The 51,038-nt window shown below is 66.3% G+C and carries 49 protein-coding genes and 1 tRNA gene; 28 read left to right on the plus strand and 22 right to left on the minus strand.

Annotation, left to right across the window (positions count from 1 at the left end; all coding sequences use genetic code 11):
- The 8 genes from secY to EPO41_RS08380 form a co-directional block, all read left to right on the plus strand.
- Positions 1 to 1,219 (plus strand): preprotein translocase subunit SecY (gene secY / locus EPO41_RS08345; RefSeq protein WP_296323131.1); only part of this gene is annotated, 1,219 nt, incomplete at its 5' end.
- Positions 1,216 to 1,866, plus strand: coding sequence for an adenylate kinase (locus tag EPO41_RS08350; protein ID WP_296323134.1), 651 nt, complete (start codon positions 1,216 to 1,218; stop codon positions 1,864 to 1,866). The genes secY and EPO41_RS08350, both read left to right, overlap by 4 nt.
- Positions 1,867 to 1,987: 121 nt before the next feature.
- The gene (gene rpsM, locus EPO41_RS08355; RefSeq protein ID WP_230552260.1) at positions 1,988 to 2,365 is read left to right on the plus strand and encodes a 30S ribosomal protein S13; all 378 of its coding nucleotides are present in this window, start codon (positions 1,988 to 1,990) and stop codon (positions 2,363 to 2,365) included.
- Between the two features lie 15 nt (positions 2,366 to 2,380).
- On the plus strand, positions 2,381 to 2,782 hold the full coding sequence (gene rpsK / locus EPO41_RS08360) for a 30S ribosomal protein S11 (RefSeq protein WP_296323137.1): 402 nt from the start codon (positions 2,381 to 2,383) through the stop codon (positions 2,780 to 2,782).
- 70 nt (positions 2,783 to 2,852) lie between these two features.
- On the plus strand, positions 2,853 to 3,896 hold the full coding sequence (locus EPO41_RS08365) for a DNA-directed RNA polymerase subunit alpha (protein WP_296323140.1): 1,044 nt from the start codon (positions 2,853 to 2,855) through the stop codon (positions 3,894 to 3,896).
- A 21-nt stretch (positions 3,897 to 3,917) separates the two neighbouring features.
- A complete protein-coding gene (gene rplQ, locus EPO41_RS08370) occupies positions 3,918 to 4,340 on the plus strand; it encodes a 50S ribosomal protein L17 (RefSeq protein WP_296323143.1) in 423 nt (140 codons plus the stop codon).
- Positions 4,341 to 4,437: 97 nt separating this feature from the next.
- Positions 4,438 to 4,902 carry a GNAT family N-acetyltransferase gene (locus EPO41_RS08375; RefSeq protein WP_296323145.1) on the plus strand — a complete coding sequence of 155 codons (465 nt, stop codon included), beginning with the start codon at positions 4,438 to 4,440 and terminating at the stop codon, positions 4,900 to 4,902.
- Between the two features lie 76 nt (positions 4,903 to 4,978).
- Complete coding sequence (locus EPO41_RS08380) at positions 4,979 to 6,136, plus strand: MFS transporter (protein WP_296323148.1); 1,158 nt, start codon at positions 4,979 to 4,981, stop codon at positions 6,134 to 6,136.
- Here EPO41_RS08380 and EPO41_RS08385 read toward each other — a convergent pair.
- A complete protein-coding gene (locus EPO41_RS08385; RefSeq protein ID WP_296323150.1) occupies positions 6,087 to 7,877 on the minus strand; it encodes an acyl-CoA dehydrogenase in 1,791 nt (596 codons plus the stop codon). The genes EPO41_RS08380 and EPO41_RS08385 overlap by 50 nt on opposite strands.
- A gap of 73 nt (positions 7,878 to 7,950) precedes the next feature.
- On the opposite strand from EPO41_RS08385, the gene EPO41_RS08390 reads away from it, so the two are divergent.
- The 6 genes from EPO41_RS08390 (at position 7,951) to EPO41_RS08415 (ending at position 13,488) form a co-directional block, all read left to right on the plus strand.
- Positions 7,951 to 8,721, plus strand: coding sequence for an enoyl-CoA hydratase-related protein (locus tag EPO41_RS08390; protein ID WP_296323153.1), 771 nt, complete (start codon positions 7,951 to 7,953; stop codon positions 8,719 to 8,721).
- A 157-nt stretch (positions 8,722 to 8,878) separates the two neighbouring features.
- Complete coding sequence (locus EPO41_RS08395) at positions 8,879 to 9,763, plus strand: adenylate/guanylate cyclase domain-containing protein (RefSeq protein ID WP_296323158.1); 885 nt, start codon at positions 8,879 to 8,881, stop codon at positions 9,761 to 9,763.
- Between the two features lie 15 nt (positions 9,764 to 9,778).
- Positions 9,779 to 11,668, plus strand: coding sequence for a protein kinase (locus tag EPO41_RS08400; protein ID WP_296323161.1), 1,890 nt, complete (start codon positions 9,779 to 9,781; stop codon positions 11,666 to 11,668).
- Complete coding sequence (locus EPO41_RS08405) at positions 11,665 to 12,216, plus strand: glycine zipper domain-containing protein (protein WP_296323164.1); 552 nt, start codon at positions 11,665 to 11,667, stop codon at positions 12,214 to 12,216. Before EPO41_RS08400 ends, EPO41_RS08405 begins: the two co-directional genes overlap by 4 nt.
- A 112-nt stretch (positions 12,217 to 12,328) precedes the next feature.
- On the plus strand, positions 12,329 to 13,195 hold the full coding sequence (locus tag EPO41_RS08410) for an isocitrate lyase/PEP mutase family protein (RefSeq protein ID WP_296323169.1): 867 nt from the start codon (positions 12,329 to 12,331) through the stop codon (positions 13,193 to 13,195).
- Positions 13,192 to 13,488 (plus strand): hypothetical protein, encoded by a 297-nt coding sequence (locus tag EPO41_RS08415; protein ID WP_296323172.1) that lies wholly within the window; start codon positions 13,192 to 13,194, stop codon positions 13,486 to 13,488. Before EPO41_RS08410 ends, EPO41_RS08415 begins: the two co-directional genes overlap by 4 nt.
- Before the next feature lie 142 nt (positions 13,489 to 13,630).
- Here the strand turns inward: EPO41_RS08415 and EPO41_RS08420 are convergent, their stop codons facing one another.
- From EPO41_RS08420 to EPO41_RS08440, 5 genes are all read right to left on the minus strand, one after another.
- Positions 13,631 to 15,061 carry an FAD-binding oxidoreductase gene (locus EPO41_RS08420; RefSeq protein ID WP_296323175.1) on the minus strand — a complete coding sequence of 477 codons (1,431 nt, stop codon included), beginning with the start codon at positions 15,059 to 15,061 and terminating at the stop codon, positions 13,631 to 13,633.
- Entirely contained in the window at positions 15,061 to 16,530 is a 1,470-nt protein-coding gene (locus tag EPO41_RS08425; protein ID WP_363246958.1) for an FAD-binding oxidoreductase, read from the minus strand. The genes EPO41_RS08420 and EPO41_RS08425 overlap by 1 nt, the downstream gene beginning before the upstream one ends.
- Positions 16,531 to 16,553: 23 nt before the next feature.
- A complete protein-coding gene (locus EPO41_RS08430) occupies positions 16,554 to 17,531 on the minus strand; it encodes an L-threonylcarbamoyladenylate synthase (protein ID WP_296323181.1) in 978 nt (325 codons plus the stop codon).
- Positions 17,528 to 18,322, minus strand: coding sequence for a 3'(2'),5'-bisphosphate nucleotidase CysQ (cysQ, locus tag EPO41_RS08435; RefSeq protein WP_296323184.1), 795 nt, complete (start codon positions 18,320 to 18,322; stop codon positions 17,528 to 17,530). Before cysQ ends, EPO41_RS08430 begins: the two co-directional genes overlap by 4 nt.
- An 84-nt stretch (positions 18,323 to 18,406) precedes the next feature.
- The gene (locus EPO41_RS08440) at positions 18,407 to 19,279 is read right to left on the minus strand and encodes an S-methyl-5'-thioadenosine phosphorylase (protein WP_296323187.1); all 873 of its coding nucleotides are present in this window, start codon (positions 19,277 to 19,279) and stop codon (positions 18,407 to 18,409) included.
- A gap of 57 nt (positions 19,280 to 19,336) precedes the next feature.
- Here EPO41_RS08440 and EPO41_RS08445 point away from each other — a divergent pair, with 57 nt between their 5' ends.
- Positions 19,337 to 20,182, plus strand: a complete 846-nt coding sequence (locus EPO41_RS08445; protein WP_296323190.1) for an SDR family oxidoreductase — start codon at positions 19,337 to 19,339, stop codon at positions 20,180 to 20,182.
- Position 20,183: 1 nt separating this feature from the next.
- Complete coding sequence (locus EPO41_RS08450) at positions 20,184 to 20,915, plus strand: SDR family NAD(P)-dependent oxidoreductase (protein WP_296323192.1); 732 nt, start codon at positions 20,184 to 20,186, stop codon at positions 20,913 to 20,915.
- 1 nt (position 20,916) lies between these two features.
- On the opposite strand, the gene gnd is transcribed toward EPO41_RS08450, so the two are convergent.
- Complete coding sequence (gene gnd / locus EPO41_RS08455; protein WP_296323195.1) at positions 20,917 to 21,894, minus strand: phosphogluconate dehydrogenase (NAD(+)-dependent, decarboxylating); 978 nt, start codon at positions 21,892 to 21,894, stop codon at positions 20,917 to 20,919.
- A 51-nt stretch (positions 21,895 to 21,945) separates the two neighbouring features.
- Here gnd and EPO41_RS08460 point away from each other — a divergent pair, with 51 nt between their 5' ends.
- Positions 21,946 to 22,458 (plus strand): gluconokinase, encoded by a 513-nt coding sequence (locus tag EPO41_RS08460; protein WP_296323199.1) that lies wholly within the window; start codon positions 21,946 to 21,948, stop codon positions 22,456 to 22,458.
- Here the strand turns inward: EPO41_RS08460 and EPO41_RS08465 are convergent.
- Positions 22,450 to 23,715: a hypothetical protein gene (locus tag EPO41_RS08465; protein WP_296323202.1), complete on the minus strand. Its 1,266-nt coding sequence runs from the start codon at positions 23,713 to 23,715 to the stop codon at positions 22,450 to 22,452. The genes EPO41_RS08460 and EPO41_RS08465 overlap by 9 nt on opposite strands.
- A gap of 212 nt (positions 23,716 to 23,927) precedes the next feature.
- Between EPO41_RS08465 and EPO41_RS08470 the strand changes: the two genes are divergently transcribed.
- The 6 genes from EPO41_RS08470 (at position 23,928) to EPO41_RS08495 (ending at position 27,968) form a co-directional block, all read left to right on the plus strand.
- The gene (locus EPO41_RS08470; protein WP_296323205.1) at positions 23,928 to 24,896 is read left to right on the plus strand and encodes a hypothetical protein; all 969 of its coding nucleotides are present in this window, start codon (positions 23,928 to 23,930) and stop codon (positions 24,894 to 24,896) included.
- Positions 24,897 to 25,343: 447 nt separating this feature from the next.
- Positions 25,344 to 25,544, plus strand: a complete 201-nt coding sequence (locus tag EPO41_RS08475; RefSeq protein WP_296323208.1) for a hypothetical protein — start codon at positions 25,344 to 25,346, stop codon at positions 25,542 to 25,544.
- A 69-nt stretch (positions 25,545 to 25,613) separates the two neighbouring features.
- Positions 25,614 to 26,621 carry a sulfate ABC transporter substrate-binding protein gene (locus EPO41_RS08480; RefSeq protein ID WP_296323272.1) on the plus strand — a complete coding sequence of 336 codons (1,008 nt, stop codon included), beginning with the start codon at positions 25,614 to 25,616 and terminating at the stop codon, positions 26,619 to 26,621.
- 24 nt (positions 26,622 to 26,645) lie between these two features.
- Positions 26,646 to 26,819, plus strand: a complete 174-nt coding sequence (locus EPO41_RS08485; RefSeq protein ID WP_296323210.1) for a hypothetical protein — start codon at positions 26,646 to 26,648, stop codon at positions 26,817 to 26,819.
- 109 nt (positions 26,820 to 26,928) lie between these two features.
- A tRNA-Glu gene (locus EPO41_RS08490) sits at positions 26,929 to 27,004 on the plus strand.
- Between the two features lie 160 nt (positions 27,005 to 27,164).
- Positions 27,165 to 27,968 carry a class II aldolase/adducin family protein gene (locus EPO41_RS08495; protein ID WP_296323213.1) on the plus strand — a complete coding sequence of 268 codons (804 nt, stop codon included), beginning with the start codon at positions 27,165 to 27,167 and terminating at the stop codon, positions 27,966 to 27,968.
- Between the two features lie 62 nt (positions 27,969 to 28,030).
- Here EPO41_RS08495 and EPO41_RS08500 read toward each other — a convergent pair whose 3' ends face one another.
- The 10 genes from EPO41_RS08500 to EPO41_RS08545 all read right to left on the minus strand — a co-directional run bounded on the left by EPO41_RS08500 (position 28,031) and on the right by EPO41_RS08545 (position 40,282).
- Complete coding sequence (locus tag EPO41_RS08500) at positions 28,031 to 28,864, minus strand: phytanoyl-CoA dioxygenase family protein (protein WP_296323216.1); 834 nt, start codon at positions 28,862 to 28,864, stop codon at positions 28,031 to 28,033.
- A 13-nt stretch (positions 28,865 to 28,877) separates the two neighbouring features.
- Positions 28,878 to 30,038 carry a hypothetical protein gene (locus EPO41_RS08505; RefSeq protein WP_296323219.1) on the minus strand — a complete coding sequence of 387 codons (1,161 nt, stop codon included), beginning with the start codon at positions 30,036 to 30,038 and terminating at the stop codon, positions 28,878 to 28,880.
- Positions 30,039 to 30,065: 27 nt separating this feature from the next.
- Positions 30,066 to 31,031, minus strand: coding sequence for an antibiotic biosynthesis monooxygenase (locus tag EPO41_RS08510; protein ID WP_296323222.1), 966 nt, complete (start codon positions 31,029 to 31,031; stop codon positions 30,066 to 30,068).
- Positions 31,028 to 33,730 (minus strand): molybdopterin cofactor-binding domain-containing protein, encoded by a 2,703-nt coding sequence (locus EPO41_RS08515; RefSeq protein WP_296323225.1) that lies wholly within the window; start codon positions 33,728 to 33,730, stop codon positions 31,028 to 31,030. The genes EPO41_RS08510 and EPO41_RS08515 overlap by 4 nt, the downstream gene beginning before the upstream one ends.
- Positions 33,727 to 34,542, minus strand: coding sequence for an FAD binding domain-containing protein (locus EPO41_RS08520; protein ID WP_296323228.1), 816 nt, complete (start codon positions 34,540 to 34,542; stop codon positions 33,727 to 33,729). The genes EPO41_RS08515 and EPO41_RS08520 overlap by 4 nt, the downstream gene beginning before the upstream one ends.
- A 7-nt stretch (positions 34,543 to 34,549) precedes the next feature.
- The gene (locus tag EPO41_RS08525) at positions 34,550 to 35,980 is read right to left on the minus strand and encodes a multicopper oxidase family protein (RefSeq protein ID WP_296323230.1); all 1,431 of its coding nucleotides are present in this window, start codon (positions 35,978 to 35,980) and stop codon (positions 34,550 to 34,552) included.
- A 309-nt stretch (positions 35,981 to 36,289) separates the two neighbouring features.
- Positions 36,290 to 36,541: a hemin uptake protein HemP gene (locus EPO41_RS08530; RefSeq protein ID WP_296323233.1), complete on the minus strand. Its 252-nt coding sequence runs from the start codon at positions 36,539 to 36,541 to the stop codon at positions 36,290 to 36,292.
- Between the two features lie 20 nt (positions 36,542 to 36,561).
- Complete coding sequence (locus EPO41_RS08535) at positions 36,562 to 38,859, minus strand: molybdopterin-dependent oxidoreductase (RefSeq protein WP_296323235.1); 2,298 nt, start codon at positions 38,857 to 38,859, stop codon at positions 36,562 to 36,564.
- Positions 38,860 to 38,866: 7 nt separating this feature from the next.
- Positions 38,867 to 39,913 carry a low specificity L-threonine aldolase gene (locus tag EPO41_RS08540; RefSeq protein ID WP_296323238.1) on the minus strand — a complete coding sequence of 349 codons (1,047 nt, stop codon included), beginning with the start codon at positions 39,911 to 39,913 and terminating at the stop codon, positions 38,867 to 38,869.
- A gap of 30 nt (positions 39,914 to 39,943) precedes the next feature.
- Entirely contained in the window at positions 39,944 to 40,282 is a 339-nt protein-coding gene (locus EPO41_RS08545; protein ID WP_296323241.1) for a DUF6476 family protein, read from the minus strand.
- Positions 40,283 to 40,291: 9 nt separating this feature from the next.
- On the opposite strand from EPO41_RS08545, the gene EPO41_RS08550 reads away from it, so the two are divergent.
- Both EPO41_RS08550 and rpoH read left to right on the plus strand, forming a co-directional pair.
- The gene (locus EPO41_RS08550; protein WP_296323245.1) at positions 40,292 to 41,263 is read left to right on the plus strand and encodes an RluA family pseudouridine synthase; all 972 of its coding nucleotides are present in this window, start codon (positions 40,292 to 40,294) and stop codon (positions 41,261 to 41,263) included.
- Between the two features lie 143 nt (positions 41,264 to 41,406).
- The gene (gene rpoH / locus EPO41_RS08555; RefSeq protein WP_296323247.1) at positions 41,407 to 42,330 is read left to right on the plus strand and encodes an RNA polymerase sigma factor RpoH; all 924 of its coding nucleotides are present in this window, start codon (positions 41,407 to 41,409) and stop codon (positions 42,328 to 42,330) included.
- A 183-nt stretch (positions 42,331 to 42,513) separates the two neighbouring features.
- On the opposite strand, the gene EPO41_RS08560 is transcribed toward rpoH, so the two are convergent.
- Together EPO41_RS08560 and EPO41_RS08565 are read right to left on the minus strand one after the other, a co-directional pair.
- Entirely contained in the window at positions 42,514 to 43,362 is an 849-nt protein-coding gene (locus EPO41_RS08560) for an alpha/beta hydrolase (RefSeq protein WP_296323251.1), read from the minus strand.
- Positions 43,359 to 44,942 (minus strand): ABC transporter substrate-binding protein, encoded by a 1,584-nt coding sequence (locus EPO41_RS08565; RefSeq protein ID WP_296323254.1) that lies wholly within the window; start codon positions 44,940 to 44,942, stop codon positions 43,359 to 43,361. The genes EPO41_RS08560 and EPO41_RS08565 overlap by 4 nt, the downstream gene beginning before the upstream one ends.
- 124 nt (positions 44,943 to 45,066) lie before the next feature.
- On the opposite strand from EPO41_RS08565, the gene EPO41_RS08570 reads away from it, so the two are divergent.
- Positions 45,067 to 46,110: a substrate-binding domain-containing protein gene (locus EPO41_RS08570; protein ID WP_296323257.1), complete on the plus strand. Its 1,044-nt coding sequence runs from the start codon at positions 45,067 to 45,069 to the stop codon at positions 46,108 to 46,110.
- Here the strand turns inward: EPO41_RS08570 and EPO41_RS08575 are convergent.
- Both EPO41_RS08575 and EPO41_RS08580 read right to left on the minus strand, forming a co-directional pair.
- On the minus strand, positions 46,107 to 46,991 hold the full coding sequence (locus EPO41_RS08575; protein WP_296323261.1) for an alpha/beta hydrolase: 885 nt from the start codon (positions 46,989 to 46,991) through the stop codon (positions 46,107 to 46,109). The genes EPO41_RS08570 and EPO41_RS08575 overlap by 4 nt on opposite strands.
- A gap of 14 nt (positions 46,992 to 47,005) precedes the next feature.
- The gene (locus EPO41_RS08580) at positions 47,006 to 48,679 is read right to left on the minus strand and encodes a thiamine pyrophosphate-binding protein (RefSeq protein WP_296323263.1); all 1,674 of its coding nucleotides are present in this window, start codon (positions 48,677 to 48,679) and stop codon (positions 47,006 to 47,008) included.
- Between the two features lie 102 nt (positions 48,680 to 48,781).
- On the opposite strand from EPO41_RS08580, the gene EPO41_RS08585 reads away from it, so the two are divergent.
- A complete protein-coding gene (locus EPO41_RS08585) occupies positions 48,782 to 49,642 on the plus strand; it encodes a choline kinase family protein (protein ID WP_296323264.1) in 861 nt (286 codons plus the stop codon).
- 41 nt (positions 49,643 to 49,683) lie between these two features.
- Positions 49,684 to 51,038, plus strand: a 1,355-nt coding sequence (locus EPO41_RS08590; protein WP_296323268.1) for an ABC transporter substrate-binding protein, incomplete at its 3' end; no start/stop codon positions are given.

The raw sequence follows: 51,038 nt of genomic DNA on the forward strand, positions 1-51,038 counted from the left end.
TATCCCGGTCCCCGGCGTCGATCCGGCTGCCCTGGCCGAGATCTTCAAGCAGAATGCCGGCGGCATCGCGGGCCTGCTCGACGTGTTCTCGGGCGGCTCGATCGGCCGCATGTCGGTGCTGGCGCTCAGCATCATGCCGTACATCTCGGCCTCCATCATCATGCAGATCCTGACGACGGTGGTGCCGTCGCTGGAGGCGCTGAAGAAGGAAGGCGAGGCGGGCCGCAAGAAGATCAACCAGTACACACGGTATGGCACCGTGATCCTGGCGACCTTCCAGGCCTATGGAATTGCGGTCGGCCTTGAGAGCCAGGTCGCTGCGGCCGGTCCCGTCGTGTTCGATCCCCGCATCTTCTTCCGCTTCGTCACCATCGTCACGCTGGTCGGCGGCACGCTGTTCCTGATGTGGCTGGGTGAGCAGATCACGGCGCGCGGTGTCGGCAACGGAGTCTCGTTGATCATCTTCGCCGGCATCGTCGCGGCCCTGCCGGACGCGCTTGTGCAGACCCTCGAGCTCGGCCGCACGGGCGCCCTGTCGGCGCTGTTCATCATTGCGCTGGTGGTCGGCATCGTGCTGGTCGTGGCGGTCGTCGTCTTCGTCGAGACGGCGCAGAGACGGATCGTCGTCCAGTATCCCAAGCGCCAGGTCGGCAACCGCATGTATGGCGGGGAGGCCTCGCACCTGCCGCTGAAGATCAACACGGCCGGCGTCATCCCACCGATCTTCGCTTCTTCCCTGCTGCTGTTCCCGGCGACGATCGCGTCGTTCCAGGGCGCCGGCGAGCCGGGCTGGATCCAGTGGTTCTCGACCTATCTGGGCCATGGTCAGCCGGCTTACCTGATCGCCTATATCGGCCTGATCGTGTTCTTCTGTTTCTTCTACACGACCGTTGTGTTCAATCCGGCCGACACGGCCGACAATCTGAAGAAGAACGGCGGCTTCATTCCCGGCATTCGCCCGGGCAAGAACACGGCCGAGTATCTCGAGTACATCCTGAACCGGCTGACGGTGATCGGTGCTCTCTATCTCTCGGCGGTCTGTATCCTGCCCGAGCTGCTGATCGCCCGCGGCGGCGTGCCCTTCTACTTCGGCGGCACCAGCCTCCTGATCGTGGTTTCGGTCACGCTCGACACGGTGACCCAGGTGCAGGCGCACCTGCTCGCCCATCAATATGAGGGCCTCATCAAGAAGGCCCGCCTGAGGGGCAAGGGCCGATGAACATCATTCTTCTGGGACCGCCGGGCGCCGGCAAGGGGACGCAGGCCCAGCGGCTGCAGCAGGAGAAGGGGCTGATCCAGCTCTCGACCGGCGACATGCTGCGGGCGGCGGTCGCCTCGGGCAGCGAGCTCGGGCAGAAGGCCAAGGGCATCATGGAGCGGGGCGAACTGGTTCCCGACGAGCTGATGGTCGGCCTGATCAAGGACCGGATCGCCCAGCCGGACTGTGCCAAGGGCTTCATTCTGGACGGTTTCCCGCGCACCGAGGCCCAGGCCAAGGCGCTGGACAAGATGCTGCTCGAATCGGGCAAGAAGCTCGACCGGGTGATCGAGATGGAGGTCGACGAGACGGCGCTGACAGAGCGCGTCGTCGGCCGGTTCTCCTGCGCCAAGTGCGGCACGGGCTACCACGACAAGTTCAAGCGGCCGAAGGTCGATGGGGTCTGCGACGTCTGCGGATCGACCGACTTCACCCGCCGCAAGGACGATAATGCAGAGACTATGAAGACTCGCATGGCTGCCTACAGGGCTCAGACCGAGCCCTTGCTGCCCTACTACAGCGCCCGCGGGGTGTTGCGGAAGGTCGACGGGATGGCCGCGATGGACGAGGTTTACCGTCAGATCACGGAGGTTCTGGCGGGGACTTGACAAGGGTGAGTTCCATTGACTCGGGGGCGCGGATACCTATAATCGCGCGCTTTTCCGGGGCCAGCGGAACATGTGACGGGCGCGCGCGAGCGCGCCATAAGTCTTTGAAGGAGTTGGGACTTTGGCTCGTATAGCCGGTGTGAATATTCCGACCGCCAAGCGTGTGGTGATCGGGCTTCAATACATCCACGGGATCGGTGCGGCGAAAGCCAAGGAGATCTGTGGAAAAGTTGGGATCGACGAGTCGCGCCGCGTGAACACGCTGAGCGACGACGAGGTCATCCGCATTCGCGAGACCATCGACCGCGACTATACGGTCGAGGGCGACCTGCGTCGCGAGGTAGCGATGAACATCAAGCGCCTGATGGACCTTGCCTGCTATCGCGGGCTGCGCCATCGCCGCGGCCTGCCGGTCCACGGCCAGCGCACGCATACCAATGCGCGCACCCGCAAGGGTCCGGCCAAGCCGATCGCCGGCAAGAAAAAAGTGACGAAGTAAGAGGGGATCAGGGTCATGGCCAAAGCTGCCGCTACCGGCGCCGCGCGTCCCCGTCGCAAGGAACGCAAGAATATCATCGCGGGCGTCGCCCACGTGAACGCCTCGTTCAACAACACGATCGTCACGATCACCGACGCGCAGGGCAATGCCATCGCCTGGTCGTCGTCGGGCCAGCAGGGCTTCAAGGGCTCGCGCAAGTCGACCCCGTTTGCCGCGCAGATGGCCGCCGAAGGCGCCGGCCGCAAGGCGATGGAACATGGCATGCGCACGATCGAGATCCTCGTGCGGGGCCCGGGTTCGGGCCGCGAGTCGGCGCTGCGCGCGCTGCAGGCCGTCGGCCTCGCCGTGACGTCGATCCGCGACGTGACGCCGATCCCGCACAATGGCTGCCGCCCGCCGAAGCGCCGTCGCGTCTGATTTCGAGCAGAGGCGGCGCTTCTGCGCCGCCCGCTCTTGAGGAATGTGTCGCGGGCCCTGCGGGGCTCGCATGAACCGGTCTAGAGGGGTAGCCCAAGTGCTTCAGAAGAACTGGCAGGACCTGATCAAGCCGGAGAAGCTTGTCACCGAAGCCGGCGTCGATCCCGGTCGCGTCGCGACCATCGTCGCCGAGCCGCTCGAGCGCGGTTTCGGTCTCACTCTCGGCAACGCGCTGCGTCGCGTCCTCTTGTCGTCGCTCCAGGGTGCTGCCGTCACGTCGATCAAGATCGACAACGTGCTGCATGAATTCTCGTCGATCCCCGGCGTCCGCGAGGATGTGGTCGACATCGTGCTGAACATCAAGGCGATGGCCGTGAAGATGCAGGGTGACCGCCCGCAGCGTCTCTATCTGCGCGCCGTCGGCCCTGGCGAAGTCACCGCTGGCATGATCGAGTTGCCCGGCGACGTCCAGATCATGGATCCCAAGCACCTGATCTGTACGCTCGACGATGGCGCTTCGATCTCGATGGAACTCATGGTCGCCACCGGCAAGGGCTACATCCCGGCCTCGGCGAACCGCCCGGAAGATGCGCCGATCGGCCTGATCCCGGTCGATTCGGTGTTCAGCCCGGTCAAGCGCGTCTCCTACAAGATCGAGAACAGCCGCGTCGGCCAGGTCACCGACTACGACCGCCTGTCGATGACGGTCGAGACCAACGGCACGACGATGCCGGCCGATGCCGTGGCGCTCGCCGCCCGCATCCTCCAGGACCAACTGCAGCTCTTCATCAACTTCGAGGAGCCGCGCGAGGTTCGCAAGGAAGAGCAGCAGGACGACTTCCCGTTCAACCGCAACCTGCTGCGCAAGGTCGACGAACTCGAGCTGTCGGTCCGTTCGGCCAACTGCCTGAAGAACGACAACATCATCTACATCGGCGATCTGGTTCAGAAGACCGAGGCGGAGATGCTGCGTACGCCGAACTTCGGCCGCAAGTCGTTGAACGAGATCAAGGAAGTGCTGGCCGGCATGGGCCTCCACCTGGGTATGGAAATCCCGGGCTGGCCGCCGGACAACATCGAGGAAATGGCCAAGCGGCTGGAAGAGCCGTACTAGGCCGGTAGAAGGAAATAAGTCATGCGTCACAATAATCGCGGCCGGAAGTTCCATCGCACGGCCGAGCATCGCAAGGCGATGTTCATGAATCTCGCCGGTGCCCTCATCAAGCACGAGCAGATCACGACCACGCTGCACAAGGCGAAGGACCTCCGTCCGATCGTCGAGAAGCTGGTCACGCTCGGCAAGCGCGGCGGCCTGCACGCGCGCCGTCAGGCGATCGGCTTCCTGCGTGATCCCTACGTTGCCGACAAGCTGTTCACCACGCTGGGGCCGCGCTACTCCAAGCGCAACGGCGGCTACCTGCGCGTCCTCAAGGCGGGCTATCGCTTCGGCGACGCCGCCGAGATGGCCGTGATCGAGTTCGTCGAGCGCGACACCTCCGCCAAGGGCCAGGACAGCGGTCCGTCTGCCGACAAGGCCGAGCAGCAGGAAGCGGCGTAAAGCCTCTCCGCTCATGCATTTGAAAACGCCCGGTCGAAAGACCGGGCGTTTTTCTTTGTGCTGGTGGCGCGCCCCCTGCAGAAGGCTAAGCTGGGGTATGAGCTTTATCTTCAGGACAGCGCTGCCGTCCGAATTTGCCGAGGCGGACCGTGTCCTGCGCGCCGCGTTTACACCCTACCTCGCCAGGCTCGGGCGGGAGATCCCGGTTGATTACTACAAGTGGCTGCCGGCATCGATCGAACGCGGCGACGTGTTCGTGGCGGACGAGGACGGGCGGGTGGTCGGCGTCGCGGCCACCGAGCGGCGGGAGGCGGAACTCTTTCTCGACCGGCTGGCGGTCGATCCTTTGAAGCAGGGCACCGGGCTTGGACGCTGGCTGCTTCGGCGGCTCGACGAGGTCGCGCGCGAGCGGGGAGACCGCACCGTGTCGCTCGTCACGGCCGAGATGATGGATCATCTCGTCAGGCTCTACGGCAGCCATGGCTTCGAAATCGTCCATCGCGGACCGCCGGATCACGGCAAGGACGCCCACATCCGTGTGCACATGGTGAAGACGCTGTAACACGCCGCAACGATCGGTAACGGGCGGCAATGATTTGTGTTTTCCCCGCCGCGCGCGTTCGGCCGACCTTGCGCGCGTGCAAGTCGCCATCGTCCTCTTCGCCGTATTCACGGCCACCATGGCCAACGGGGCCGTATTCGCAACGCTCGGCCTGTTCGGTCGCGAAGTCGGCCTCGGCGAGTTCGAGGTCGGTACGATCTTCGCGTCCTCCGGCGTGCTGTTCTTCCTGACGGCTTCATCCTGGGGTCGCCTCTCGGACCGCTTCGGCAGAGCGACGGTCATGGCAGCGGGACTTGTCGCGACCGCTATTTCGCTCGCGCTGTTCGCAGCCTTCTACGCAGCGTTCTTGCCGTACGCCTTCCTCGGACTGTTGGCTGCGCGCATCGTCTACGGATTGTTCGCCGGTGGCATACAGCCGGCGGCGATTGCCTGGATGGTCGATGCGACACCGCGCGAGCATCGACAGGCGGGCATCGGCCTGGTTGGCGCGGCGGTGAGTGTCAGCAGCGTGTTGGGGCCTGCTTTCGTGGCGATGCTGGTGGACTACGGTCTTGCCTGGCCGGTTGTTGCCGCTGCCCTCTTGGTCGCCTTGGCCGCCCTGGCGATGGCTGGCGTCCGCGAAGGCCCGCGGCCGGCTGCGACGGCGCAGGCGGAGGCCGCACCGGTCGATGGCCTCGCGGCCTATGCGCTGCTGGCCTTCGTCATGGTCCTGGGCTTCGGCGCCCTGCAGCCGACCACGGCCTTTTATGTCCAGGACCGCTTCGGGCTCGAGACAGAAGCGGCGATCCGCGCGACGGGGTTCGCGTCGGCAGCCTTTGCCGCCGGGGCCTTCCTGGTCCAAGCGGTCGGCGTGCGTGCTCTCGCGCTGGACACCAGGGACATGATGACCCTGGGCTTCGTCCTCTGCCTGGCCGGCATCGTAGGCGCCCTGGTGGCACGCGGCCCGAACGTGCTGATCGCGGCGTTCTCCGTCCTCGGCATCGGCTACGGTCTGGCGCAGGCGGGCCTGATGATCGACGCTGCCCGGCTGGGCGGGGAGCACCGACAGGGGCTGGTCGCGGGCCGGCTGCACGCCGCCATGGCGGCAGGCTGGATCGCCGGTGCCTTGAGCGGCTCGGCCCTCTACGGGCTGTCGATTCGGGCGCCGCTTCTGATCGCCGGAGCGGCGCTGGCGCTGTGTGCGGTCAGAACTGCTCTTCCGAGAGTGCGAACACCGTCCGCCCCGCCGCCTTGAGTGGGCCGAGCTGGGCCAGCGCCGGCGGCAGAACGACCTCGGCGTAGAAGCGCGCCGTCACCAGCTTGGCCTCGAGGAAGGCGGGATCGCCGTCGCGCTGACCCAGCCGGGTCTGGGCCACCAGGGCGCTGCGGGCCAGCAGCCAGCCGCCGAGGGCGGTGCCCGCGAGGCGCAGGAAGGGCACCGACCCGGCGAGCGCGTTCACCAGCTCGGCCTTGACCGACTGAGCCACCCATTTGGTCGCATCCTCGAGCGCATCGGCCGCGGCCACGAGGCCGGCCCGGATCGCCTCCAGGTCGTCACCGGGCGCAGTCTTCATTTCCTCGGCCGTGGCGCGCATCTCGGCGACCAGCGCCAGCATGGTCTCGCCGCCGTCCTTGGCGACCTTGCGGCCCACCAGGTCGCGCGCCTGGATCCCGTTGGTGCCCTCGTAGATCGGCAGGATGCGGGCGTCGCGCAGGTGCTGCGCCGCACCGGTTTCCTCGATGAATCCCATGCCGCCATGGATCTGCACACCGGTGGAAGCGATCTCGTTGCCGAGGTCGGTGAACCAGGCCTTCACGATCGGGATCAGCAGGTCGACCCGGTCCTGGATCCTGCGGCCCGCCGCCTTGTCGGGCTGCTTCAGCGCGCCGTCGATGCCGGCCGCGGTGTAATAGCCCAGTGCCCGCATCGCTTCGATCTGGGCGCGCATGCTCATCAGCATTCGGCGGACGTCGGCATGATGGACGATCGACACCGAGGCCGGCGCCGCGCTGCCGTCGTCCTTCGACTGCACGCGGGTGCGCGCGAAGGCCGCTGCCTGCTGATAGGCGCGCTCGGCGATGGCGAGGCCCTGGATGCCCACGGACAGACGGGCATTGTTCATCATGGTGAACATGTAGGAGAGGCCGCGCCCTTCCTCGCCGACGAGATAGCCGACCGCACCGCCATCGTCACCGAACGACATCACGCAGGTGGGGCTGGCATGGATGCCGAGCTTGTGTTCCAGCGACACGCAGCGCAGGTCGTTGCGCTTGCCCGGCGTGCCGTCGGCGTTCGGCAGATATTTCGGCACGATGAACAGCGAGATGCCGCGCACGCCGGCCGGCGCGTCGGGGGTGCGCGCCAGCACGAGGTGCACGATGTTCTCGGCCATGTCGTGCTCGCCGTAGGTGATGAAGATCTTCTGGCCGGTGACGAGATAGTGGTCGCCGTTCTTCACCGCGCGGCTCTTGAGCTGGCCGAGGTCGGAGCCCGCCTGCGGCTCCGTGAGGTTCATGGTTCCGGTCCATTCGCCCGAGATCATCCTGGGCAGGTAGGCTGCCTTCTGTGCATCGGACCCGTGATGGTGAATCGCATCGATCGCGCCCTGGTTCAGCAGCAGCACCAGGCCGAACCCCATGTTGGCGGCTTGCCACATCTCCTGCACCGCGGTCGCCAGGAGCCACGGCATACCCTGCCCGCCGAACTCCGGATCGAAGGGCAGCGAGTTCCAGCCGCCTTCGACGAACTCCTTGTAGAGGGCGGCGAAGCCCGGCGCGGTGCGGACCACGCCGTTCTCGAGCCTGGCGCCCACCTTGTCGCCCTCGCGGTTGAGGGGGGCGAGGCCGTTGCCGGCCAGCTTCCCGGCTTCCTCGAGCACCGCGTCGATCGTGTCGTCCGTCGCATGCTCATAACCGGGCAGGCCGGCGACGCCGGAAAGGCCGGCGACTTCGCGCAGGGCGAAACGCATGTCGGCCAGCGGGGCAGTGTAAGTCATGTGAATTCCTCCGGGCCGCAATATGCCGTGCTCGGTCGCTTTTGGCGACCGGCTCGGCTATTTTGCGACCAACATGACGAACACAGTCCTGCTGTCGATCGACGGCCCCATCGCCACCATCACACTGAACGATCCTGCGAAGCATAATCGTCTCGATCCCGCGGGGTTGAAGCTGCTGCGCCAGGCGGTCGAGAAGGCGGATGCCGATCCCGCCGTGCGCGCCACGGTGATCACCGGCACGGGCGACAAGACCTTCTGCTCCGGCTACGACCTCGGCTCGATCCCGGCCGGCGAGCGCAAGGACGAGGGCGGCGACAACACCTTCGAAGTCGTCATGGACCGCATCGAGGCGATGCGCATGCCGACCCTGTGCGCCCTGAACGGCGGTGTCTATGGCGGCGCCACGGACCTTGCGCTGGCCTGCGACTTCCGGCTCGGCGTCAAGGGCATGCGCTTCTTTATGCCCGCAGCGCGCTTCGGACTGCATTACTATCCGAGCGGCTTGCGCCGCTACACGCAGAAGGTGAGCCCGAGCTTCGCCAAGCGCGCCTTCCTGCTGTCGGAGGATTTCCACGACACCGAGTTGCTGGCCGTCGGCTATCTCGACTGGCTGGTGGAACGTGCCGAGTTCAAGGACAAGGTGGCCGAGAAGGCCGCCCGCCTGGCGGGCCTCGCGCCGCTTTCCATGTCAGGCATGAAGCGCGCCATCGAGCAGTTCGCCCAGGCAGCCCCGGACATGGCTTCGATTCGCCAGACCCAGCGCGCCTGCGCCACTTCCGACGATCTCAAGGAGGGGCTGGCGGCGCTCGGCGAGCGTCGCACGCCGTCCTTCAAGGGGCGCTGACCGAAGGGTACCGGCAACTGATCGTGCCGGTTGTCCCAAGATTGCCGCGATTCAATGCAGGATGCCGGCAGTATCTGAGGTCGTGCCGACAGCCGCCTGCCGGGGTATTCTCTCGCCAGGCGGTAAATCGAGAAACGGCCGCTGAAGCGAAGAGAACATGCAACGCCGCCTAGCTGCCATCGTCCACGCCGACCTCGCCGGGTTCACCCGGATGATGGAAGGCGCCGAGACCCGAACGTTCCGCCATCTCAAGTCGGCGCAGATCGAGGTCTGGCGTCCCGCCATCGATGCTGGACGCGGCCGGCTCGTCGGTACGGCCGGTGACGCCATGCTGGCGGAATTCGGCTCGGCCGTCTCTGCCGTGGCGGCGGCCATCGACATCCAGGAGCGGATGGCGCGCTTCAACGAAGCGCTCAGCGAGGAGCAGCGCATGCTGTTCCGCGTCGGCGTTCATCTCGGCGAAGTCATCATCGACGACGAGGACCAGAATATCTTCGGCGACGGCGTCAATCTGGCCGCACGCATCCAGACACTGGCGGAACCGGGTGGTATCGCGGTCTCGCGCGCCGTCCGGGACCTCGTCGAGTTGCGCACCGAGTACGCTTTCCACGACGGCGGCGAGCATCAGCTGAAGAACGTCAGTCGTTCGGTACAGGTGTTTCATGTGCGTCCGGCCAAGCTCATGGCTCCCGGCACGACGACGCGCATGGTTCCGCAGATCATCTTGCGCTTCGAGGGGCCGGATTCGGCCGGCCGTAAGCACACGTTCGAAGTGTCGATGGAGAAACTGGTCGGCCAGTCGCAAGGCATGTGCATCGGCCGTGCCGCCGACCAGTGCGAGTTGGTCGTGCCCCACCCGACTGTGTCGCGCCGGCATGCGAGGCTAAGCCTCTCCGGCGAGGCGCTGCAGGTCGAGGATCTCGGCTCGACCAACGGCACCGCGGTCAACGGCACGGTCCTCAAGGCGGGTGCGCCGACGGCGCTGCAGGCGGGATCGAAGTTGCGGCTCGGCGATGTCGAGCTGGTCGTCCATCACACCTAGCGGCGTGCTCCGCCCATGAACCAGCCCACGACTCTTTCCGGCGCCACGCCGCCGCCCGAGGTCGACTACGTCTCGCTGAAAGCCGGCCAGACGATCGGCCGCTACGAGATCGTGTCGGTACTGGGACAGGGTGGTTTCGGCATTACCTATCGTGCCCGCGACGTGCAGCTCGGGCGCGAAGTTGCGATCAAGGAGTACCTGCCGTCGGCGCTGGCCGTGCGCCAGGATGGCTCCACGGTGCTGCCGCGCACGACCAAGATGGCCGACGATTTCGGCTGGGGGCGCGACCGCTTCGTCACCGAGGGCCGGACGCTCGCCAGCCTCCATCGCGTGCCGGCGATCGTGCAGGTCTTCGACTTCCTCGAAGCCAACGGCACGGCCTATATCGTCATGGAGCTGCTGAGCGGCGCCACGCTCGAGGACCGCATCAACACCGGCGGCAGGCTGAAGCCCGAGGAAGTCGATCGCATCCTGTGGCCGCTGCTTGATGGGCTGGAGCAGGTTCATGCTGCGGGTTTCCTGCATCGCGACATCAAGCCGGCGAACATCCTGCTCGACGCCGCCGGCAATCCGACCCTGATCGATTTCGGTGCGTCGCGCGCGGCGATGGTCGGCCGCACGGCGGCGATGACGGCGATCTTCACGCCGGGCTACGCCGCGGCCGAACAGATGACGTCGGCCAAGCAGGGACCGTGGACCGACATCTACGGCCTCGCCGCCACGATCTATCACGCCATCGCCGGCAAGGCGCCACCCAACGCCTTCGACCGCATGCTGGACGACACCTACGAGCCGCTCGGCAAGCTGGCGCCTGCGGGTTTCTCGCCGGGCGTCCTGGCCGGTGTCGACGCCGGGTTGACGGTGGCGGCGCGCGACCGCCCGCAATCGATTGCCGGCTGGCGGCCCATCCTCGGCATGACGGCCGCGCCGGAGCCCGGCGCCACGATGGTCATGGGCAAGACCGAGGAGGCGCCGGCCGAACGCGTGTCCGTCCTCGGGCCGGCAACGGCGGCCTCCGTCACGGCGCCTCCGCCCGCACCGAAATCACGCGCCGGCCTGTGGGCCGGTGTCGCGGCTGTCGTGCTGCTGGCGATCGGTGGCGGCGGCTACTATGCGATGGCCACGCGCGGGCCCGATCCCGAGATGGTGAAGGCGCGTGCCGCGGCCGAAGCGGCCGAGGAGGCGCGGCGCAAGGCGGCGGAGGAGGCCGAGCAGCTGCGCGCCGAGAAGGCCGCGCAGGAAGCCAAGGCAAAGGCCGAGCAAGAGGCAAGAGCGAAGGCCGAGCAGGACGCGAAGGCCAAGGCCGACCTGGAGGCGCAGGCCGACGCGGCCCGGCGCCAGTTCGAAGAAGATACTCGCCGCAAGGTCGAGGCGGAGATCGCCGAGAGAAAGCGCGCCGAAGAGGAATCCCAGCGCAAAGCTGCCGAGGAAGCCGCTGCCCGGCAGAAGGCGATCGAGGACGCGCGCAAGGCGATCGAGTTCGTCGCCGGCAACTTCGACCATTTCGGCAAGACACTGATGCTGATCGGCCTCAAGGACCGGCCCGCCGAGATCAGGCTGCAGGGTGTCGACAGCGTCGATGATCCGGCGCTGCACAAGCTCGCCGCCGATTCGCTGGCGGCCCAGCCGCGCAACCTGCGCTGCCGGCAGACCGATCGGTTGACCGATGGCACGCCTCTGTATCGCTGCCTGATCACCAAACGAAACTCCAAGGATCCGCTCGCCGACATTCCGGACTCGGATCGCGACGACCTCGCGCTCGTCCTGGTCCGGACCGGCCTGCTGCTGGCCTCATGCGACGCTCCGCGCTCCTATGCGGATGCGGAGGACGATGCTCGTGGCAGCAAGCAGTATCTCTGGAGTAGAGTGAACGTTCCTGAATACAAAAGGAGATGCACCAGATGACTGCAGTGACTGCTGACACGGCCTTCTTCTCCGGCAGGAAGATCGTCGTGCGGATCGTTGGCGTGGTTGCGGCTCTCGGGCTCGCGGCCGCCTGTACGGACGACCGTGGTCAGCCGAACAACCAGACGACCGGCACTGTCATGGGGGCGGCGCTGGGCGGTGTCGTGGGCGGCTTGGCCTTCGGATCCGTCGGTGGCGCGGTCGGTGGCGCACTGGTGGGCGGCCTGGCCGGCAATCTCGTGGGACGTGCGCTCGACGATCAGGAGCGTCGCCGTCTGGCCGAAGCCACGCAGTATGCCTTCGTCGCCGAGAACAACGTGCCGACCACCTACACGGTCGAGCCCACCAAGACCTCTTCGTCGGCTGCGACGACGGCGCCGCCGACCGTGGTGAGCGCCAAGCCGGTCGCGCCGGCGACCAGCCGCGCCGATGGCAGCACCTGCCGCCCGATCGAGCTGACCGCCACCAAGAACGGCCAGACCACGACCGAGACGACGACGTTCTGCAAGTCGGCCGGCTCGCAGGAACTGAAGCCCGTCTCGGTCTGATCCACCGACATTCTCGTGAGCGGCCGGCGGTTTCTGACCGCCGGCCGTTTTCGTTCGGGGAGGCTGGCCGGATCGACACAACTCGGTCATTTTCCTGAGCGAGGAGAGAGACATGGCAGGCAATCCACAGGCAGCGAAGTTGCGGGACCTCCTGGCGCGGGGCGAGTTCATCCTGGCGCCGGGCGTCTACGATGGTATTTCCGCGCGCGTCGCGGACCGCATGGGCTTTCCCGCTCTCTATATGACGGGCTACGGGGCCACGGCGTCGATGCTGGGCCTGCCCGACGCGGGCCTCGCGACCTATTCCGACATGCTGGGCCGCGCCGAGATGATCTGCTCCGTCGTCGAGACGCCGCTGATCGCCGATGCCGATACCGGCTATGGCGGGCTGCTGAACGTCCAGCGCACCATCCGCGGCTACGAGGCGGCAGGCGTCGCCGCAATCCAGATCGAAGACCAGGAGATGCCCAAGAAGTGCGGCCATACCCCGGGACGGCGGGTGGTCCCGGCCGAAGACATGGTGCTCAAGCTCCGGGTCGCGGCGGAGGCTCGCCGGCACGAGGAGACGCTGATCGTGGCGCGCACCGATGCGCGCACGGCGCTGGGGCTCGACGAGGCGCTGCGCCGCGCCCGGCTCTACGAGGAGGCGGGTGCCGACATCATCTTCGTGGAGTCGCCGGAGAGCGAGGCCGAGCTGGAGCGCATTGGCCGCGAGGTGAGCAAGCCACTGCTCGCCAACATGGTCGAGTTCGGCAAGACGCCGCGGGCCGAGGTCGACCGGCTGAAGAAGTGGGGTTTCGATCTCGCGATCTATCCGGTGCTGGGCCTGAGCGTTGCCGCCGAGGCGATGAGGCGGTCGTTCGCGCACCTCAAGGACAGCGGCACCAGCCTGGGCGATCCGCTGCCGCAGTATCAGGACATCCACGGGCTGATGGGGTTCCCCGAAGTCTGGGACTTCGAAAAGCGCTGGGCGACATGAACGGCAAGCAGTTCCTCGAACTCCTGTCGCGCCTGCCGGCCCGCGTCTGGATCCAGGCGATCCTGGGACTGATCGGCTTCGTCGTGCTGGCGGTGCTGGGCTTTGCCGTGATCGCGGGTGTCGCTGCCGTCGCGCTGGTCCTGCTGCTGGCCTACAAGGCCAAGGCCTGGTTCATGAGCTTCTTCCGCCGCGACCTCGAACCGGCACCGCCGGCCCGGCACCATGACGGCAAGATAACCGACGTCCAGTTCGAGATCGTCGACCGCACCAACGACCGCACGCCGCGGCCTTAACAAAACTCCGTCGTCTCGACTGGAGCGCCGCAGGGGCGGAGTGGAGAGACCTTCTCTCCACTAAAAGCCAGCCATTTGTAGAGGGAAGGTCTCTCCACCACGCCTCGCTGCGCGAGGCTCCGGTCGAGACGACGGAATTTATCTAAACCCGGAGGATCTTTCCCGGGTTCATCAGGTTCTGCGGATCGAGCGCGCGCTTGATCGTGCGCATCGTGTCGATCTCGACCTTGCTGCGATAGTGCGCGAGTTCGTCGACCTTGAGCAGGCCGATCCCGTGCTCGGCCGAAATCGATCCGCCATAGCTCACGACGAGGTCGTAGACCGCGGCATTTACCGCATGAGCGTGCGGCATGAAGCGTGCCTTGTCCCAGCCTTCCGGCGCCTGGCAGTTGAAATGGAGATTGCCGTCGCCGACATGGCCGAACGTTACCGGCCGACCTTCGGGCAGCGCCTTCTTCATCGCGGCGAGTCCTTCGGTCACAAAAGCGGGGATCTTGCTCACGGCGACCGAGATGTCGTGCTTCACCGAGGGGCCCTCCTTCTTGGAGGCCTCGGTGTGGTTCTCGCGCAGGCTCCACAGCGCGCGAGCCTGGGTCTCGTTCTGGGCGATCGTGGCGTCGAGCACGAGACCCTGCTCCATCGCCTCGCCGAGATAGGCTTCCATCTTCTCGCGCAAGCCCCCCTGGTTCTCGCCGTCGCGCCGGGCGCGCGTAGAAGACCATTCGAGCAGCACGTACCAGTCGTGCTTTTCCGCGAGAGGATCGGCGGCGCCGGGAATGTGCTGCAGCACGAGGTCGATCCCCTGGCGGCCCATCAGCTCGCAGGAGGTGACATTGTCCTCGGAGGCGGCATGCGCGCCGCTCAGCAGGGCGACGGCGGCTGCCGGCGAGGGGACGGCGACCCAGGCGGTGGCGACGTCCTTGGCTTTTGGCCAGAGCTTCAGCACCGCTCGCGTGATGATGCCCAGGGTGCCTTCGGCACCGAGATAGAGGTCACGCAGGTCGTAGCCGGTATTGTCCTTCTTCAGCGCCCGCAGCCCGTTCCAGATTTCGCCCTGGGGTGTCACGACTTCGAGGCCGAGCACGAGCTGGCGGGCATTGCCGTAGTGCAGGACCTGCACGCCGCCGGCGTTGGTCGAGAGGTTGCCGCCGATCGAGCAGCTTCCTTCGGCGGCCAGCGAAAGTGGAAACAGCCGGTCGTTTGCCGCCGCGGTCTCCTGGATGGTCTTCAGAATGACACCCGCCTCGACCGTCATAGTGTAGCCGATCAGATCGATGTCGGTGATGCGCGACATGCGGTTGAGCGACAGGACGATCTCGCGGCCCTTCTCCTGCGGGATGCCGCCGCCGACGAGGCCGGTATTGCCCCCCTGCGGCACCACGGAAACCTTCTCGGCCGCGCAGAGCCTCACGACAGCGGCGACTTCCTCGGTGTTCGCCGGGCGCACGACAGCCAGCGCATTTCCCACGAAGCTTTCGCGCCAGTCGGTGACATAGGGATGCTTGCCCTGGTCGTCGGTGATCAGGCCCTTGTCGCCGACGATGGCGCGCAGCTTTTCGACGAAATCGCTCATCAGATACGCAATACCTTGCCGGGGTTCATGATGTTCTTCGGATCGAGCGCCCGCTTGATGGTGCGCATCGTGTCGAGCTCGATCCTGGAGCGGTAATGGGCCAGCTCGTCGAGCTTGTCGATGCCGATGCCATGCTCGGCCGAAATCGAACCGTCGAGGCTCGTCACCAGGTCGTTTACCGCGCGGGTGATGGCGGGCGAATACTGGCTGAGCGTCGGCCGATCCATGCCCTTCGGTCCCATGAAGGAGAAGTGGATGTTGCCGTCGCCGATATGGCCAAGCGGGTAGGGGCGGATGCTGGGCAGGATGTCGAGTGCGGCCTTGAGGCCGCGTTCGATGAACTCCGGCACCTTCGAGATCGACACCGAGATATCGTAGCTGAGGCCTGGCCCTTCGGCGCGCGACGCCGGGGCGACCGATTCGCGGATCACCCACATGTTGCGCGCCTGCGCCTCGCTCTGGGCGATCACGGCATCGAGCACGCGGCCGGCTTCCATCTGGTCGGCGAGGAACTGCTCCATCTTCTTGGACATGCCCTCTGTGCCTTCCACCTTGGGACGCGCCGAGGTCCATTCGAGCAGCAGGAACCACTGCGTGTCCGCCTTCAGCGGATCCTGCGTGCCGGGAATGTTGCGCAGGACCATGTCGGTGCAGGTCCGGCTCATCAGCTCGCACGAGCCGACATTGTCCTCCGACGCGGCGTGCGCTTCGGACAGGATCTCGATGGCGGCTTGCGGATCGCGGATGGCCAGCCAGGCGGTGGCCGTGTCCTTGGCGGCGGGCCACAGCTTCAGCACGGCCTTGGTGATGATGCCGAGCGTGCCCTCGGCGCCCATGAACAGATGTTTCAGGTCGTAGCCGGTATTGTCCTTCTTGAGCGCACGCAGCCCGTTCCAGATGTCGCCGTTGGGCAGCACGACCTCGAGACCCATGACGAGGTTGCGCGCATTACCGTAACGCAGCACCTGCACGCCGCCGGCGTTGGTCGAGAGATTGCCGCCGATCATGCAGGAACCCTGGGCGCCCAGGAACAGTGGGAAGAAGCGGTCATGGCTGGCCGCGGTCTCCTGCAAGGTCTGCAGCACGCAGCCCGCCTCGACGGTCATCGAGTAACCGACCGGATCGACGTTCAGCACCTTGTTCATGCGGCCGACCGACAGGACGATGCCGGTGTGCGACGGCCAGGGCGTGGCGCCGCCCATCAGGCCGGTATTGCCGGCCTGCGGCACGATGGCGATGCCGTTGTCATGGCAGAGCTTCACGACCTTCGAAACTTCCTCGACATTCGCCGGCCGCACGACGACAGCGGCGTTTCCGACGATCGAGCCGCGCCAGTCGGTGACGAAAGGCTGCTTGCCCTGGTCGTCGGCGATCAGGCCCTTGTCGCCCACGATGGCGCGCAGACCTTCTAGGATCGCGGGCGTGACGGGAGCCGTCGGAATGGTAGGCATGAGGGCGGTATCAGGCATCGTTTCCTCTCTTTGTCGGCAGACTAGCGCTGCCTGTTGGAATCGTCATCCGCGGCGGCGCGGCGTAGCCGGTCGTTGATCGCGAGGCCGAGGCCGGTATGCGGAACGGGCATCACGGCGATGCGGCCGATACCTGGCCGGTCGAGCGCTCGCATCATGGCGAACAGGTTGGCGGCCGCCTCGCCGAGGTTGCCGGACGGGCTGAGATTCATCGTCAGCATGGCGCCCGTGGGCACGGTATCGCCGAAGGCGAGGAGCCCCTCGTCGCGCGACACCGAAGTCGCCTCCAGCCGCACGGGACGCGACGGTGCGTAGTGACTGTGGAGCTGGCCGGGGGACTTTCGGGCGGCGTCGCCGGTCGGGATGGCATCGCTGAGCGCGATCGGGCCGATCGCGGCTTCGATCGCCTCGCGTGTCGCGCCGCCGGGGCGCAGCAGGATGGGCATGTCACCCGAGAGATCCAGGACCGTGGATTCGACGCCGACGAGACAGGGGCCGCCGTCGAGGATCATCGGCGCCCGCGCGCCCAGTGACTGCGCGACATGCTCGGGACGGGTGGGACTCACTTCGCCGCTACGGTTGGCGGAGGGCGCGGCGATCGGCCGGCCGGTCGCCCGCATGAGGGCCTGGGCGATCGGGTGCGAGGGCGCGCGGATCGCGACCGTGTCGAGCCCGGCAGTCGCCAGCAACGCGATGGGCGACCCCTCGGACCGCGGCAGCACCAGGGTGAGCGGGCCCGGCCAGAGAGTGGAGGCGAGTTTCTCTGCCGTATCGTTCCAGCGCACGAATGCGCGCGCGGTCGCGGCATCGGGCACGTGGCTGATCAGCGGATTGAACTGCGGGCGGTTCTTGGCCTCGAAGATCGCGGCGACGGCGCGCTCGTTCGTGGCGTCGCCGCCCAGCCCGTAGACGGTCTCGGTCGGGAAGGCGACGAGGCCGCCTTCCCGCAGAGTCCGGGCGGCTGCGGCGATGGACTCTACCGTCGCCTCGACCACGCTCATCGTGCCGCCAGGCTGCGGGCGATGAAATGCGGGTTGGCGAAGCGCGGCTTGCCGTAGAGCAGGGGCTTGCCGTCGACGGTGACCACCTCGCCGCCGGCGGCCTCGAGTACGCCCTGTGCCGCGCCGGTATCCCACTCCATGGTCGGTCCGAAGCGCGGATAGATGTCGGCCTTGCCTTCGGCGATCAGGCAGAACTTCAGCGACGAGCCGGCCTGCACCCGGTCGGCGACAGTCAGGTCATTGTTGCGGAACCATATGTCCAGGTCGTTGAAGGTGCCGTGACTGCGGCTCGCGCAGGCGGTCAGGCCCTCAGTCGGTGGCGTGCGAGTCCGTATCGGCTTGAAAGGGCCTTTGCCTTCGCGCTTGTCGGCACCAAGCCCTTTGGCACCCCGCCACAGAGTGTCGGTGGCCGGAGCCAGCACGATCCCGAGGGTCGGGCTGCCGTTCTCGACGAGGGCAATATTCACCGTGAATTCGCCGTTCCTCTTGATGAACTCCTTGGTTCCGTCGAGCGGGTCCACCAGCCAGAAGGGACGGCCATCGTCGAGTGTCGGAACGCGGCCCGCCGCCATCTCCTCCTCGGCGATGATCACCAGGCCCGGCGTGAGCTTGCGCAGCCCGGCCAGGATGACCGCTTCAGCGGCATGGTCGGCATCGGTGACGGGACTCTTGTCGTCCTTGTCGCGCACACCATGATCGCCCGCATAGATGCGCATGATCTCACGCGCGGCTTCCTCGGCGATGGTGGTGCAGGCGTCGCGGAGAATGTCGAGGGAGAGCGGCTGGGTCATGGCTGTCCTTATAGACGGTGGCGGCTTCGCCTTCACCGCAAAGTCCACCCGCGAGCATGCGGCTTGATATCGACAGGTTGATGGCTATCCGGCCAGGACGCGGCCCGCGACGGCGTCGAGCTTGGCTACCATCTCCGCCGAGCGGACCGTCGGCGAGGTGATGAGCGCGTGTTCGAGTGCACGGTCGCAGCCGGACGGGCAGGGCGTGGGGCGGTCGGCCTTGAGGCGCGGCGCGATCATGGCGACCAGCGCCTTGGCTTTCGCGGCATTGTCGAACAGTACGCGGACGATGTCGGCGACCTGTACATGGTCATGGTCGGGATGCCAGCAGTCGAAGTCGGTGACCATGGCGACGGTGACGTAGCAAATCTCCGCCTCGCGGGCGAGCTTGGCCTCCGGCATGTTGGTCATGCCGATCACGTCGCAGCCCCAGCTCCGGTAGAGGTTCGATTCGGCGAGGCTGGAGAATTGCGGCCCTTCCATCGCGAGGTAGGTGCCGCCCTTGCGGATCGGGAAGCCGGCTTGCTGCGCGCAGTCGTAAGCAACTTCGGCCAGCCGGTTGCAGGTCGGCTGCGCCATCGAGACGTGCGCCACCAGACCCTCGCCGAAGAAGCTCTTCTCGCGGGCGAAGGTACGGTCGATGAACTGGTCGACGACGACGAAATGGCCCGGCGGCAGGTCCTCGCGCAGTGAGCCGCAGGCCGAGAGCGACAGGATGTCGGTGACGCCGACCCGTTTCAGGGCGTCGATGTTGGCGCGGTAGTTGATCGAGCTCGGGGAGTGGGCATGGCCGCGGCCATGGCGGGGCACGAAGACGACCTCAAGCCCGTCCAGCACGCCGAACAGGAACTCGTCCGACGTCTCACCGAACGGCGAGGCGATCCGGCGCCATTCCGGGTTCCTGAGACCGGCCATGTCGTAGACGCCGCTGCCGCCGAGAATTCCCAACACTGTCATATGCTTCTCCTGGTTGGCGGTGGTGTATCATTCCGGACCGGCAAAGGGGAGAGAAGCATGGGCAGGCTCGAAGGCAAGATCACCATCGTCACGGGAGCGACCAGCGGCATCGGGCGGCGGACGGTCGAGCTGTTCGTCGAGGAGGGCGCCAAAGTCGTGGCCACGGGCCGACGCGAGGCGCTCGGTCGCACGCTCGAGACCGCTCTCGGCAAGGAGAACTGCCTCTTTGTGACGGCGGACGCGACGCGCGAGGACGACGTGAAGCGCATGTTCGACGCCTGCCTGTCCAAATGGGGCAGGGTCGACTGCCTGTTCAACAATGCCGGCGGACCGGCACCCGTGGGCGGCATCGAGACGGTCCCGGTCGAGGGCTTCGACGCGGCGATGGCGACCCTGGTGCGCTCGGTGATGCTGGGCATGAAGCACGCCGCACCGCTGATGATGGCGCAAGGCTCGGGCAGCATCATCAACAATGGCAGCGTCGCGGGCCGCCGGGCGGGTTACTCGACCTCCATGATCTACGGTGCCGCAAAGGCGGCGGTGAACCATCTGACGGTCTGCGTCGCCATGCAGCTCGGTGAGAAGAACGTGCGGGTGAACTCGATCTCCCCCGGCGGCATCGCCACGGGCATCTTCGCCAAGGCGCTGGGCCTGCCGCCGGACAAGGCCGATGCCTATGCCGAGGCGATGAAGGCCAGCATGGCGAAGAACCAGCCGATCCCCCGCGCCGGTATCGTCGACGACATCGCCAAGGCGGCCGTCTTCCTGGCGTCGGACGATTCGACCTTCATCAACGGCCACGATCTCGTGGTCGATGGCGGACTGGTCAGTGGCCGCCTGTGGACGCCGCACCAGGAAGGCGTGAAGGCGATGCGTCAGGCCTTCGGCGTCGACGAGATCTGAGATGGTGTCGCTCGCCGGCAAGGTCGCATTGGTCACGGGTGGATCGCGCGGCATCGGACGCGCGGTGGCGCTGGCGCTTGCCCGTGAGGGCGCTGCCGTCGCGGTGAACTATCGTGAGCGCGCGGCTGACGCGGACGATGTCGTGGTGGTCATCAAGCAAGCCGGCGGCAAGGCGATGGCGATCGCGGCCGACGTGTCCGGCAGCGCGGCCGTGTCTGCGATGGTGGCCACGGTCGAGCGCGAGCTGGGGCCGGTGGACGTGCTGGTGAACAATGCCGGCCTCGCGATCATGAGCGGCATCGACGACCTCACAGAAGAACAGTTCGACCAGACCATCGCGGTCAACCTGAAGTCGGCCTTCCTCTGCACCCAGGCCGTGCTGCCGGGCATGCGCGCCCGCAAATGGGGCCGCATCGTCAACATCTCCTCGGGTGCGGCGCGCGGGGCCGGCGGCATCGGCCCACACTACAACGCCTCCAAGGCCGGCATGGAGGGTCTGACACGCGGCTACGCCGCGCGGGTCGTGAAGGACGGCGTCACGGTGAACGCCGTGGCGCCCTCGCTGATCGAGACCGACATGGTCCGGGGCGGGCTCGCCTCGTCGCCGGACCGCATCCCTCTTGGCCGCTTCGGCACCTCGGAGGAATGCGCCCAGGCCGTCCTGATGGTGATCGGCAACGCCTACATGACCGGCCAGACCGTGGCCCTGAGCGGCGGCCTGTCGTTCCTCTGATCTACTTCTTCGGCTCGACATGGCCGCCGAAGGCGTGGCGCATGGCCGACAGGAGCTTGTTGGCCGTGCCCTCGCGGTCACGCGAGCGGAAGCGGGCATAGAGCGCGGCTGACAGGACGTCGGCCGGCACGGCCTCCTCGATCGCGGCGTTGATGGTCCAGCGTCCCTCGCCGGAATCCTCGACGAAGCCCGAGTACCTGGAGAGAGCAGGGTCCTCGGCCAGCGCTGAGGAGGTGAGGTCGAGCAGCCAGGAACTGACGACGCTGCCACGCCGCCAGACCTCGGCGATATCGGCGAGGTCGAGGTCGTAGCGCCGCTCAGCAGGCACGGCTTCGGACGAGACCTTGCGCAGGATCTCGAAGCCTTCGGCATAGGCCTGCATCAGCCCGTACTCGATGCCGTTGTGCACCATCTTGACGAAGTGCCCGGATCCGCTCGGGCCGCAATGGAGATAGCCGCGCTCGACACGGGTGTCGCGTGCCTCGCGGCGCGGCGTCTTCGGGATGGTGCCTTCGCCCGGACTTAGCGCGGCGAATATCGGGTCGAGCCGCTCCACGGCCTCCCTGTCGCCGCCGATCATCAGGCAGTAGCCGCGCTCCAGGCCCCAGACGCCGCCGCTGGTGCCGCAGTCGAGGTAATGGATGCCCTTGGCCTTCATTTCGCGGGCGCGTCGCACGTCATCCTGGAAGAAGGCATTGCCACCGTCGATGATCGTGTCCCCGGGCTCCAGCAGGCGGCCGAGCTCGGCCACGGTCTGCTCCGTGATCTCACCAGCTGGCAGCATGACCCAGACGTTGCGCGGCGGGCTGAGCTTGGCGACCAGATCGGCGAGATCGGCGCCGCCAGTGATGCTCTGCCCGACGAGGTCCGCGACCGCTTCGGGATTCTGGTCGAAGACGACGCAGGCGTGGCCCTGTCGCACCAGCCGGCGCACGAGGTTGGCGCCCATCCGTCCCAGGCCGATCATGCCGAGCTGCATCCATCTCTCCCATTCGTTTTCCGATCCCGCTCCATGATAGACTTGACCGCAATGAAGACCATCGTCGTCGTGATGGGTGTCTCGGGATCGGGCAAGACCACCGTCGCCAGCCTTCTGGCCGAACGGCTCGGTTGCGCGTTCCGGGACGGAGACGATCTCCACCCGCGCGAGAACGTCGAGAAGATGAAGAGCGGCACGCCGCTGACCGATGCCGACCGCCTCCCATGGCTCCAGGCGATCGGCCGCCAGATCGATGCTTGGCGGGAGAGGGGGGAGGCTGGTGTCGTGACCTGCTCGGCGCTGAAGCGGATCTATCGCGACATCATCGTCGGCGGCCGGCGCGACGTCTCTCTCGTGTACCTGAAGGGAATACAGGCGCTGATCCACGGCCGCCTCCAGGCGCGGACCTCCCATTTCATGCCGGTCGGGCTGCTCGACAGCCAGTTCGCCACCCTCCAGGAGCCGGCTGAGGACGAACGGCCGATCGTCGTCGATATCGGCCTGGAACCCGCGAGGATCGTCGGCGAGATCGTCCGCCGGCTCGCGGAGCGGCCATCAAGGTAAGGCGGGAAGGGCCGCCAACTCCCGGAAGAGTTCGATGATCCGGTCACGCTCCGAGCCGCCGCGGAAACCCATTGCTACGCGGAGGAACGGTTCACCGGCGCTGGGCTCCGGTTCGATCAGTTCGTACCGGTTGCCGCGGAAGCCGAATGACCCGCCGTTGGCGAGTGCCAGGCTACGGCGGGTGATCTCCTCCTCCACGTGATGGAGCAGGCGACGGTGCGCCGCTGCATCGCCGCGCCGCAGCCGTATCGCACAGAACGGAGCCACCGCTTCTCGAGAAAGCAGGGAAGGATGGCACCGCTCGTCGAACAGGTGCGATCCGCTGCCGACCACTTGGGCGAGGGCGGCGTTATTGGCAAACAACTGGGCGGTGTAGTGTTGCAGGTAGTCGCGATCGAGAAACCAGGGCGCGGACAGGGCCGCCATTTCATCGAGGGTCAGACCGCCGCCGGTGAGGGCCCGGATCCGCTGCAGCGCGGCCGCCGTCGCCGCGAGGTTCATCTTCGCGCCGTCACGAACGAAGAGCTGCACGATGCCGACATTGGCAAGTTCCAGCCCTGCCTGATCGAGTTTGAGGCCCGACCGGAATATGGCGGCGAAGGATCCCTCGAACCTTTCGAGCCAGGGTGCGATGTCGACCTGCAGCCCGACCATCGTGGTGTCCAGCAGCAAGGCCTGGAACGCGCGCGGCAGGCGGGTGGGGATGGAGAGGCCGAACTGGCCGTCGCAGTGGACGGGTTCGCCGATGAGCACATCGACATGCGACGGGCTCCCGTCGCTCAGCGCGAACACCTGCCGCGGCCACAGGTCGAGGAGCGCGGCCGTCTCGAAGTAGCGGCCGGCATGATGCAGCGTGAGCGGCAGGGCTGAGGCCGTGTGAGCGACATGGTGGAGCAGGCACGACAGGGCGGCTTGTCCGCTGCGGCACAGGACGCGAAGGGATTGCCATCCGGGGGGCACCGGATAGCAGAGCGGCGCGCGGCTCTCCAGCAGACGGGCGCTGAGCTCCCGCTCGTAGCCGAAGTGGATTCTTTTCCCGTCGGGCAGTCGCGAGACCTCCCCTTCGCAAGGGCTCTTCAGCGTCGCGTCGCCCGGATGGTGCGCGCGGGCGAGCCAAGCCCGGCGCAGTTCGAAGGCCGCGTCGTCCAGATTGCCGGCAGCAATGGCCGGGACGTCGAGCAGGGCAATTCCGGCGCGTTCGGCCAGTGTGGCCAGGTCTTCGCGGTCACTCTGGATTTCCGGAGAGAGGTGGAGCATGCGCGTCGAAACGAGCGTCGGGCACGGCTGTTCCGGCGACCGTCTCGGCGATGCTGCACGATCTGACTCGCGGCGGTGGAACTCGCACGCCACGCGGGCGTTCCGCTCCTCAACTGAGGAGAATTCGCATGAATGGCATCATCTACCTGGTCGGTCTCGTCGTCGTGGTCATGTTCATCCTGTCCTTCCTCGGTCTTCGGTAGGAAGCGATCATGGCCACCGCCACCACCACAACCGTCGTTCCCGTCGAGACCGGTCCTTTCCGCTATCTCGATTGGGGTCCCGTGATCCTGGGCGCGCTGGGCGCCGCGGCGATGTCCGTGGTGTTGCTCGCCTTCGGCTCGGCGCTCGGGCTCAGTGTCGTATCGCCCTATCCCTATGCCGGCATCACGGCCAAGGGGGCGGCCGTTCTAGCCGCGGTCTACCTCGCCCTCGTCATGGTCGCGAGTTTTGCGGCGGGCGGTTACATCGCCGGCCGCATGCGCTCGCCCTGGCGTACCACCGACGAATCCGAAAGCCATTTCCGCGATGGCGCCCATGGCTTTGGCGTGTGGTCGATCGGTGTCCTGCTCGGCGCGGCGCTGGCGGCCTCCGGCGTGGGGGCGGTGGTCTCCGCCGCCGGCAAGGCTACGACCGCCATTGCGGCGGCCGGCACGGCAGGCGCCGCTTCCAATCCCGCCTTGGGCCAGCTCTCCCTGAAGCCGACCGACTATGCGATCGACCGCCTGTTGGCTCCGGCGCCCGCTGCCACGCCCGCTGCGGCGGCCGCAACGCCTCCGGCTCCGGGCAACGCTCAGCCTGCCGCCGCCACGCCGGCACTGCGTACGCGAGCGGATCTCGAGGCGCCGATGGCCCGTGCCCTGGCGGCCGGCCTGACCACGCCGCAGCTCGACGTGCGCGACCGCACCTACCTGGCACGGGTCGTGGCGGAGCAGACGGGCATGCCGCAGGCCGAAGCGGAGAAGCGGGTCGATGAGACCTATGCCGACCTGAAGGCCGCCGAGCAGAAGGCACGCGATGTGGCGGAAGCCGCACGCAAGTCTGCCATCATCGCGGCGTTCCTTGCGGCGGCGACGCTGGCGATCGGCTGCGCGGCCGCCTGCGCCGGTTCCGCTCTGGGTGCCCGTCATCGCGACGAGCGGACGGCCGTCGTCTTCCTGGGTTCTACGCGCTTCTGGTAGCGAGCGGGCCTCGACAGCCCGTTCCGGAGCCGGCGCGGTGTAACCACCGTGCCGGCTTTTCATTGTCGCGGTCCGCGATCGGGACTGTGTAAGGAACTTTCTCCGCAACGCCGATCCGGCGGCAGCTCTTCCATCGTGCGCTTTGCTTTCGGAAATCACTTTCATTGCCCGAGCGCGGAATTGAAGGCATTTCAGAAGGGTCGAAAGACCGCGGTTTTGATGGAGCAGCTTGCCCCGCGTCACCAAGGCTAAAGCGTCACGAAGTTGTTCGTGGGCTCCGTCACGACGGATGATTGAGCGATGACACAGCCTCCCGCACCGAACCTCCCCCGCGCCCTCTGTCGACGCGACATGTGCCGCACGACCTGTCGGCTCTCCTGAGCCGGCATTCTTTCAAGCCATCGTCGTAACGCCATGACCGGCCCTCACGGCCGGCGGAGCGCAGCCATGTCCGAATCCTTCATTGTTGAAATCTGGGGCGAGCCCGCGGGCGTCGTCCTGCACGAAGGCAATGCCTTCCGCTTCCATGCAACCACACGGCCGTTCTTCGAGCTCGACGGCACGCAGTTCACCACGCCGGGCCATGCCCGCCTCGCCGCGGCCCGGCTGCACCTTGCGGTCCGTCCCGCCGTCTTCCGTCCCTTTTGATCCGAGAGCCCAGACATCATGTCGACCCGTCAGACTTTCTTCGTCGCCCTGGCCATCGCGCTCGGCGTCATGTCCACCGTCGTCGCGGTCCGTGCCCAGGCGGCGCCGGAGGTCGTCCTCACCAATGTTTCCTACGATCCAACACGCGAGCTTTACAAAGCGCTCAACGACGCCTTCGTGAAGGAGCAGGCCGCGGCCGGGCAGAAGGTCACGATTCGCACCAGCCACGGCGGCTCCGGCAAGCAGGCCCGGTCGGTGATCGACGGGCTCGAGGCCGACGTCGTCACCCTGGCGCTGGCCGGCGACATCGACGCGATCGCGCGCGAATCGAAGCGGCTGCCGGAGAACTGGCAATCGCGCCTGCCCAACAATGCTTCGCCCTACATCTCGACCATCGTGTTCGTGGTGCGCAAGGGCAATCCCAAGGGCATCCAGGACTGGTCCGATCTTGCCCGGGAGGGCGTCTCCATCGTCACTCCGAACCCGAAGACCTCGGGCGGGGCACGGTGGAATTATCTTGCGGCCTGGGCCTACGAGCTCGACCGCACGCGCAACGACAAGCCGGGGGGCGATCCGGCGGCCGCGAAGAGCTTCGTCGGGAAGATCTTCAGGAACGTGCCGGTGCTCGATTCCGGCGCCCGCGGCTCGACCACGACATTCGCCCAGCGCGCCGTCGGCGACGTGCTGATCGCGTGGGAGAACGAAGCCTTCTTGACGGTGAAGGAGTTCGGCGCCGACAAGTTCGACATTGTCGTACCGCCATTCTCTATCCTGGCCGAGCCGCCGGTCTCGCTGGTCGACGTCGTCGTCGACAAGCGCGGCACCCGCAAGGTGGCGCAAGCCTATCTCGATTTCCTCTATTCGCCGGCGGCGCAGAAGATCATTGCGAGCAATTTCTACCGCCCCTTCAAGCCGGAGGCGGCCGACCCGGCCGATCTGGCGCGGTTCCCGAAGATCAAGCTGGTGACGATCGACCAGGTCTTCGGCGGCTGGACCAAAGCGCAGGCCGAGCACTTCGCCGACGGCGGCGTGTTCGACCAGATCTACAAGCCGTCCGGCAAGGCGGCGACACGATGAGGCGGTAGCACTCCAGAGCAGCCCATGCCCCCGATCAAGCTCGAATTGCCGCCGCATTTGCGGCGGAGGAACTGGCCCTTCGTCGAGCCGCGCAAGTCGTGGGGCCTGATCCCCATGGTCTCGAATGACGACTACAAGCGCGAGCGCTACGAGGAGGGCTCGCTCGCCACGTCGTCGCGGCCGCCTGCGAGAAACTGACCGCCATACCGCTCGGCCGATCCGATCAGCGTGAGCGCTGCAAGCTCGGCTGAATCAGCGGGGTTGCGCCCGCGCGGTCATTCGACTATTTACGCCGCTTCTGGCCTTAGCTCCCTTCGTCTAGAGGCCTAGGACGTGGCCCTCTCAAGGCTAAAACACGGGTTCGAATCCCGTAGGGAGCGCCAGTGGCAAGCCCGTAAAGTCGGGCATTCATTCGCGCTGGCATTTGCTTTCTCGTCGGGGCGTCCCGAACCCTCTTGAATCCCGGCCGCGTTGCGTTTCCTCTCTTGTTGCCCGACCATAGCGCGCGGGCCTAAGCTTCGTCGCCGCCGCTGGAGGACCGCCATGGACATGCCGATCGCTTCCGACCTGCCGCTCACCGGCATCGACGTGCACGCGTTGCCGCCGGCCGACGGCGAATGGGTGCTGCGCCGCCAGCTGGCCGCCGCCTACCGGCTGGTCGACCATTTCGGCTGGACCGAGCTGATCTACGGCCATCTCACTGCGCGGGTGCCGGGCGAGGCGCCGCACTTCCTGATCAACCCCTACGGGCTGAACTACGACGAGGTGACCGCCTCGAACCTGGTCAAGATCGACCTCGACGGGAAGATCGTCGAGCCGAGCCCTTACCCCGTGAATTACGCGGGCTTCGTGATCCACTCGGCGGTCCACATGGCCCATGCCGAGCGTCACAAGGTCGTGATGCACACGCATACCCGCGCCGGCATGGCGGTCTGTGCACTGAAGGACGGGCTGCTGCCGGTGTCGATGGTCGCCACGGCCTTCCACGGCAAGCTCTCCTATCACGACTATGAGGGCCCCAGCCTCGATCTCGACGAGCGCGCGCGCTTGCTGGCCAACCTCGGCAACAACCAGGCGATGATGCTGCGCAACCACGGCCTGTTGACCACGGGCCGCTCGGTGCCGGAGGCGTTCCTCCGGCTCTACCGCCTGGAGCGCGCCTGCCAGATCCAGCTCGACGCGGCCGCTGCCGGAACGCTCAACATCCTGGGCGACAATCTGGCGGCCAAGTCGGGCGCCGACATGGACCGCTTCTCGGAAATGGAGTCCGCCGTCGGGATCGGCGACCTGGAGTTCGCCGCCTTGGTGCGCAAGCTCGACAAGGTCGACTCGAGCTGGCGGCACTGAGCCCGGGCTCGGCTTCAAATTCCGTCGTCCTGAGCGGAGCCGTCCGCAGGGCGGCGTAGTCGTTAAGCCCTGAAGGTCGTGCGGTCGGTGCCCGAGTAGAGGGCCTTGGCCGATCGCTCGACGGCTTCGCGATGCGCGGCGAGGGCCGCCTCGTCCAGGTCGGCCATCGGGGCCGGTTCGGGATCGAAGTTGCCATAGGGATCGCGTCCGCGGACCAGGGTCGCGGAATCGCGCACCTTGAGCTGGCGGACATGGGGCGGGATGTAGCGCAAAGCCAGCCCGATCCGGCGGTCGTCGGTCGCGTTCGGTCCCGACGCATGGGCCAGCAGCACGTGGTGCAGTGACATTTCGCCGGCCTTCAGCGGGACGTCGACCCCGGCGCCCTCGGGCACGTCGACGGCGATCTCCTGGCCGCGGCTCAGCAGATTGTTCTCGTCGAACGTGTCGCGGTGCTCGATCTGCTTCTTGAGATGACTTCCGGGCCAGAACCGCATTGCGCCGCTCTCGACGGGCGCGTCGGCAAAGGCCACCCAGGCGGTGATCACCTCGTCGGTGCTGAGGCCCCAGTAGGTCGCGTCCTGGTGCCACGACACGAAGGAGGGCGACCGCGCCTCCTTGATGAAGAAGGTGCTGCTCCAGCAGAGGATGTCCGGTCCGATGACATCCTCCACCGCATCGAGGATGGCGGGATGTCGTGCGAGCTCGTTGGCCCAGGTGAAGAGCAGATGCACCTTGTGTCGCATGTCTCCGGCGATCGGTCCGCCCGTCGCGCGTTCGTGCGCTTCCAGACGGTCGCGACAGGCGCGCGCCTCCCCGGGGGACAGGACGCGGATCGGAAAATGGAACCCATCGCGGCGGTAATGCGAGACTTCGTCGGCACTGAGACGTTTGGTCATGGAACCCATCCTGCTAGGGGGACAGAACATGCTGCTCGGCGGCGCGCATCCCTTCCTGGCGCTGCTTCCGAGGCTTCTTGACGAGAATCGCCTCGGCCCTCCGCAAGGCGTGGCTCAGGCGCTTGTTGTCGGTCTGGGCGACCTGCTCCGGGAACTCGGTCTTGATCAGCTCGAGATAGGCTCGCGCCGCCACGCGGCCCTGAAGCTTTCGGATCAGGCGCATCTTCGAAAGTGCCATGAAGAAGCGGCGGGCAGGGTCGGCGGACCGGTGCATGGCGATGCTGGCAAGGCGAAGTTGGTCGGCAGGCGGCATGTCGTTTTCGAGTTCGTCCACGACGCTCTGGGGAATTTCCTTCGTACACAGGAAAACGGCGCTCGAGCCGATCTCGCCGACGAAGTCGAAATAGGCCGCCAGGGCTTCATGGTGGGTCTTAATCCAGGGCAGCTCCTCGAAGAAGTAGTCCTGATGAACCACCAAAGACCGCCCGGGGATCAGCTTCGAGTAGAACAGTCGAAAGGCGCGAAGGCTGAGGCCAGGTGCCTTGAGAATGTCGAGGAACAGGACTTCCACGGGACAGCCGAGGTCGGTGGCGTCCATGAAATCGCCGATGCGAAGATCGACGAGGTCCTTCACCGGGGCGATGTTGCGGCGCAGTTCGGATTCGAACGACTCGTCCTGGGCGGCTGAAAAGGTCAGGCCATGTTTCCTGAAGAAGAGCGGCATGTTGGGGTTTACGATCGCCCTCTCGTACGAAACGATCGGCCGCGGCCATTTCCTCAAGATTTCTTCCTGCCGCGGATTCGAGCGGACACCTTCCCCGAAGCAGCGCGTCGATGCGCCGAGGAAAATTCCGGCATCCACGATGATCCCCTTGCCGGCGTAGTGGCGGCTGGCCAAGCCGAACAGGAATTGCTTTTCCGGAACGGACATCATCGAGGGGGTGTCGAGGCAGGACGGCGGCATCGAGCCGACCAGCGGTGCGAAAGAGATGTTCAGCCGGATCATCCGCAGCGCCCTGGAGGGCGTCAGAAGCTCGACCTCGGCAGCGGGTGAGGCCTCTCGATCGGGCCGCACCATGATGGGGACTGCCCCTGTCATTTTTCCAAGGAGCTGCCTCGCCCCCTGCAGTAACGCCATGAACGCTCCTGGGCCGATGTTGCCCGACTCTGCCACCGTCCCGTCGGCCGGTCCAACCCGGTCTCAGAACAGGCGCAGAAATACGAAAACCATCGCGGCGTAGACCGCCGAGATGAAGGCAGCGCCCAGGAGGTTGACGCGGACCTCTCTGCCTTGTGCGGGGCGCAGCCACCATCCGAAGCGACTGGCGACCCAGGGCACGAGAAAACCCGTCAGTCCCACGCTGACGATGTTGCCGAGGAAGAGAGAGAGCGCGAAGGGCAGGCCGAACAGGCGGTCGAGCAGCGGCGTGCCCACAAAGTGTCCGAACAGGAACACGACCGGGTAGAGCATCAGCAGGACCAGCATGTCCATCTTCCACACCGGCAGCGGTCCGTCGGCGGGGGTGGCGTCCCGGAACCACTGCTCGAAGCCCGAGCTGGCGATGCGCGCGTGGGATTCCTCGGTGAGCGGCGCCGCTTCGTCGATGAGGGCCTGGCGAACGGGCGAATTGAGCCAAGCCTGCAGGTTGGCTTCGGTATCGAAGCGCAGGATGGCGATGAAATCCTCCTGAACGCCCGGCACCGGAGGCTCGAAGCGATACCCCTGGAGCCCTGGGGCCCTGGATTGCGCGGCCGCGATCCGGCGGACCCAGGCCAGATACTCCGCTTCCTTGCCGGGCTTGACCCGGGTGGAAATGATGGTGGAGACGGGTGCCGGCCTGATGCCGCTGGCCTCGTCCTGGACGATGTGCACGTCGTCGCGGCCGACCAGCATCGGCGCGGCACCCGCGATGCGCTTCTGGCGTTCGGCCGATCCCAGCCAGCGCTGTGCGTCGGCCAGGCTGGCGAACCGTTGCAGGATGACCCAATCGACCTGGAGCGGCGGATTGGGCGGCAGGAGCCGCTGCTCGATGAAGCCGGGAAACTGGTTGATGGTGTTGCTGGTCTCACCCTGCCAGCGGGAGAAGTCCTCGTTGTGCTCGGGGCGCACGCGGGTCTGCGTCACGATGCTGACGCTGCGCGCAGGTGCGGGCGCAGCGGTCCTCACGACTTCGCCGCGAGCCGGGCGAACAGCCGGTCGGGTGTGAACGGCAGATGGGCGAAGCGCAGCCCGGTGGCATCGGCCAGGGCATTGGCGACCGCCGGCGCAACCGGGTTGATGCCGCATTCGCCCTGGGACTTGGCGCCGAGCGGGCCGATCGAATCCACCGTGTCGGCGAAGAAGATGTCGGTGCGAGGCGTGTCCGCGTAGGCCGGGATGCGATAGTTGCGCAGCTGCGCGTTCATCATGTGCCCCTCGTCGTGGACCATGTTCTCCGTCAGCGCCCAGCCGTAACCCATGGCGACCGCGCCATCGAGCTGGCCGCGGCATTGCATGGGGTTGATCGGCCGCCCGATGTCGGCGGCATGAACGCTGTGCAGGATGCGGATCTCGCCGGTAACGCGATGCACCGCGAGCCGCACCCCCTGCACGTTGAAGGCGATGGTGCGCGGCGAGAGGTAGGCCTTGCGGGTGGCGGTGAAGCGATGGCCGACGGCGGTGCCGGCGGCATGGAGCTCGCCGAGCGGGATCCGCCGATTGCCGCAGACGACCGCGTCGCCGTCGAGACGGCAGTCCGCCGGATCGGCGCCGGTGTGGCGGCCGGCAAAGTCCAGGATGTCCGCATGCATCGCCTGTGCGGTCAGAAGGACGGCCTTGCCCGCCACGACAGTGCCGGTGCTGGCGAAGGTGCCGGTGTCGTAGGGTGTGCGGTCGGTGTCGGCATTGACGATCGCGATGTCGCCTGCCGGTACGCCCAGGACCGACGCGGCCATCTGCTTGTGCGCCGTGGTGATGCCGTTGCCCATCTCGGACGAACCGACGGCCAGGTGATAGGTGCCGTCGGCGAGGAGTCGCATCTCCGCACCGGAGCGGTGTTCCGTTGGCGGTCCACATTCGAGCATCGCGAGCGCCAAGCCTGTTCCCTCGGCCCAGTCCTCTCCCTCGGGCTTGGCGACGCCGTTGCCCGCGGCCAGCTCGCGCTCGACGATGTCGAGGCATTCGGCGATGCCGTAACTGCCGAAGCTTGCGTCGCTGGGTTCCTTCCAGATCGATTCAATATTGTCGCCCGGCCGCACGATGTTGCGGCGCCGCATCTCGAGCGGGTCGATGCCGAGGAGGCGGGCCAGCTCGTCGATGGCGCATTCGATCGCGAAGGTGGTCTGCGAGGCGCCATAGCCGCGGAAGCCGCCGCCCGGCACCATGTTGGTGTAGACGGCAAAGCCGGCGCCCTTCTTGTTGTCGCAGCGATAGGCGGCGATCGGGCTGCCCATGGCCGCGGCCAGGGTCTCGCTACCGTGGTTGCCGTAGGCGCCGGTGTTGGACACGACGCGCACGTCCATCGCCGTCAGCGTGCCGTCCCGGCGGGCACCGATCCTGACGTGGGTCGTCATCTGGTGCCGCGTGGTCGCGCCGACGAACTCGTCTTCGCGCGTCCATTCCCATTTGACGGGACGGCCGAGCTTCATCGTGGCGAACAGGACGAGGTCTTCCGAGACCATCTCCTGCTTGCCCCCGAAACCGCCGCCGACCCTCTCGGTGAAGACATGCAGGTCGCGGGCCTTCAATCCCATCAGGTAGCAGAGCTTCTTCTGGGCCGCGAACGGCCCCTGTGAGCTGGTGCGGACGTGCCAGCGCCGGTCCTTGCCCTGCCAAGCGATCGAGCCATGGGTCTCGAGATGGACGTGCTGCACGCGGGATGTCGAATAGGTCTGCTCGTGGATGACGTCGGCCTGCTCGAAGCCCTTCGCGACGTCGCCGATCTCTCCCTGCAGGTCGCAGTAGACGTTGCCGTCGCTGGTGAGGACCTCCTTGGCATGGAGGAGGGGGGCTCCCGGCTGCATCGCCTGGACCGGGTCGAACACCGCCGGCAGCAGTTCGTACTCGACGCGGAGCGCCCGGCAGCCGGCTTCGGCGGCACCCTCGCTCTCGGCGACCACCGCGGCCATGCGCTGACCGGCGAAGCGCACGACATTGTCGAGCATGTAGGTATCGTCGGGATCGACGAGGTGATCCTCATGCAGCGCCGTGCTGTAGAGCCGGCGCGGCACGTCTTCCCAGGTGTAGACGGCGACCACGCCGGGGACCGCGAGCGCCGCCGTCCTGTCGATCTCGAGGATGCGGGCATGGGCGTGTGGTGAGCGCAGCACCTTGAGGTGCAGCACACCCTCCATCGCCACGTCCATCGTGTAACGGGCCTCGCCGGTCAGGATGGCATCGGTGAAGGGATTGGGCAGGCTGGCGCCGCACGCCTTGCCCGCGATATCCGGCTCGATGTTGGATATGCCGTGCAGCGCATCCGTGATCGAGCGATAGCCGGTGCAGCGGCAGAGATTGCCCTTCAGCGCGTGGGGCAGATCGCCCTTCTGCTCCGGACCAAAGGACGCTGTCGTCATGATCATGCCGGCGGCACAGAAGCCGCACTGGAAGGCCTGGGCGTCGTGGAAGGCCTTCTGGACCGGGTGCATCTCGCCGTTGGCGGCAAGCCCCTCGATGGTCGTGACCTTGCGTCCTTCGGCGCGAAAGGCCGGTACGAGGCAGGAATGGAACGGCTTGCCGTCGATCCACACGGTGCAGGCCCCGCAATCGCCCGCGTCGCAGCCCTTCTTCACGCCGAAAACTTCGAGGTCGCGCAGGAAGGTGCGCAGGCACTGGCCGGGTCCCGGTTCGGCCGCGTAGGAACGGCCATTGACCAGGTAGTTGCTCATGCGAGTTCCGCGCGGATCTGTTCGGCGAAATAATAGGTGATGTGCCGCTTGTAGGCGGCCGATCCATGCACGTCCTGGAAGTAGCCGTCGGCAGGCAGCCGCTCGTCGATCGCCCGACGCAGCGCGGTAGCGGTCGGCGTGCGGTCGAAGCGCAGGTGCACGGGGCGCGGCGTCGCCGCGGTAATGGTCAGGAGGAAGTCTGTTCCGTCGTCATTGACCGTCGCGACGATCAGGGCCGCCGAGCGGCCGAGACGGGTGAGGGACATCTGCCGCATGGCATAGCGCTTGGCGAGTGCCGTCGCCGGCAGGTGGATGGAACGCAGCAGTTCGCCCGGCTGCAGGACGTTCTTGTGATTGCCCGTCACGAAGTCGACGACGGGAACGGTCCGGGGCGCGCCGTCTCGCGGCCACAGCGTGCAACCCCCCTCGAGCGCGGCCGTGAGCGAGATCATGGCGCCGGCCGGCAGCGACATCACGATGTTCCCGCCAATCGTGGCCGCGTTCCAGATCTTGAATGACATCAGGAAGGCGTCGATACAGTCGCGGAACAGGGGCACCGCCGTCCACCCGGCCGGACCCTTGAAGGCATGCAGGTCGGCCACGCGGCAGGTCGCGGCGATCTCGAGACCTTCCGACGTCGCGATGAGCGGCGTCCAGCCCAGCGAATCGAGGTCGATCAGCGTATCGGTCGCGACCTGCGGCTCGGAGAAGAGCCAGGTGCCGCCGGCCAACCACGCGTAGTTGGGCCGCCAGGCGCCGATTTCACCGGTGGAGGTGGGCCGGCGAACCTCGGCGATGGTGTTGAGGTTCATCGGAGCATCATTCCTTGTAGACCTCGACGGTCTGCATCATGCCCATCTCCTCATGGTTCATCATGTGGCAGTGGAGCATGAAGATTCCGGTGTAATCGAGGAAGCGGGAGCGGAAGACGACGCTGCCGCCCTTGCGTTCCACGACGACGGAATCGCGCCACACCAGGTCCTTCTGCGGCACGCCGTTGATCTGCGTCACCTGGAAGGGATTGGTATGGATGTGGAAGACGTGATCGTCGTGCTCGTGGGTGTTGACGATCGTCCATTCCTCGACGGTGCCCAGCTTCACCCGCTGGTCGATGCGGCTCGGATCGAAACTCTTGCCGTCGATCAGGAAGCTGAATTCCTGCCAATGGCCGGCCGCGTCGGCTTCCGGCGAGGTCGCCGACAGGACAAGGGTCCGGGCGCCAGTCAGTTCGCCGTCCTTGATATCTTCCAGCGGCGGCTTGGGCAGCCGCGCGGGCAGCTTCATCGGCAAGGGGTCGCCGGAAACGACGACACGGGCCAGCGGGCCGATGGGCGAAGGATGGCCCTGGTCGTAGGGCAGGGCGCGGAACTCGTAGGTGCCGGGCGCGCCGGCCTGCACGAGGATGTCGGCGCGCTGGCCCGGCGCGAACAGGAGCGTCTTGAGGGACTGCATGTCGCGCAGCGCGATGCCGTCATAGGCGATGACGTTGAGATCGTGCTTTTCCAGTTCGAGGAGCATGTCGTCCTGGTACTGCGAGCCGACCAGGCGCCAGCGCTGTACTTCGCCCGGGCGCATCTCGATCGTCGGTCGCCGCTGGCCGTTGATCGCCAGGAAGCGGGTCGCCGTCTCGGGGAACAGGGTCGAGAAGTCCTCGATCATGCCGAAGGCGTCGAACACGACCTGCGACAGGAGCATCACGCGCTCCCGCGCAGCGGCGATCTCGGGCACGTCCGCGAAGTCGCCCTCGACGATGATGGCGCCCGACATGCCGCTGGCCATCTGGACGTCGGCGCCGCCGTGGTGATGCGGGTGGTACCAGTAGGTGCCGCTCGTATGGTCCTTCGGCAGCGTGATCTCGATATCGTACTTCTTGCCGGGCCGCATGGAACGCATGACGTTATCGGCTATGCCGCTTGGGCTGCAGTGCGCGCCGTGGAAATGGAAGTTCGTGTTGTTGAACTGGTGCGGGATCGTGATGTCAGCCGGCAGGGGATCCCGGTGGGGCGGGAGCTCGTTGGTCAGCCGGATCTTCAGCGTCTCGCCAGGCTTCATGCGCAGGGTGGGCCCGTATGGGGCGCCCTCATAGCTGCGCATGTAGAGCCGCCGCCCGCCGATATCCTTGTAGGCGTAGCGGCAGGACAGGGTCGTCTGAAGCACGCCGTCAACCGAGCGCCTCACCTCGGGCTCGACCAGCGGCCGATCCATTGCAGGTGGCACGGGCTCGACGACGGGGCCGGGGTCGAGCCCCATGCCGGAATGATCGTGGTGTGGGCGCGATGCGGGTCGTGGTTGCGCCTGGGCCTGCTGCACCGGCCTCGGCGCTGACGGTGGCGCTGCCTCGTGGTGCTGCGCTTCAGCCGTCCGGGACAGGAGCAGGGCAGCACCGGCCGCGGTGCCGCCGTTCAGCAGACGCCGCCTGGGCAATGCTGTCCCTACCGGACGGTGCTCATCCAGACCGTCCTGCCCTGAAGTCCTGTCCACCCTGTGCCTCCCCCGACCATCTCCCCGGGGGAGAGACTAGCACCTCCGGGGACGGCGGGCAGGTTGCAACGGGAAAGTCTATTTCGTGAGGATCAGCTTCTCGGAAGCGGTCACGCGCAGGCGGTAAGTGCTGGCGCCGTGGCGGATGAGAAGCTCGCGGCGACCGGCCATGAGCTGGCTGCTTTCGATGCTGTCGGCGTCGCGCTCGGGCTTTGTACGGGAAGCGTCACCTGCCGAATGCAGCTGCATCATCTGAGTCATCTTCGCCTCGCGGGTTAATTGCAAGTCACTCGCATTTGCAGACAAGCCGCTTGCAATGTCAATGGCCAAGCGAGGCGAGAGAAGCGATTTCAGCGAGCCGTGAAGGCTGGCAACTGGTGTGCCGTCACTGCCGGAGCAGCGCCGTCGAAGCGCTCGATCTCGACCAGGCAGGTCTGCGCGATGCAGCCCTGGCTGAGCTTCGAGGCGCCGATGTCGAGTGTCAGCGCGTTGGGATTGCCGTGCTTCTCCAGAGGCGTGTTCGAACCGGAATCCTGCGGGTCGAACCAGGCGCCGGTCGAGAGGCGCACCACGCCGCGGCGGATGCGGTCCGTCAGCCGGGCCGAGGCGAGGCAGGCGCCGCGGTCGTTGAAGACGCGCAGCAGGTCGCCGTCGGCGATGCCGCGCGCGGCGGCGTCTTCCGGGTGCATCGTGACCGGCTGGCGGCCCTTCACCTTGGTCGCCTTGGCGTGCGGGCTGTGGTCGAGCTGGCTGTGCAGCTTGTCGGCCGGCTGGTCGGAGAGCATGTGCAGCGGATAGCGCTCGGCCTTCTTCGAGCCGAGCCACTCGATCGGCTCCATCCAGACCGCATGGCCGGGACAGTCGTCGTAGCCGAACGAGGCGATCTTCTCGGAGAAGATCTCGATCTTGCCCGACGGTGTCCGGAGCGGATTCCCGGCCGGATCGGCGCGGAACTTCGCGAGCATCACGGGCTCGGTGTTCTCACCCGGCACCTTGGCGATGCCGGCTTCCCAGAATTCCTCGAACGAGGGCAAAGGCACGCCCATCTTGGCCGACTTCTGCCGCCCTTCCTCGTACATGTGAGCGAGCCACTGCATCTCGTCGCGGCCTTCGGTGTAGACGTCGGCGGCCCCGAGACGGCGCGTGATCTCCGAGAAGATCCAGTAGTCGTCGCGCGCCTCGCCGATCGGCTCGCGCGCCTTCTTCATGGCGATCAGGTAGGGCTCGCGGCGCGCATAGCCGATATCGTTGCGCTCGAGGCCGGTGGTCGCGGGCAGCACGATGTCGGCCATCTTCGCCGCCGGCGTCCAGAACTGCTCGTTGAAGATGATGGTCTCGGGCTTCTGCCACGCGACCCGCAGCCGGTTGAGATCCTGGTGATGATGGAACGGGTTGCCGCCGGCCCAGTAGATCAGCTTGATGTCGGGGTAGGTGATGTCGCGGCCGTTGTAGGAAACCTTGCCGCCCGGATTGAGCAGCATGTCGGTAAAGCGCGCGACGGGGATGAAGTCGGAGACGGCGTTGGTGCCCTGCGACAGGGTCGGGCCCGCAAGCAGCGCTCCAGTGCTGCCCATGCCGTTGGTCGGGCCATAGCTCGCACCGAATCCACCGCCCGGCAGCCCGATCTGCCCCAGCATGCAGGCCAAGGTCACCAGTGCCCAGAACGGCTGCTCGCCGTGATGCGAGCGTTGAAGCGACCAGTTGATGTTCACCGTGGTGCGGGTCGCCGCCATCTCGCGCGCGAGTGCGCGGATGCGCACGGCGGAGATGCCGGTGATCTTCTCGGCCCATTCCGGGGTCTTGTCCGCCAGCGACGGGGCGAACTTGTCGAAGCCCACGGTGCAGCGGTCGAGGAAATCCCGGTCGTAAAGCTTCTCGGTGTGGAGCACATGGCAGAGCGCCAGGATCATCGCGGCGTCGGTGTTCGGCCGAATCGCCAGCCATTCGATGTCGCCGCCGGTGTCGAGGTCCTCGGCGGTCGGTGTGATGTTGATGAAGCGGACGCCCTTGGCACGCATGCCGTAGAGGCCGTCCTTGAGGCGATGCACCATCGCGCCCCCGGCGCTGATCTGCGCGTTCTTGTGCGGCGCGCCGCCGAAGGTGACGAACAGCTTGCAGTGCTCGGCCAGCACCTCCCACGTCGTGTGCATCGCCATCATGTCTTCCATGCTGGCCAGGATGTGCGGCATCAGCACGCGCGCTGCGCCCAGGCTGTAGGAATCCTGGTGGCGCACATAGCCGCCGAGCGCATTCAGGAAGCGATGGACCTGGCTCTGGGCGTGATGGAAGCGACCCGCGCTCGACCAGCCGTAGGAGCCGCCGAAGATTGCGCGGTTCGAGTGCGCGTCCTTCACACGCTTCAGTTCGCCGGCGATCCTGTCGAGCGCTTCGTCCCACGGCACCTCGACGAAGGGTTCCTGTCCGCGCTTGTCGGTCGAGGCGCCCGGGCCCTTTTCCAGCCAGCTCTTGCGGAAGGACGGCCGGCGGACGCGCATCCTCGCCACCTCGTCGGACAGCATGTGCAGGCCGATCGGCGAGGGATCGGGATCCTTGGAGAAGGGATGTAGTTTCGTCGCCTGGCCCTTGTCGTCGTATTCGACTTCGTAGACGCCCCAGTGGGCGGCGGTCAGGGTACGCTGATGGGTCATGGGACGCTCACGCTGCTTTCTTGGCGATACTCAGGAAGCGGTCGACGGTCGTCTGCTCGGTGTCGAAGGCCGTGACGAGGCGGTAGGCCCGCTCGCCCGGCCGGTCCGACGGCCAGGGGTGATACTGCGCCCCTGCCGCCTGCAGCGCATCATGCATGTGCGCAGGCAGAATGACGAAGATTTCGTTGGCATGTACGGGATAGAGAAGCTGGGTGCCCTTGAGCGTCGTCAGACCGGCGACCAGTCGGCGCGCCATCGTGTTGGCGTGACTGGCGTTGGCGAGCCACAGGCCGTCGGTCAGGTAGGCCTCGAGCTGGGCCGACAGGAACCGCATCTTGGAAAAGAGATGGCCGGCGCGCTTGCGGCGGAATTCGAATTCGCGGGCGAGGTCCGGATCGAAGAACACCACGACTTCGGCAGCCAGGGCGCCGTTCTTGGTGGCGCCGAGACTCAGCACGTCGACGCCCGCCATCCAGGACAGCTCGGCCGCCGAGCAGCCGACGAAGGCGAGGGCGTTCGCGAAGCGCGCGCCGTCCATGTGGAGCTTGAGTCCATGGCGGTGCGCCGTCGTGGCGATCGAGGCGACCTCGTCGGGACCGTAGACGGTGCCGCATTCCGTGGCCTGGGTGATGCTGACGGCGGCCGGCTGGGGATGGTGCACGACGCCGTAGACCGGCTGGGCCAGCGCTTCGGCGAGCTTCTTCTGGTCGATCTTGCCGGCGGGGCCGGGAAGGGGGGAGAGCTTGGCGCCCGAGGTGAAGAACTCCGGCGCGTTGGCCTCATCGACGACGATATGCGCCTCGGCGTGGCAGTAGATCGAACCCCAGGACGGTGTGCAGCAGGACAGCGCCAGCGAGTTGGCGGCCGTGCCGGTTGCAACCGGGAACGCCACGAGGTCGGGCTTCTCGAAGATGTCGCGCAGGCGGCGCTCGACCCGGTGCGTCCAGTCGTCGGCGCCATAGGAGGGGGCCGTGCTGCCACCGGAGAAGGCCCGCATCACTGCCTCGAGGATACCGGGATGCGCGCCCACTTCGTTGTCGCTGCGGAAATTCATCAATCGTCCTCGTGCTGCGGCGTCGTTGTGCTAGCGGCCGGCGCCTGGCGGGAATTCGATCGTGCCCAGCAACGTGCCGCTGCGCGGGTCGACGACATAGGCGGAAGTGGGGCCGCCCTGGGTCTCGACATGCACGACGAGACGATCGCCGATGGCGGTCATCGAGACGATTCGGGCGCCGGATGGCAGAGCGATGCGCTCGGTGAAGCGGCCGCCTTCCGATGCTGGCGAACGGCCGGCGTTGGGCGTAGAGATGCGCCGGGCGATCTCGGCGACCGCGACGACGAAGCCCACCACGATCAGCAGGCCCATTACGATCACCAGCACCTTGAGCCAGAGTGGTGCAGAGGCCTGAGCAGGGGACGCCAAGAAAACTCCATGAGCGACGCCGGTCGCCACACCGTGACCTTCGAGGAGAGCGCCGCCGGCGAACGGCTGGACCGCGCACTGGCTGCTGCCTTGCCTTCCCTGACGCGAAGCCGCGTGAAGGCGCTGATCGAGGGCCGCTGCGTGGCGCTGGCGGGAGGGCAGACGATAGAAGAGCCGTCCCGCAAGGTCAAAACGGGCGATGTCGTCATCGTCGACATTCCGGAAGCCGAACCAGCCGTTCCACAGCCCCAGGACATGGCGCTGGAGATCCTGTTCGAGGATGCCGACCTGCTGGTCCTGAATAAGCCGGCTGGAATGGTGGTCCACCCGGCGCCCGGGAACCCGGACCGGACGCTGGTCAACGCCTTGCTCGCTCATTGCGGCGACAGCCTTTCCGGCATCGGCGGGGTGCGCCGGCCCGGGATCGTGCATCGCCTGGACAAGGACACGTCGGGGGTCATGGTCGTGGCCAAGAACGACAGGACCCACCACGCCCTGTCGAAGCTGTTCGCCGCCCATGACCTGGAGCGCATCTACACGGCGCTGGTCTGGGGGGCGCCCAAGCCCGAGCGCGGGACGGTCGAGGCGGCGCTGGGCCGGCATCCAGTGGACCGCAAGCGCATGGCGGTCCGCAGGAGCGGCGGCAAGGCGGCACGCACCGAGTATTGGCTGGAGAAGCGATTCGGGCCGCCATTGGCCCCGATCGCGTCCCTGGTGGGCGCCCGGCTGGGGACGGGCCGCACCCATCAGGTCCGGGTCCATATGGCCCATATCGGGTGTCCGGTGGTCGGGGATCCTGTCTACGGCCGCAAATCCCGCAACGGGGGTGCACCGGAGGCGTTGAAACTGTTCCCGCGGCAGGCACTTCACGCATCTGTGCTCGCTTTTGAACACCCAAGGACGGGGAAGAACATGCGGTTTGCCACAGAATTGCCCGAAGACTTCGGGAAGTTGGTGAGAACGCTGAACAGCGTTAAGTAAATCCCTAATACCCGAGGGGTTTACTCGGAATTATCTGTTGACCCGGGGCCATTCCGACTTCTACAGTCGGGTTTAGCAGTCGGGGGACGAGAGTGCTAAACGCTCGTTCACCGGCCATCCCGCGTACGAAAGGGGGAGTAGCCATGAGTGCAGCCACCGCAAATCTTCCCGCCCTGCCGTCGTCTTTGACGCCTGAGGGCAATCTCAGCCGTTACCTGTCGGACATCCGGAAGTTTCCCCTGCTGGAGCCCCAGGAAGAATTCATGCTGGCCAAGCGCTGGCGCGAGCATGGAGACACGAAAGCCGCCCATCGCCTGGTCACCAGCCATTTGCGTCTCGTCGCCAAGATCGCCATGGGCTATCGCGGCTACGGCCTGCCGGTCGCCGAGCTCATTTCCGAGGGCAATGTCGGCATGATGCAGGCCGTGAAGCGGTTCGACCCGGACCGCGGCTTCCGCCTGGCCACCTATGCCATGTGGTGGATCCGCGCGTCGATCCAGGAATACATCCTGCACAGCTGGTCGCTCGTGAAGATGGGCACCACGGCGGCGCAGAAGAAGCTCTTCTTCAACCTGCGCAAGCTCAAGGGCCAGATGCAGGCCATCGAGGAGGGCGATCTGACGCCCGAGCAGGTGACCAAGATCGCGACCCGCCTAGGTGTGCCCGAGGAGGAGGTGGTGAACATGAACCGCCGCCTCGCCGCGCCGGATTCGTCGCTCAACGCCCCGGTAAAGGCCGAGGGCGACATGGAGTGGCAGGACTGGCTGGTCGACGACTCGCCCAACCAGGAAGCCCGGCTGGGCGACAGCCAGGAGCTGGGCCAGCGCAAGGGCATGCTGGCCGCGGCGCTGAAGCAGCTCACCGACCGCGAGCGCCACATCATCGTGGAGCGTCGCCTGGTCGACGAGCCCAAGACGCTCGAGGACCTGTCGGCGAAGTACGGCATCAGCCGCGAGCGCGTGCGCCAGATCGAGGTGCGCGCCTTCGACAAGCTGCAGAAGGCCATGAAGAACATGGTCGTCGAGGCAGCCGCCCGGCCGAGCACTCAGCCGGCTGCGGCGCGGTAACCCTCACAAGGGTGGCCGAAGCCCGCCTTACAAGACCGCTTCCACCGGCCGTCCAGCTCCGCTGTGACGGCCGGTTTTGATTGGGACTAGTAACGCACCTCGGCCCGGGTTGGGCTGTGTAGAGGCGAGACGCTCTGGGCGCCATCCACCCTGCCGGGTGCCATCAGGTGCCGCCTCTGGCACTCACGCTTCTTGGCAGGCCGCCACGAAAGCCATCAGTTCACGGTTGAAACGCGGGGCGTCTTCGCAGAAGGGTGAGTGGCCGCAGTCTTCGAACCACGACAGTGTCGCGTGCGGCACGATCGCTGCCACCGCTTCCGCGGCAGCTGGCAAAACGACCGTGTCAGCGCGGCCGTGCGTAATCAGAACAGGTACCCGGAGGTTTGCGAGCGAAGCGCGCGTGGCGGTGGCCTCGGTCGACCAGCCGCCGATTGCCCGGCGCACGGCCGCCGGCACCTTCATGTTGTAGGCCAGCGCTTTTCGAAACGAGTGCTCATCAGGCTTGCGACCGTAGCAGCCATCGAGAAAGGCGATGGCCGCCTCGATCTCGCCAGCGAGAGACAATTCTTCCGGCAGCGGTTTCGCCGCCGACGGGCCGCGAAAGTGCGGCTCCTCGATCACCTGCGAGGCAACGAAGTTCACGCCACCCAGCCGGCCATCGCCGTAAGTCATCAGGTACTGGCGGATGATTCGTCCACCCATCGACCAGCCCACCAGAACGGGCCGCGCGAGCTCCTTTGCCGATAGCACTGCGGCGATGTCGTCTGCCCAGACCCGGTTTCCGCGGTATGCGGCGGGATCGGTTGGTTGAGCGGAGCTGCCGTGACCGCGCATGTCGAAAGCGACGACACGGCAGTGGCTGGCGAGCGCGCTGCGAACCTGCGGCTCAAAGCAAAGGTGAGATTGCGCGAACCCGTGTATCAGCACGATTTCGGGTCCTGACGGGTCTCCCCATTCGTAGACGGCGAGATGGGTGCCGTCGGGGGCGCGGACGTCGCTCCGCCCCCCCTCGGGCATAAGTGCAGGCGTCATTTTTTCTCGATGTTCCACAATACGGTGACCGGGGCTGTCAGCCAGCCGACGACGCTGGTCCGCGCAGCGCCTGGCCCATACCACATGCCGAGCCAGACGTACTGCGCCGTCTCGAGCGCCCGGTTCTGCACCGCCACCGCCAGGGCCTTGCTCTTTACGGGATCGGTTTCCCTTGCGTAGGCGTCGCGCAGACGCTCCATCTCCGGATCGGTTGGCCAGCCGAACCAGGACTTGTCGCCCTGGGCAATCATCCAGTTGGCCGATATCGGATTGAGGATGTCGACGGCGATCGCATAGGTGTGGAAGGCGCTCCAGCCGCCCTTGTCGGCAGGATCTTTCTTTGCTCGACGCGTGACGACCGTCTGCCAGTCCATCGACTGCATGTCGACCTTGAAGCCTCCCTGTTCGAGCAGCGATTTCGTGACGGGCGCCATGTTGGTCAGCACCGGCAGGGTGGTCGACTGCATGAGGACAACGGGTGAACCATCGTAGCCCGCCTCCTTGAGCAGCGCCTTCGACTTCTCGAAGTTGGGCTTCTTCAGAAGGTCGCCCTCGATCTCCACGCCGTTGGGGGCGCCGCAGACGAAGGCAGCGGAGCAGACCTTATAGTACTGGGGTTCACCGACCGTGGCCTTGAGGTAGTCCTCCTGGCGCATCGAGTAGAGAGCGGCGAGGCGAATCTTCGGGTTGTCGAACGGCTTGGTCAAATGGTTGAAACGCAGGGTGAACTGCTGGCCGAGCGGATTCCAGTTTACGGTCTGCACGTTTCTATCGCGCTTGAGGATCGGCAGGAGATCGTGCGGCACGTTTTCGACCATGTCGATTTCGCCCGCGATCAGCGCATTCACCTGCTGCGTAGGGTCCGACATGTCGATGAACTCGACCCGGTCGACCTTGACGACCTTTCCTCCGGAAAGTCCGGAGGCAGGCTCGCTGCGGGGCTTGTACTTGGGATTGCGAATATAGACGTGCTTTTCGCCGGGCTTGGACTCGGCGTTCACGTAGATGAACGGACCGGACCCAATCTGGCTGTCGATCTGCTTGAAGGGATCGGTAGCGGCGACCCGCTTGGGCATCATGAAGGGCACGTTCGATGACGGTTTGCCGAGCGAATCGAGCACCAGGCCGTAGGGTTCCTTGAGCTTCAGGGTGAAAGTTCTGGAGTCGACAGGTGACAGATCCGCGATGAAGTCGGAAAGCTTCTGACCCATCGAGTCACGAGCCACCCAGCGCTTGAGCGAGACGACGCAGTCCTCGGCAGTCACCGGCTGCCCGTCATGCCACTCCAGGCCGTCGCGCAACGTGAAGGTCCAGACGAGTTTGTCGGGGGAGACCTCCCATTTGTCGACCATCTGCGGCTTCACGACGTTGTTCTCGTCGGTCGAAAAGAGCGTGTCGTAGACCATGTAGCCGTGGTCGCGTGTGACGTAGGCCGTCGTCCAGATCGGATCGAGGATCGTCAGGTTTCCGTTCTGCACGAACCGCAGGATTTTCTTGTTGTCCTGAGCGGCAACGCCGCTCGCCGCCAGCAACAGGACGGCCGTCAGCACCGAGGCTGCGCGCCAATTCACTCCAATCATGCCCGGTCCCTCCCCTTGAAGTCGCTTTATAGCGGCTCTTCTATGAAAACGTTTTCAGAAGTCTTGCTATGGAGATGACAAGAGTCAATATTCTCAAACAATTAAGTATGAAATCGTTCTTAGAATGGCTGCCGTAACCATCCGTGACGTTGCCCTTGCCGCCGGCGTCTCGCTCAGCTCCGTCTCTCGTGCGCTGAACGGCGGCAAATATGTGAGTGCCCGCGTCGCTCACGATGTCGCTCAGGCAGCCACGCGCCTGGGCTACAAGCCTGACTTCCTGGCACGGAGCCTTCGTACCCGTTCTTCAGGCATGGTCGGTTGCCTGGTCTCCGACGTCTCCAATCCCCTCAACGGGTCCATCGTGCGGGCAGCCGAGGCGCATCTGCGCGACGCCGGCTACATGCTGGTCGTTGCCAGCACGGCGAACGATCCGACTCGCGAACGTGCAGCAGCGGACGAGTTCAAGGGCCGACGCTTCGATGGCATGCTGGTCGCTCCGGGCAGCGGCGCCAACGATTCGATGTGGCGTGAACTGGCGCTTGGCGGCACGCCTGTCGTGGTTCTCGACCGCGATCCCATCGGTGCCAGGGATGATTCACGCTGGCCTGCCGTCCTGGTCGATCATCACGGCGGCGCCAAGGCTGCGACGCGGTATCTCCTGGGACTCGGCCATCGGCGCATAGCCCTGCTCACCGCCGACGCCCGCATGCGGCCGAGCCGCGAGCGGATAGCCGGCTTCCAGGAAGCCTATGCCGAAACCGGTGTCGACCCGAGCGGGGCGCAACTCTGCATTCAGTCGACGCCCATGGATTTCGCTCAAGGCGATACCGTTGCCCTCCTGCGTGGGGAGCGGCGGCCCACAGCGATCATTGCCCTTGGCACACGCATCCTCGCGGGTGTCCTGCGCGCGGCCCGGAATCTCGATTTGTCGGTACCGCGAGACCTGTCGGTACTTTCGGTTGGCGACACCGATCTCGCGTCCGTCCATGCACCGGCGATAACGGCGTTGCGCTGGAGTTTGGAAGATGTCGGGCGCGCCGCGGCAGAGCTCCTGTTGCAGCGGCTGCGAGGCGATTTCGGTGGCGGGCAGTCGCGCGCCCTGCTTGAGGTCGATCTGGTGCTTCGAGAGTCCTGCGCTCCGCCGCTCCTGCGATCCGTGCAGCTCTAGCGGTATCCGATCCGCTCGAAGAACCTTGCGATCTCCGTTGCCGCGAAATCGGGCCGCTCGTAGTGGACGAAGTGGCCGGCATCCTCCGCGATGCCGGCTTCCACGTCCTGGAAGTAATTCCCGACGACGTCGATCCAGGCCGACTTCAGCACCGGGTCGTGGCGTCCCCACAGGACGCGTGCGGGTTGGGTGATCGTCGGCGGCTTGGGCGCGGTCCCGGCCATGACGGCGAGCCGTCCGGCGTTCTGTGAGATGTACCAGTTGAAGCCGCCCTGGAGGTTGCCGGGACGCATGAAATTGTCGACCCAGCGTTCCAGCACCGCGTCGAACGCATCCTTGCGATGGCACCAGTGGGTCAGGAAGTGCCGGAAGTAGGCGCGACAGGAATCGCGAGAGGCGCCGACGATGGCGGGCGCAAACGGCAGCTGGTGGAAGGTCTGGTACCAGATCTCGTTGATCTGTTCGGGCTCACGCCAGCGCGCGCCGACGCCGTGCGTACCGCAATTGAAGAAGAACAGTCCGGCCACCCGGTCAGGATGACGGATCGCCAGCCGCTGCATCACGAACGCGCCGACATCGTGGCCGACGAAACCCGCCTTCGCGACGCCCAGGCGATCGAGCAGGGCCACGACGTCGTCGGCCAGCACGTCCGGGCCGGCCTGATCGGAGGGACCGGGCGTCGGGTTGCCGCTTTCGCCGAAGCCGCGGAAGTCCGGCGCGATCAGGCGGAAGCGATCGGCCAGCCGCTCGAACATCGGCTCCCAGGTCGCCCAGAACTCCGGCCAGCCGTGCAGCAGGAGCAGCGGCGGGCCGCTGCCGGTCTCGGCGACATGGGTCGGGAACCCGCGGGTCTCGACGAAAGCGTGCCTGACGGCCGACATGATGCGCCTCCTCGTCAACCCTTCTTCACCATCGCCTCGATCAGCGTCGGTCCGTCCGTCCGGGCCAGCGCCCTGTCGAGGGCGGCGTCGAAGCCTTCGGCCGTGTCGACCCGCTCGGCCGGCAGGCCGAATCCCTCGGCGATCTTCGCGATGTTCATCGGCGGATCGTTGAAGTCCATGCCGATCGGCGTGTCGTTGCCGTGGAACAGCTTCAGTCGGTTCTTGAGGATCTGGTAGCCTTCGTTGTTGGTGATCAGGAAGATCACCGGCAGCTTCTGGTTGGCGGCACTCCATAGGGCCGAGATCGAGTACATGGCGCTGCCGTCGCCGATCACCGCGACGACCCGGCGCTTCGGTTCGGCGATCTGCACACCGACGGCCGCGGCGATGCCCCAGCCGATGCCGCCGCTCACATTGCCGAAGAAGCTGTTGCGGTCGCGGAAGGGGAAGTAGCTCGGCAGGGTCGAAGTACTGGTGAGGCCTTCCTCGACGATGATGGCGTCCTTCGGCAGCCTGTCGCTGAGCCGCATCATGAGCCATTCGGCGGGAAGGGGCGAAGTGGTGGGCGTCGCGACTTTGGCCGCCTTCTGGGCGCGCTGGGCGTTCCAGTTGCGCGTTCCAATCTCGGCGAGCGACGCTTTGGCCTGATCGGCAAGCTTCGCGCCGCCCAGTTTCTTGAGGAGGGGCACCAGAGCCTTCAGCGTCTCCTTGACGTCGGCGCGCAGCGCGATCTCGGCCGGGAAGTTCTTGCCCATCTCCCAGTCGCGCAGGCCGATCATCGCCACCTTGGTGGTCTCGGGCAGCGGCTCGGTCTCGCTCCACACCGACATCTTCAGCACGTCGGACCCGACGCAGAGCATCAGGTCGTAGTCGGAGAGGACGCGGCGCACGTATTTCTGGTCGCGGTTCAGCGCGCCGAGATAGGCGGGATGCTCGGAGGGGAAATGCGCGCCCCACGCCACGGTCTGCTGCAGCACCGGCGCGCCCAGAGTCTCGGCGAGCTCGGCCGCTTCGGCAAAGGCGTCGGAAGTCGCGATCTCGTGGCCGGCCAGGATGACCGGCTTCCTGGCCGACAGCAGGCGCCTGGCAAGCTGTTCCAGCGCCGCATCGCTCGGGCGCACGGCCGTGTCGACGCGCGTGACGTCGCCCATGTCTATGGCGGCCTCGTTGTTCAGGATGTCGCCCGGCAGCGAGATGAAGACCGGCCCGGTCGGCGCGGTCATCGCGACCTTGGCGGCGCGGCGCAGGATGCGCGGCAGGTCTTCGATGCGGCTCACTTCGGTGGCCCATTTCACAACCGGCTGGGCGATCGGCACCAACGGCGCGTAGAGCAGGGGCTCGGTCAGCCCGTGCCCCTGTTCCTGCTGGCCGGCGGTCACGATCATGGGCGTGCCCGACATCATCGAGGTGTAGATCGAGCCGATGGCGTTGCCGAGGCCGGGCGCCACGTGGACGTTGCAGGAGACCAGCTTGCCCGACGCGCGGGCGTAGCCGTCGGCCATGGCGATCACGACGGCTTCCTGGAGGGCCAGCACGTAGCCCATTTCCGGCGCCGAGGAGAGCGCGTGCATGATCGGCAGCTCGGTCGTGCCGGGGTTGCCGAACATCTTGGTGACGCCCTCGTCCTTCAGGACGCGCAGGAAGGCGTCGCGGCCGGTGATGGTATTGGGGACGTTTGCGTCGGGCATTCATTTCCTCCTGGATGAGGCGCGAGGGTAGCGTGCCGTCGTGGCTCGTGAAATGATCGAGTGCATGACGGTTGGAAGACCACGCCGCGATGCGAAAAGCCCGTGACTGAGCTCGAACGCAGGATTGCGGCACTGTCGTGCTGGCGCGGCCCGGTGACGATGGCGCCGCTGACGGGCGGGCTGACCAATCTGTCCTATGTCGTGGAGGACGCCGGCGAGAAGTTCGTCGTGCGCTGTGGCGACGACATCCCCGTGCATCACGTGTTTCGCGATCGCGAGCGGGCCGCCTCGATCGCCGCGCACGCCGCCGGTCTTTCGCCCGAAGTGGTCCACCACGAACCCGGCATCCTGGTGATGCGCTTCGTCGAGGGGCGGACTTTCACGGAGGCGGACCTTCGCGCGAACATCCAGCGCCTCGCGCCACTCCTCAGGGCATGCCACCACAAGGTCGGTGAACATCTCGCGGGCCCTCCGAACTTCTTCTCGGTCTTTCATGTGATCCGCGACTATGCCCGGACGATCCGGGCGGCGGACAGCCCGTTCGCCGCCGACGTACCGCGCTACCTGGAAGCGAACCGGACGCTGGAAGCAGCGCAGGCGCCGATGCCGATCGTGTTCGGCCACCACGACCTGTTGCCGGGCAACGTGATCGACGACGGACAGCGTCTCTGGCTCATCGACTGGGAGTATGGCGGCTTCGGCACCGCCATGTTCGACCTGGCCAACCTCTCGGCGAACGGGGCCTTCGGAGAGGCCGAGGATTCGGCTCTGTTGGATGCCTATTTCGATAGCAAGGTCCCGGCCGTCCTGTGGCGCTCCTTCCGGGCAATGAAGGCGGCCAGCGCCTTGCGCGAGGCCATGTGGGCCATGGTGTCCGACATTCACCTGCAGATACCCGGCGCCGACTACAAGGCGCATGCGAGCGACTATCTCAGGCGCTTCGGAGAACTGATGGCCCACTGATTGCATATCGCTTCCGGGGAGCTGATTTCAGGAGCAATTGCATGAGCCTTCGCCGATTCCGTCTCGCTGTGGCATTGGCCGCCGCGTCCCTGCTGCCGCTGTCGGCCGCGCAGGCCCAGGAGAAGACGCTGCGCATCGCCATGACGGCGTCGGACATCCCGACCACCACGGGCATGCCGAACAACGGCTTCGAGGGCATGCGCTTCCTCGGGTTCCCGATCTTCGAAGGCCTGATCCTGTTCGACCTGTCGAAGTCCGACCAGCTTGCGACCTTGCGGCCGGGCCTTGCCGAAAGCTGGAAGCAGGCGCCGGACGACAAGAAGACCTGGATCTTCAACCTCCGGAAGGGCGTCAAATTCCATGACGGCACCGACTTCAACGCCGACGCGGTGATCTGGAACCTGGAGCGCATCTTCAACAAGGACAGCGCGCAGTTCGAGCCGCAGGCGACCGGCATCATGCGCTCGCGCGTGCCGATCCTCGCCTCGTGGAAGAAGGTCGACGACTATACGGTGGCGCTCACCACGACGCAGGTCGCGTCCTACTTCCCGTGGATGGTGCCCTACATCCTCACCTCGTCGCCGACGCAGTGGGACAAGCTCGGCAAGGACTGGGGCAAGGTGGGTGCTGCTGGCGCCGCCGGCACCGGACCGTTCAAGATCACCAAGGTGGTTCCGCGCCAGTCGGTGTCGCTCGGCCGCAACGACGAGTACTGGGATCCGACCCACAAGGCCAAGGTCGATTCGATCCTGCTGATGCCGATTCCCGAGGCGAATACGCGCCTCGCCGCCCTGCGCTCGGGTCGCGTCGACTGGATCGAGGTCCCGCCGCCGGACGGCATCCCGTCGCTCAAGCAGGCGGGCTATGTGATCTCGACCAACTCCTATCCGCACGTCTGGCCGTGGTTCTACAACATGGCCGCCAAGAACAGCCCGCTGGCCGACGTCCGGGTGCGCCAGGCGCTGAACTACTGCATCGACCGCAACGCCATCGTGGCAATGCTGAACGGCACGGCCGAGCCGTCGGTCGGCTGGCTGAAGCCCACGGATGCCGCGTTCGGCAATCCCGTGAACCGCTATACGTTCGATCCGGCGAAGGGCAAGAAACTGCTGGCCGAAGCCGGCTTCACGCCGCAGAAGCCGCTGTCGTTCAAGGTCATGATCTCGACCTCGGGCTCCGGCCAGATGCTGCCGCTGCCGATGAACGAGGCGCTGCAGGAGAACCTGAAGCAGGCCTGCGGTGTCGACATCCAGGTCGATGCCGTCGAGTGGCAGGTGCTGCTGAACGCCAGCCGCGCCGTGCCCGACAGTCCCTCGCTGAACGGGGCGATGGCGCTGAACGTCAGCTCGCCGTCGAGCGATGTCGGCATGATGTTCCGCTACTTCGCAGCGGCGAA

The sequence above is a fragment of the Reyranella sp. genome (genome assembly GCF_004297265.1).
Lineage (GTDB): Bacteria > Pseudomonadota > Alphaproteobacteria > Reyranellales > Reyranellaceae > Reyranella.

Excerpts from the sequence above, each read along its gene's own strand:
- EPO41_RS08350 (WP_296323134.1), top strand. The coding sequence starts at position 1,216 with ATGAACATCATTCTTCTGGGACCGCCGGGCGCCGGCAAGGGGACGCAG.
- rpsK (WP_296323137.1), top strand. The coding sequence starts at position 2,381 with ATGGCCAAAGCTGCCGCTACCGGCGCCGCGCGTCCCCGTCGCAAGGAA.
- EPO41_RS08365 (WP_296323140.1), top strand. The coding sequence starts at position 2,853 with ATGAACCGGTCTAGAGGGGTAGCCCAAGTGCTTCAGAAGAACTGGCAG.
- rplQ (WP_296323143.1), top strand. The coding sequence starts at position 3,918 with ATGCGTCACAATAATCGCGGCCGGAAGTTCCATCGCACGGCCGAGCAT.
- EPO41_RS08375 (WP_296323145.1), top strand. The coding sequence starts at position 4,438 with ATGAGCTTTATCTTCAGGACAGCGCTGCCGTCCGAATTTGCCGAGGCG.
- EPO41_RS08385 (WP_296323150.1), bottom strand. The coding sequence starts at position 7,877 with ATGACTTACACTGCCCCGCTGGCCGACATGCGTTTCGCCCTGCGCGAA.
- EPO41_RS08390 (WP_296323153.1), top strand. The coding sequence starts at position 7,951 with ATGACGAACACAGTCCTGCTGTCGATCGACGGCCCCATCGCCACCATC.
- EPO41_RS08395 (WP_296323158.1), top strand. The coding sequence starts at position 8,879 with ATGCAACGCCGCCTAGCTGCCATCGTCCACGCCGACCTCGCCGGGTTC.
- EPO41_RS08400 (WP_296323161.1), top strand. The coding sequence starts at position 9,779 with ATGAACCAGCCCACGACTCTTTCCGGCGCCACGCCGCCGCCCGAGGTC.
- EPO41_RS08405 (WP_296323164.1), top strand. The coding sequence starts at position 11,665 with ATGACTGCAGTGACTGCTGACACGGCCTTCTTCTCCGGCAGGAAGATC.
- EPO41_RS08410 (WP_296323169.1), top strand. The coding sequence starts at position 12,329 with ATGGCAGGCAATCCACAGGCAGCGAAGTTGCGGGACCTCCTGGCGCGG.
- EPO41_RS08415 (WP_296323172.1), top strand. The coding sequence starts at position 13,192 with ATGAACGGCAAGCAGTTCCTCGAACTCCTGTCGCGCCTGCCGGCCCGC.
- EPO41_RS08420 (WP_296323175.1), bottom strand. The coding sequence starts at position 15,061 with ATGAGCGATTTCGTCGAAAAGCTGCGCGCCATCGTCGGCGACAAGGGC.
- EPO41_RS08425 (WP_363246958.1), bottom strand. The coding sequence starts at position 16,530 with ATGCCTGATACCGCCCTCATGCCTACCATTCCGACGGCTCCCGTCACG.
- EPO41_RS08430 (WP_296323181.1), bottom strand. The coding sequence starts at position 17,531 with ATGAGCGTGGTCGAGGCGACGGTAGAGTCCATCGCCGCAGCCGCCCGG.
- cysQ (WP_296323184.1), bottom strand. The coding sequence starts at position 18,322 with ATGACCCAGCCGCTCTCCCTCGACATTCTCCGCGACGCCTGCACCACC.
- EPO41_RS08440 (WP_296323187.1), bottom strand. The coding sequence starts at position 19,279 with ATGACAGTGTTGGGAATTCTCGGCGGCAGCGGCGTCTACGACATGGCC.
- EPO41_RS08445 (WP_296323190.1), top strand. The coding sequence starts at position 19,337 with ATGGGCAGGCTCGAAGGCAAGATCACCATCGTCACGGGAGCGACCAGC.
- EPO41_RS08450 (WP_296323192.1), top strand. The coding sequence starts at position 20,184 with ATGGTGTCGCTCGCCGGCAAGGTCGCATTGGTCACGGGTGGATCGCGC.
- gnd (WP_296323195.1), bottom strand. The coding sequence starts at position 21,894 with ATGCAGCTCGGCATGATCGGCCTGGGACGGATGGGCGCCAACCTCGTG.
- EPO41_RS08460 (WP_296323199.1), top strand. The coding sequence starts at position 21,946 with ATGAAGACCATCGTCGTCGTGATGGGTGTCTCGGGATCGGGCAAGACC.
- EPO41_RS08465 (WP_296323202.1), bottom strand. The coding sequence starts at position 23,715 with ATGCTCCACCTCTCTCCGGAAATCCAGAGTGACCGCGAAGACCTGGCC.
- EPO41_RS08470 (WP_296323205.1), top strand. The coding sequence starts at position 23,928 with ATGGCCACCGCCACCACCACAACCGTCGTTCCCGTCGAGACCGGTCCT.
- EPO41_RS08475 (WP_296323208.1), top strand. The coding sequence starts at position 25,344 with ATGTCCGAATCCTTCATTGTTGAAATCTGGGGCGAGCCCGCGGGCGTC.
- EPO41_RS08480 (WP_296323272.1), top strand. The coding sequence starts at position 25,614 with ATGTCCACCGTCGTCGCGGTCCGTGCCCAGGCGGCGCCGGAGGTCGTC.
- EPO41_RS08485 (WP_296323210.1), top strand. The coding sequence starts at position 26,646 with ATGCCCCCGATCAAGCTCGAATTGCCGCCGCATTTGCGGCGGAGGAAC.
- EPO41_RS08495 (WP_296323213.1), top strand. The coding sequence starts at position 27,165 with ATGGACATGCCGATCGCTTCCGACCTGCCGCTCACCGGCATCGACGTG.
- EPO41_RS08500 (WP_296323216.1), bottom strand. The coding sequence starts at position 28,864 with ATGACCAAACGTCTCAGTGCCGACGAAGTCTCGCATTACCGCCGCGAT.
- EPO41_RS08515 (WP_296323225.1), bottom strand. The coding sequence starts at position 33,730 with ATGAGCAACTACCTGGTCAATGGCCGTTCCTACGCGGCCGAACCGGGA.
- EPO41_RS08520 (WP_296323228.1), bottom strand. The coding sequence starts at position 34,542 with ATGAACCTCAACACCATCGCCGAGGTTCGCCGGCCCACCTCCACCGGT.
- EPO41_RS08525 (WP_296323230.1), bottom strand. The coding sequence starts at position 35,980 with ATGGGGCTCGACCCCGGCCCCGTCGTCGAGCCCGTGCCACCTGCAATG.
- EPO41_RS08535 (WP_296323235.1), bottom strand. The coding sequence starts at position 38,859 with ATGACCCATCAGCGTACCCTGACCGCCGCCCACTGGGGCGTCTACGAA.
- EPO41_RS08540 (WP_296323238.1), bottom strand. The coding sequence starts at position 39,913 with ATGAATTTCCGCAGCGACAACGAAGTGGGCGCGCATCCCGGTATCCTC.
- EPO41_RS08550 (WP_296323245.1), top strand. The coding sequence starts at position 40,292 with ATGAGCGACGCCGGTCGCCACACCGTGACCTTCGAGGAGAGCGCCGCC.
- rpoH (WP_296323247.1), top strand. The coding sequence starts at position 41,407 with ATGAGTGCAGCCACCGCAAATCTTCCCGCCCTGCCGTCGTCTTTGACG.
- EPO41_RS08560 (WP_296323251.1), bottom strand. The coding sequence starts at position 43,362 with ATGACGCCTGCACTTATGCCCGAGGGGGGGCGGAGCGACGTCCGCGCC.
- EPO41_RS08565 (WP_296323254.1), bottom strand. The coding sequence starts at position 44,942 with ATGATTGGAGTGAATTGGCGCGCAGCCTCGGTGCTGACGGCCGTCCTG.
- EPO41_RS08570 (WP_296323257.1), top strand. The coding sequence starts at position 45,067 with ATGGCTGCCGTAACCATCCGTGACGTTGCCCTTGCCGCCGGCGTCTCG.
- EPO41_RS08575 (WP_296323261.1), bottom strand. The coding sequence starts at position 46,991 with ATGTCGGCCGTCAGGCACGCTTTCGTCGAGACCCGCGGGTTCCCGACC.
- EPO41_RS08580 (WP_296323263.1), bottom strand. The coding sequence starts at position 48,679 with ATGCCCGACGCAAACGTCCCCAATACCATCACCGGCCGCGACGCCTTC.